The 55,934-nt window shown below is 68.6% G+C and carries 49 protein-coding genes and 1 pseudogene (1 of these 50 cut by a window edge); 24 read left to right on the top strand and 26 right to left on the bottom strand.

Annotated elements, in window-relative coordinates:
* Positions 1-39: 39 nt before the first annotated feature.
* The 6 genes from ACSFBM_RS30400 to ACSFBM_RS30375 all read left to right on the top strand — a co-directional run bounded on the left by ACSFBM_RS30400 (position 40) and on the right by ACSFBM_RS30375 (position 4,518).
* Positions 40-1,200 carry a CaiB/BaiF CoA transferase family protein gene (locus ACSFBM_RS30400; protein ID WP_435487707.1) on the top strand — a complete coding sequence of 387 codons (1,161 nt, stop codon included), beginning with the start codon at positions 40-42 and terminating at the stop codon, positions 1,198-1,200.
* Positions 1,193-2,137: a hydroxymethylglutaryl-CoA lyase gene (locus tag ACSFBM_RS30395; RefSeq protein WP_435487706.1), complete on the top strand. Its 945-nt coding sequence runs from the start codon at positions 1,193-1,195 to the stop codon at positions 2,135-2,137. The genes ACSFBM_RS30400 and ACSFBM_RS30395 overlap by 8 nt, the downstream gene beginning before the upstream one ends.
* A 94-nt stretch (positions 2,138-2,231) precedes the next feature.
* Positions 2,232-3,158 carry a Bug family tripartite tricarboxylate transporter substrate binding protein gene (locus ACSFBM_RS30390; protein ID WP_435487760.1) on the top strand — a complete coding sequence of 309 codons (927 nt, stop codon included), beginning with the start codon at positions 2,232-2,234 and terminating at the stop codon, positions 3,156-3,158.
* A gap of 105 nt (positions 3,159-3,263) precedes the next feature.
* Positions 3,264-3,734 (top strand): DUF4124 domain-containing protein, encoded by a 471-nt coding sequence (locus ACSFBM_RS30385; RefSeq protein ID WP_435487705.1) that lies wholly within the window; start codon positions 3,264-3,266, stop codon positions 3,732-3,734.
* 12 nt (positions 3,735-3,746) lie between these two features.
* Positions 3,747-4,208 (top strand): ribonuclease HI family protein, encoded by a 462-nt coding sequence (locus tag ACSFBM_RS30380; protein WP_435439289.1) that lies wholly within the window; start codon positions 3,747-3,749, stop codon positions 4,206-4,208.
* Positions 4,209-4,269: 61 nt separating this feature from the next.
* Positions 4,270-4,518 (top strand): DUF3297 family protein, encoded by a 249-nt coding sequence (locus ACSFBM_RS30375; RefSeq protein ID WP_435439288.1) that lies wholly within the window; start codon positions 4,270-4,272, stop codon positions 4,516-4,518.
* Between the two features lie 24 nt (positions 4,519-4,542).
* On the opposite strand, the gene ACSFBM_RS30370 is transcribed toward ACSFBM_RS30375, so the two are convergent.
* Positions 4,543-5,415 carry a DUF2272 domain-containing protein gene (locus ACSFBM_RS30370; RefSeq protein ID WP_435487704.1) on the bottom strand — a complete coding sequence of 291 codons (873 nt, stop codon included), beginning with the start codon at positions 5,413-5,415 and terminating at the stop codon, positions 4,543-4,545.
* Between the two features lie 285 nt (positions 5,416-5,700).
* Here ACSFBM_RS30370 and ACSFBM_RS30365 point away from each other — a divergent pair, with 285 nt between their 5' ends.
* Both ACSFBM_RS30365 and ACSFBM_RS30360 read left to right on the top strand, forming a co-directional pair.
* A complete protein-coding gene (locus tag ACSFBM_RS30365; RefSeq protein WP_435487703.1) occupies positions 5,701-5,850 on the top strand; it encodes a hypothetical protein in 150 nt (49 codons plus the stop codon).
* 189 nt (positions 5,851-6,039) lie between these two features.
* A complete protein-coding gene (locus ACSFBM_RS30360) occupies positions 6,040-7,647 on the top strand; it encodes a serine hydrolase domain-containing protein (RefSeq protein WP_435487702.1) in 1,608 nt (535 codons plus the stop codon).
* A gap of 44 nt (positions 7,648-7,691) precedes the next feature.
* Here ACSFBM_RS30360 and mug read toward each other — a convergent pair whose 3' ends face one another.
* Positions 7,692-8,300 (bottom strand): G/U mismatch-specific DNA glycosylase, encoded by a 609-nt coding sequence (gene mug / locus ACSFBM_RS30355; protein ID WP_435487701.1) that lies wholly within the window; start codon positions 8,298-8,300, stop codon positions 7,692-7,694.
* 197 nt (positions 8,301-8,497) lie between these two features.
* Here mug and ACSFBM_RS30350 point away from each other — a divergent pair, with 197 nt between their 5' ends.
* Together ACSFBM_RS30350 and ACSFBM_RS30345 are read left to right on the top strand one after the other, a co-directional pair.
* A complete protein-coding gene (locus ACSFBM_RS30350; RefSeq protein ID WP_435487700.1) occupies positions 8,498-9,544 on the top strand; it encodes a GlxA family transcriptional regulator in 1,047 nt (348 codons plus the stop codon).
* An 81-nt stretch (positions 9,545-9,625) separates the two neighbouring features.
* Positions 9,626-10,621, top strand: coding sequence for an SLAC1 anion channel family protein (locus ACSFBM_RS30345; protein WP_435487759.1), 996 nt, complete (start codon positions 9,626-9,628; stop codon positions 10,619-10,621).
* Between the two features lie 48 nt (positions 10,622-10,669).
* On the opposite strand, the gene ACSFBM_RS30340 is transcribed toward ACSFBM_RS30345, so the two are convergent.
* The 5 genes from ACSFBM_RS30340 to ACSFBM_RS30320 all read right to left on the bottom strand — a co-directional run bounded on the left by ACSFBM_RS30340 (position 10,670) and on the right by ACSFBM_RS30320 (position 18,676).
* Positions 10,670-12,988, bottom strand: coding sequence for an FdhF/YdeP family oxidoreductase (locus ACSFBM_RS30340; RefSeq protein WP_435487699.1), 2,319 nt, complete (start codon positions 12,986-12,988; stop codon positions 10,670-10,672).
* Positions 12,989-13,102: 114 nt separating this feature from the next.
* Positions 13,103-13,879: a DeoR/GlpR family DNA-binding transcription regulator gene (locus ACSFBM_RS30335; protein ID WP_435439281.1), complete on the bottom strand. Its 777-nt coding sequence runs from the start codon at positions 13,877-13,879 to the stop codon at positions 13,103-13,105.
* A 123-nt stretch (positions 13,880-14,002) separates the two neighbouring features.
* On the bottom strand, positions 14,003-16,279 hold the full coding sequence (locus tag ACSFBM_RS30330) for a phosphocholine-specific phospholipase C (RefSeq protein ID WP_435487758.1): 2,277 nt from the start codon (positions 16,277-16,279) through the stop codon (positions 14,003-14,005).
* 34 nt (positions 16,280-16,313) lie between these two features.
* Positions 16,314-16,496, bottom strand: coding sequence for a hypothetical protein (locus ACSFBM_RS30325; RefSeq protein ID WP_435487698.1), 183 nt, complete (start codon positions 16,494-16,496; stop codon positions 16,314-16,316).
* 77 nt (positions 16,497-16,573) lie between these two features.
* Entirely contained in the window at positions 16,574-18,676 is a 2,103-nt protein-coding gene (locus ACSFBM_RS30320; RefSeq protein ID WP_435487697.1) for a LamG-like jellyroll fold domain-containing protein, read from the bottom strand.
* Positions 18,677-18,979: 303 nt separating this feature from the next.
* Here ACSFBM_RS30320 and bla point away from each other — a divergent pair, with 303 nt between their 5' ends.
* Positions 18,980-19,867, top strand: a complete 888-nt coding sequence (bla, locus tag ACSFBM_RS30315; RefSeq protein WP_435487696.1) for a class A beta-lactamase — start codon at positions 18,980-18,982, stop codon at positions 19,865-19,867.
* A 253-nt stretch (positions 19,868-20,120) separates the two neighbouring features.
* Complete coding sequence (locus tag ACSFBM_RS30310) at positions 20,121-21,002, top strand: hypothetical protein (protein WP_435487695.1); 882 nt, start codon at positions 20,121-20,123, stop codon at positions 21,000-21,002.
* Positions 21,003-21,031: 29 nt separating this feature from the next.
* Here ACSFBM_RS30310 and ACSFBM_RS30305 read toward each other — a convergent pair whose 3' ends face one another.
* The 8 genes from ACSFBM_RS30305 to deoC all read right to left on the bottom strand — a co-directional run bounded on the left by ACSFBM_RS30305 (position 21,032) and on the right by deoC (position 30,818).
* Entirely contained in the window at positions 21,032-22,084 is a 1,053-nt protein-coding gene (locus tag ACSFBM_RS30305; protein WP_435487694.1) for an ABC transporter permease, read from the bottom strand.
* The gene (locus ACSFBM_RS30300) at positions 22,081-23,667 is read right to left on the bottom strand and encodes a sugar ABC transporter ATP-binding protein (RefSeq protein ID WP_435487693.1); all 1,587 of its coding nucleotides are present in this window, start codon (positions 23,665-23,667) and stop codon (positions 22,081-22,083) included. The genes ACSFBM_RS30305 and ACSFBM_RS30300 overlap by 4 nt, the downstream gene beginning before the upstream one ends.
* Positions 23,668-23,689: 22 nt before the next feature.
* A complete protein-coding gene (locus tag ACSFBM_RS30295) occupies positions 23,690-24,694 on the bottom strand; it encodes a substrate-binding domain-containing protein (protein ID WP_435487692.1) in 1,005 nt (334 codons plus the stop codon).
* Positions 24,695-24,703: 9 nt separating this feature from the next.
* Positions 24,704-25,759, bottom strand: a complete 1,056-nt coding sequence (locus tag ACSFBM_RS30290; RefSeq protein ID WP_435439274.1) for an ABC transporter permease — start codon at positions 25,757-25,759, stop codon at positions 24,704-24,706.
* Positions 25,756-26,733 (bottom strand): ribokinase, encoded by a 978-nt coding sequence (locus tag ACSFBM_RS30285; protein WP_435487691.1) that lies wholly within the window; start codon positions 26,731-26,733, stop codon positions 25,756-25,758. The genes ACSFBM_RS30290 and ACSFBM_RS30285 overlap by 4 nt, the downstream gene beginning before the upstream one ends.
* 4 nt (positions 26,734-26,737) lie before the next feature.
* Positions 26,738-27,190 (bottom strand): RbsD/FucU family protein, encoded by a 453-nt coding sequence (locus ACSFBM_RS30280; RefSeq protein WP_435439272.1) that lies wholly within the window; start codon positions 27,188-27,190, stop codon positions 26,738-26,740.
* Between the two features lie 126 nt (positions 27,191-27,316).
* Positions 27,317-29,746: an aldehyde dehydrogenase family protein gene (locus ACSFBM_RS30275; RefSeq protein ID WP_435487690.1), complete on the bottom strand. Its 2,430-nt coding sequence runs from the start codon at positions 29,744-29,746 to the stop codon at positions 27,317-27,319.
* 4 nt (positions 29,747-29,750) lie between these two features.
* The gene (gene deoC / locus ACSFBM_RS30270) at positions 29,751-30,818 is read right to left on the bottom strand and encodes a deoxyribose-phosphate aldolase (RefSeq protein WP_435487689.1); all 1,068 of its coding nucleotides are present in this window, start codon (positions 30,816-30,818) and stop codon (positions 29,751-29,753) included.
* A gap of 256 nt (positions 30,819-31,074) precedes the next feature.
* Between deoC and ACSFBM_RS30265 the strand changes: the two genes are divergently transcribed.
* Positions 31,075-31,860, top strand: coding sequence for a DeoR/GlpR family DNA-binding transcription regulator (locus tag ACSFBM_RS30265; RefSeq protein WP_435487688.1), 786 nt, complete (start codon positions 31,075-31,077; stop codon positions 31,858-31,860).
* A gap of 264 nt (positions 31,861-32,124) precedes the next feature.
* Here the strand turns inward: ACSFBM_RS30265 and ACSFBM_RS30260 are convergent, their stop codons facing one another.
* Positions 32,125-32,568 carry a VOC family protein gene (locus ACSFBM_RS30260; RefSeq protein WP_435439268.1) on the bottom strand — a complete coding sequence of 148 codons (444 nt, stop codon included), beginning with the start codon at positions 32,566-32,568 and terminating at the stop codon, positions 32,125-32,127.
* 113 nt (positions 32,569-32,681) lie between these two features.
* Here ACSFBM_RS30260 and ACSFBM_RS30255 point away from each other — a divergent pair, with 113 nt between their 5' ends.
* The 4 genes and pseudogenes from ACSFBM_RS30255 to ACSFBM_RS30240 all read left to right on the top strand — a co-directional run bounded on the left by ACSFBM_RS30255 (position 32,682) and on the right by ACSFBM_RS30240 (position 36,493).
* The gene (locus tag ACSFBM_RS30255) at positions 32,682-33,578 is read left to right on the top strand and encodes a LysR family transcriptional regulator (RefSeq protein WP_435487687.1); all 897 of its coding nucleotides are present in this window, start codon (positions 32,682-32,684) and stop codon (positions 33,576-33,578) included.
* Positions 33,579-33,687: 109 nt separating this feature from the next.
* Positions 33,688-34,485: a DUF1266 domain-containing protein gene (locus ACSFBM_RS30250; protein ID WP_435487686.1), complete on the top strand. Its 798-nt coding sequence runs from the start codon at positions 33,688-33,690 to the stop codon at positions 34,483-34,485.
* Between the two features lie 272 nt (positions 34,486-34,757).
* Positions 34,758-35,492, top strand: a pseudogene (locus ACSFBM_RS30245) (cytochrome c biogenesis CcdA family protein); the annotation flags it as partial.
* Positions 35,493-35,638: 146 nt separating this feature from the next.
* Positions 35,639-36,493: an oxidoreductase gene (locus ACSFBM_RS30240; protein ID WP_435439265.1), complete on the top strand. Its 855-nt coding sequence runs from the start codon at positions 35,639-35,641 to the stop codon at positions 36,491-36,493.
* A 72-nt stretch (positions 36,494-36,565) separates the two neighbouring features.
* Here the strand turns inward: ACSFBM_RS30240 and trhA are convergent, their stop codons facing one another.
* Both trhA and ACSFBM_RS30230 read right to left on the bottom strand, forming a co-directional pair.
* A complete protein-coding gene (trhA, locus tag ACSFBM_RS30235; RefSeq protein ID WP_435487685.1) occupies positions 36,566-37,189 on the bottom strand; it encodes a PAQR family membrane homeostasis protein TrhA in 624 nt (207 codons plus the stop codon).
* Between the two features lie 55 nt (positions 37,190-37,244).
* Entirely contained in the window at positions 37,245-38,696 is a 1,452-nt protein-coding gene (locus ACSFBM_RS30230) for a glycerophosphodiester phosphodiesterase family protein (RefSeq protein WP_435487684.1), read from the bottom strand.
* A gap of 146 nt (positions 38,697-38,842) precedes the next feature.
* Between ACSFBM_RS30230 and ACSFBM_RS30225 the strand changes: the two genes are divergently transcribed.
* Positions 38,843-39,892, top strand: a complete 1,050-nt coding sequence (locus ACSFBM_RS30225; protein ID WP_435487683.1) for a DMT family transporter — start codon at positions 38,843-38,845, stop codon at positions 39,890-39,892.
* 21 nt (positions 39,893-39,913) lie between these two features.
* Here the strand turns inward: ACSFBM_RS30225 and chrA are convergent, their stop codons facing one another.
* Complete coding sequence (gene chrA / locus ACSFBM_RS30220; protein ID WP_435487682.1) at positions 39,914-41,284, bottom strand: chromate efflux transporter; 1,371 nt, start codon at positions 41,282-41,284, stop codon at positions 39,914-39,916.
* A gap of 181 nt (positions 41,285-41,465) precedes the next feature.
* Between chrA and ACSFBM_RS30215 the strand changes: the two genes are divergently transcribed.
* Both ACSFBM_RS30215 and dctP read left to right on the top strand, forming a co-directional pair.
* Positions 41,466-41,735: a hypothetical protein gene (locus tag ACSFBM_RS30215; RefSeq protein WP_435487681.1), complete on the top strand. Its 270-nt coding sequence runs from the start codon at positions 41,466-41,468 to the stop codon at positions 41,733-41,735.
* A gap of 146 nt (positions 41,736-41,881) precedes the next feature.
* Complete coding sequence (dctP, locus tag ACSFBM_RS30210) at positions 41,882-42,874, top strand: TRAP transporter substrate-binding protein DctP (RefSeq protein ID WP_435487680.1); 993 nt, start codon at positions 41,882-41,884, stop codon at positions 42,872-42,874.
* Positions 42,875-42,897: 23 nt separating this feature from the next.
* On the opposite strand, the gene ACSFBM_RS30205 is transcribed toward dctP, so the two are convergent.
* Positions 42,898-44,331: a GTPase/DUF3482 domain-containing protein gene (locus tag ACSFBM_RS30205; protein ID WP_435487679.1), complete on the bottom strand. Its 1,434-nt coding sequence runs from the start codon at positions 44,329-44,331 to the stop codon at positions 42,898-42,900.
* Complete coding sequence (locus tag ACSFBM_RS30200; protein ID WP_435487678.1) at positions 44,328-45,746, bottom strand: DUF2868 domain-containing protein; 1,419 nt, start codon at positions 45,744-45,746, stop codon at positions 44,328-44,330. The genes ACSFBM_RS30205 and ACSFBM_RS30200 overlap by 4 nt, the downstream gene beginning before the upstream one ends.
* Positions 45,747-46,188: 442 nt before the next feature.
* Here ACSFBM_RS30200 and tssE point away from each other — a divergent pair, with 442 nt between their 5' ends.
* The gene (tssE, locus tag ACSFBM_RS30195; RefSeq protein WP_435487677.1) at positions 46,189-46,785 is read left to right on the top strand and encodes a type VI secretion system baseplate subunit TssE; all 597 of its coding nucleotides are present in this window, start codon (positions 46,189-46,191) and stop codon (positions 46,783-46,785) included.
* Between the two features lie 38 nt (positions 46,786-46,823).
* Complete coding sequence (gene tssF / locus ACSFBM_RS30190) at positions 46,824-48,704, top strand: type VI secretion system baseplate subunit TssF (protein ID WP_435487676.1); 1,881 nt, start codon at positions 46,824-46,826, stop codon at positions 48,702-48,704.
* 16 nt (positions 48,705-48,720) lie between these two features.
* Here tssF and ACSFBM_RS30185 read toward each other — a convergent pair whose 3' ends face one another.
* The gene (locus ACSFBM_RS30185; protein ID WP_435439255.1) at positions 48,721-49,302 is read right to left on the bottom strand and encodes a TetR/AcrR family transcriptional regulator; all 582 of its coding nucleotides are present in this window, start codon (positions 49,300-49,302) and stop codon (positions 48,721-48,723) included.
* Positions 49,303-49,385: 83 nt separating this feature from the next.
* On the opposite strand from ACSFBM_RS30185, the gene ACSFBM_RS30180 reads away from it, so the two are divergent.
* Positions 49,386-49,814, top strand: a complete 429-nt coding sequence (locus ACSFBM_RS30180) for a VOC family protein (RefSeq protein WP_435487675.1) — start codon at positions 49,386-49,388, stop codon at positions 49,812-49,814.
* 8 nt (positions 49,815-49,822) lie between these two features.
* Here the strand turns inward: ACSFBM_RS30180 and ACSFBM_RS30175 are convergent, their stop codons facing one another.
* On the bottom strand, positions 49,823-51,679 hold the full coding sequence (locus ACSFBM_RS30175) for an ABC transporter ATP-binding protein (RefSeq protein ID WP_435487674.1): 1,857 nt from the start codon (positions 51,677-51,679) through the stop codon (positions 49,823-49,825).
* 259 nt (positions 51,680-51,938) lie between these two features.
* Here ACSFBM_RS30175 and ACSFBM_RS30170 point away from each other — a divergent pair, with 259 nt between their 5' ends.
* Positions 51,939-52,238 (top strand): hypothetical protein, encoded by a 300-nt coding sequence (locus tag ACSFBM_RS30170; protein ID WP_435487673.1) that lies wholly within the window; start codon positions 51,939-51,941, stop codon positions 52,236-52,238.
* A gap of 136 nt (positions 52,239-52,374) precedes the next feature.
* Here ACSFBM_RS30170 and ACSFBM_RS30165 read toward each other — a convergent pair whose 3' ends face one another.
* The 3 genes in view from ACSFBM_RS30165 to ACSFBM_RS30155 are tightly spaced (at most 24 nt apart) and all read right to left on the bottom strand, a layout consistent with a single transcriptional unit that may run on beyond the window.
* Complete coding sequence (locus tag ACSFBM_RS30165; RefSeq protein ID WP_435487672.1) at positions 52,375-53,817, bottom strand: J domain-containing protein; 1,443 nt, start codon at positions 53,815-53,817, stop codon at positions 52,375-52,377.
* Between the two features lie 5 nt (positions 53,818-53,822).
* Positions 53,823-55,541, bottom strand: a complete 1,719-nt coding sequence (locus ACSFBM_RS30160) for an Hsp70 family protein (protein ID WP_435487671.1) — start codon at positions 55,539-55,541, stop codon at positions 53,823-53,825.
* A gap of 24 nt (positions 55,542-55,565) precedes the next feature.
* On the bottom strand, positions 55,566-55,934 hold the final stretch of the coding sequence (locus ACSFBM_RS30155) for a LysR family transcriptional regulator (RefSeq protein ID WP_435487670.1). 594 nt of this gene lie beyond the right edge of the window; 369 of the gene's 963 nt are visible here — the last part of the coding sequence; its start codon lies beyond the right edge, outside the window — the gene reads right to left on this strand; its stop codon occupies positions 55,566-55,568.

The raw sequence follows: 55,934 nt of genomic DNA, 5'->3' as shown, positions 1-55,934 counted from the left end.
CATCGAACAACGAGAAAGGCCCACCCCGGGGCTCGAGACATGCAAAAAATACTGGAAGGCATCCGGGTGCTGGAACTCGGGCAGGTGCTGGCCGGACCGTTCGCCGGCGCGATACTCGCGGACCTCGGGGCCGACGTCGTCAAGCTCGAGCGCACCGAGGGCGGCGACGACGCGCGCCACATGGGGCCGGCCTTTCGCCACGGCGACGCGCTCAACTTTCATGTGTTCAACCGTGGCAAGAAGTCTGTCGCCATCGACCTGAAGAGCGCCGAGGGCATGGCGGTGTTCGAGCGGCTCGCGGGCGAGTCGGACATCCTGATCCACAACCTGCGCCCAGGCGTCACGCGCTCGATGCGCATCGACGGGCCGACCCTGTGCGCACGCCATCCGCGCCTGATCTATTGCGAAATCTCCGCCTTCGGCCACACCGGGCCGCTCGCCATGCAGCCGGGCTACGAGCCTCTGATCCAGGCCTTCAGCGGCCTGTCGAGCATCAACGGCGGCCCGGACGATCCGCCCATGCGCACCGGCGCCTCGGTGTGCGACCAGGGCACGGGCATGTGGGCGGTGATCGGCGCGCTGGCGCTGCTGCAGCGCCGCCACGTCACGGGCAAGGGCGGCGTGGTCAGCGCATCGCTGCTCGAAACGGCGCTGGTCTGGACCGGCCAGAAAGCCGATGCCTATGCCAACGAAGGCCGCCTGCCGGAGCGTCACCGCTCGGGCCATCCGGGCTTCGTGCCCTACGAATCCTTCGACACCGCCGACGCGCCGCTGCTGGTCTGCTGCGGCAATGACCGGCTGTTCGCCAAGTTCGCCCACGAGCTCGGCCGCGACGACTGGACCGGCGACGAACGCTTTGCCACCAACCGGCTGCGGCTGCGCCACAAGGCCGCGCTGTTCGCACAGATCGTGCCGCTGCTGCGCGCGCAGACCCGTGCGCAGTGGACCGTGCGCTTCACCGCGGCCGGCGTGCCCTGCGCACCGGTGCACACCGTGCCCGAGGCCATCGCGCATCCGCAAGTGCAGGCGCTGGGCATGCTGCAGGCCGTGCCGGGCGAAGACTTCAGGCTGACCGCGCTGCCGTTGTCGATCGACGGCGTGCGCCCGTCGCACCGCGCGGTCGCGCCGCGGCTGGGCCAGCACAACGCGGAGTTCGGCGCACCCATTCAACAGCCAAGGCAAGGAGATGCGAATGTCTGACCTTCCACGACGCGTCCGTCTGCACGAGGAAGGCCCGCGCGAGGGTTTCCAGATGGAGGCCCGGCACATTGCCTCGGCCGACAAGGTGCGCCTGATCGAAGCGCTGGCCGGCACGGGGCTCGAAGAGGTGCAGTGCGTGTCCTTCGTCAACCCCGAACGCGTGCCCGGCATGGCCGATGCCGAGCTGGTCGCCCAGTCGATCCGCAAGCGCGAAGGCGTGCGCTACACCGGCATATGGCTCAACCTGCGCGGGATGCAGCGCGCCATGCGCACGCAGCTCGACATCGAAGGCACCATCACCACCAACGCGTCGGAGGCCTTTTCGATACGCAACAGCGGCAAGAGCCTGGCCGCGCTGCGCGACGCCCAGCGCGAAACGCTGGCCTACTGTGTCGACCACCGCATTCCGGTCACGCGCGGCATCGTCACCACGGCCTTCGGCTGCAACCTCGAAGGTGCCATTTCGCCCGCCACGGTGGTCGAGCGCGTGGCGCAGATGCTCGACGTGATGGCCGAGTTCGGGTTGCGCCTGCCCATTCTCCGGCTCGCCGACACCGTGGGCTGGGCCCAGCCCAACGCCATCGCCTCGGTGGTCGGTGCCGTGCGCGAGCGCTGGCCCGACCTGCGGCTGGGCCTGCACCTGCACGACACGCGCGGCACCGCGATGGCCAATGCGCTCATGGGCCTGCAGATGGGCATCGACACCTTCGACAGCGCCTGCGGCGGCCTGGGCGGCTGCCCGTTTGCGGGCCACACCGGCGCGGCCGGGAACATCTGTACCGAAGATCTCGCCTTCATGTGCGAGGAGATGGGCATCCAGACCGGCGTGGATCTCGACGCGCTCATCGATTGCGCACGACTGGCCGAAGAGATCGTCGGCCACCCGCTGCCGGGCAAGCTCATGCGGGCCGGCACGCTGGCCAGGTTCCGGCGCTGAGCCGGGCGAAGAAACCAGAGAAAAACATTCCACAGGAGACAACACCGTGCCGACTTTCTTCTTCCGACTGGTTGCTCCGGCGGCGCTTTGTGCGATGGCGCTGGCCGCCGCCCCCGTGCACGCCCAGGCGTATCCCGCCAAGCCCATCACCATCGTCGTGCCCTTCGGCGCGGGCAGCGGCACCGACCAGCAGGCGCGCAGCATGGCGCAGGCGCTGGGCGCCGAGTACAAGGTGCCCGTCATCGTGGACAACCGGGCAGGGGCCAGCGGCTTCATTGCCGCACAGTACGTGGCCAAGGCCGCGCCCGACGGCTACACGGTGCTCATGACCACCAACACCACGCACGCGGCCAACGAGCACCTGTTCAAGAAGCTGCCCTACGACCCGGTGAAAGACTTCACCCCGGTCACGCTGCTGTCCAAGGGCCACATGCTGCTGCTGGTGAACTCCGATTCGCCGATCAAGTCGGTGGCCGAGCTGATTGCCGCGGCGAAGAAGGCGCCCGGCAAGCTCAACTTCGGCAGCGGCAGCTCGTCGAGCCGCGTGGCCAGCGAACTGCTCAAGCAGATGGCGGGCATCGACGTGGTCAATGTGCCGTACAAAAGCAACCCGCTGGCCATCACCGATCTGCTGGGCGGGCAGGTCGACTTCATGTTCGCCGATGCACCCACCGCGCTGCCCCAGGTCAAGGGCGGCAAGCTGCGCGCGCTGGCCGTCAGCGGCACCAAGCGGCTGGAAGCGGTGCCGGCGCTGCCGACGGTGGAAGAGGCCGGCGTGAAGGGCTACGACATGTCGTACTGGACGGCGGTCTACCTGCCGCCGGGCGCGCCCGCCGCCGTCACGCAAAAGCTCAATGAAATGATGTTCAAGGTCTCCACTGCGCCCGCCGTGGTGGCCTACCAGGCGACCACCAGCGGCGAGGCCGTCACCAGCACGCCCGAAGGGCTGGCGAAGTTCCAGGCGGCCGAATCACGGAAGTGGGGGCTGGTGATTCGCGCGGCCGGCATCGAGCCCGAATGACGCTGCACCGAGTGGGGGCGTGCGTACAAGGCTCGCCGGGTGGGTGCGCTGCGGCTACAGTTGGCGCAACTCTCGTCACCCCCCACCCCCCACCCCATGCGACCGATGCGCTCCCTGGCTCTTTTCCTGTCGATCTTCGGCGCCGCGCTGGGTGCGCAGGCGGACGTGGTTCGGTGCACGGATGCCAGCGGGGCCACCTCGTACACCAACGTCGCCTGCCCGCCGGGGAGCAAGCAGGCGCGGCCCGTGCAGATACTCACGCCGCCGCCGGCCGATGAAACACGCCGCGACGCCACGCCGGCGCCGGTCGCTGCGCCGCCGCAGCAGCTGCCGCCGCCCAGCCAGGTGGCCGGCAACCCGTCCAACCCGCCTTCCGGCCCTGCCGTCATCCCGCGCTACCCCGCCGACACCCAGCCCGCGGCAGACCCGCCGCCCGTCTACATCCTGGGCCCCGACCCGTATTACGACGGCGTGCGCCCCGTCCGCCGGCCGCCGCCGCACCTGCGCGACCCCGGGCCGCCCCCCGGCAAGCGGCCCTGCCAGAATCTGGCGGGCATCCAGCGCAGCAACTGCTGAGCGGCACGCAGCATGAGCGAAACCGTGCCTGCGGGCACGCCGTGGACCGTGTACTGCGACGGCAGCGCCATGCCCAACCCGGGCCGCATGGGCGTCGGCGCCGTCATCACCGCGCCCGACGGCACGCGCCACACGCTCTCGCAAGCCACCCACACCATCGGCTGCAACAACGAGGCCGAGCTGCTGGCGCTGACCCTGGCGCTGCAAGACCTGCGTGAGCGCGGCGCGACCGCCGTGCGGGCGTACAGCGACAACAGCACGCTGGTCGAACAGCTCGTCGGGCCCCAAGCCAAACCCATCGCCCGCCTGGCCGGCCTGTTCGACGACGCGCGCGCCTTGCTGGGCGGGTTCGACGACGCGCGCGTGCACTGGATTCCGCGCCACCGCAACGCAGAGGCCGATGCGCTCGCCCGTGGCGCGCTGGGCTTCGGGCCCAAGCCGCCGCCGCGGCGCCTGAAGAAGAAGCGTCGATAGAAGGGCAGATACACAGGCCCTCGCGCGGCAGGGCGCCCGGGAGCCCCTATCATCACGCGCCATGACAGAAGCCACTTCCCGCCCACCCCTTCCCGACCACCTCTCCAGCGACCCGCGCAGCCCGCACCACCTGGCGGCCGCCTTCGAGAACGACATCGGCATTCGTTTCAACGGCAAGGAACGCCTCGACGTCGAGGAATACTGCATCAGCGAAGGCTGGGTCAAGGTGCCGGCCGGCAAGACCGTCGACCGCAAGGGCAAGCCCCTGCTGCTCAAGCTCAAGGGCACCGTGGAAGCGTTCTACAAGTAAGCCAGCAAGCCGTTTTTCAATCGATCAGCGCCACTGCAGCAACAGCGACCAAGGCTGGCGGCTCATGTGGCGATCGATGCAGCCGGCCACGCCAGGCGTCGGCGCGCATCCCTCGGGCAGGTAGCTCGGGTCCAGCACCAGGGTGCCCGGCGCAAAGTCGAGCCGGCGCCGCGTGACCGACTGCAGCACGTTGCCGCCCACCGTGTCGAAGCCCGAGGCATCGACGCTCACCACGACATCGCAATGCATCGGCAGCGCCTCGCCGCCGATGTCGCGCGTGGCCAGCACCTCGCCGATCTTGTCGAAGGTGTCCAGCCCGGCGCCCGCGCCGCGTGCCTGGCACACCAGGTCGCCCACGCGCGGCGGCGTGCGCGTGAGGTCGCACGCGCGCAGGGCAGAGCGCGTGGGCCGGCCTGCCGCCTCTTCGACGCCCGCCTGCCACGCCGCCCCGGCGTAGTCGACATGCGCCTCCGAGAAAACGAACTCTTCTTCGGCCAACCCGGCCTGGCGTGCGAGCCAGCTGATGAACGCGGCGGACCAGGGCGTGTCGATGACGGAGGCGCGGGCCAGCGCGACCTGCACGGCACGCAGCTCGGTGGACTCCAGCCCCTCGTCCGGGCCCACGCCCATGCCCTGCAGCCGCCCGGACGTCGCCTCGTTCAACGCCTGCATCAGCAGGTGCCGGTTGGCGGGGCGCAGCGCGCCGTAGCGCACCTGCGTGGGCAGCCGCGGGTCGACGGCCTGCCAGTAGCCGAGCACCCGCTGCCAGGGCGCCAGGCCCGGGACGGTGCGGCGCGTGTCCTCGGCCTCGGAGTCGCCGGCTTCGGTCATGCGGCCTTCGGCATCCATGGTCTGGGCGCCGAAGGCCTGGTGCTCCTGCACGGCGAAGGTGGCCATGGCGAGGGCGCGAGAGGGAGAGGGGAGTTGGGTGGCGGTTTCGGTGCAGGTTTGAGTCGCGGATGCGAGGCCTGAGAAGGCCAGCCCGAGGGTGCAGACCAGCAGGGGCAGAAGGCCGAGAAGGCCGCGCGACGCGCGAGGGAGCTTGTTCGAAGGCGGCATGTGGCGGGAGCATAGCTGTGCGGGGGAGCGCCAATACGCGGCGCACGCTGGCGGAATTCAGCCGACCACTGCCGCACGTGGTCGAGGCAGCCGTTGTCAAAGTGATCGAGCTCTGCCGGTGCCGTGAACCAGCACGTCCATGTGGCGTCGATCAAACAATCCAGCCATCTGCCGGTCGGGGCTGATGTCGCGTCCCGTGCTTCTGCGTCGGCGCTTTCCGGCTTTGTAAGTAATAAATCCGTATTCGAACGTCAACTGCATCAATTCTTTTGACTGCACAGTTTTCGTGTGTTGCGTCGATCAGTTGAATGAGTAACCGAAAGCGTATGTGCGCGCAATGCTTTTAATTTCGATCAGTTTCATCGCTGTGGGGAACAAGTCCGGCCAAACTTCATCAGGGCGGGCCGTCGAAGCGTTGTCAACGCGCTCCACAGGCAATCGAAGACCTCGAACAAAGGCCATATGACACACACCAAGAGATACGCGAATGCCGTGGCCTTCGCTTTGACTGTGGCACTGAGCGCATGCGGCGGTGGGGGCGGAGGAGGTGGTGGTGGTGGAGGTGCCGGAATCGGCGTCGTCCTTCCGGTCGGCGGTTCCGGCAGCACCAGCGAAGCCGCCCCGTCGTGCGACTCTCCGTCGATCACGTCGCAGCTGCCGGCCGCCAGCGCACTGATTGCGCGGGCCAAGTGTCTGGAGCTGAACACCCCCTATGTGCCGCCGCCGGGCGATGTTCTCGAGCACAACACGTCGGGTTACGCCAAGAGCATGTGTTCGGCCGTGTTCATCACCGGCATCGATCCCGCGGTCGCTGCCGAAAGCCTCGGGTACTTCGTCGGGCCCTATGCGCAGCGAAAGTTGGTGGGCACGCCGGTCGTCGACCGCAGCAAGAAGGAAGTGCGTATCTCGATTCCCAGTGGACCGACGCTGGTGGCGCGTTACTTCGGTTCCCAGGGCTGCATCACGCTGCCGGCGGGCAAGGACGATGTCTTCTTCAAGCCCGTCGAAGTCAAGAGCGCGTTGGGCGCCGCCGACACCCTGCCTTGGCCCATGGGGGACGTCTTGCCGTCCGACCCGCTGCCCGCCGAGGTCGACGTTGCCAAGGTCACGCAGGCGCTCGACGCCGCCTTTGGAAACCCGGAGGCTTACACCTCCGCGGTCGTGGTGACGCACAAGGGGCGCATCGTCGGTGAACGGTACCAAGCCGGCGTGGGGGTGACGACGCCGCTCGAATCATGGTCGATGGGCAAGAGCGTGACCGCCACGATGCTTGGCGTGCTCATGCAGCAGGGTGTCTATCAGCTCGATCAGCCTGCCCCGATTCCCGAGTGGCAGGGCGAAGGAGACGGCCGAAAGCAGATCCGCATCTCCGACATCCTGCACATGTCGAGCGGCCTGCGGATCAAGGCGCCGGACGACCCGGACTTCGACCCGAACGGAACCTACCCGGACCACATTTATTTCTACACCGGCAGGATCAACGCGTTCAACTACGCCGCGACACGGCCGCAGCAATGGCCGGCGAACACGGTCGGGCGCTACCGCAACACGGACCCGGTGCTCGCCAACTACCTGGTGCGACTTGCGGTGGAGAAGCGCGGTGAGGAATACCTTTCGTTCCCGCAGCGAAGCGTCTTCGACAAGATAGGCATTCGGTCGATGGTGATCGAGACGGATCCCTACGGCAACTTTCTGACGCAGGGCTATGACTTCATGTCCGCGCGAGATTGGTCGCGGCTGGGCAACCTGTATCTGCAGGACGGCGTGTGGAACGGCGAGCGAATCCTTCCCGAAGGATTCGTCAAATTCGTGAGTACCGTCGCTCCTGCATGGGCCGCGGACAAGCGCCCCATCTACGGTGGCTTTTTCTGGATCAATGGCACCGGCGCGCTGGCCGTGCCCACCTCCGCCTACTACATGCTGGGTGCCGCGGGTCAGTACGTGGTCGTAGTGCCATCGCATGACCTTGTCGTTGTGCGGATCGGCTACTCCAAGGGCGAGCGGTTCGCCACCTCTACGCTGAACCAGGCGTTGGGGCTGCTGACGAGTGCGGTGCCGCGCACGCATTAGCGTGTCGGTCGCATCGCCGCCTGGTCAGGCAACCACGCAGTGCTTCATGACGCTCGCGCGGTGACCACCGCGGCGTCGTGGAGCGCCCGGTAAGCCTCCACCAGGCCGTCGAGCGAGAACGCGCGATTGAGCCCGCTCGGATTCGGAAGAATCCAGGTTTCGGCGCCGGCACAGCGCGCGGCCTGGCGACCCCACGCGATGTGCTTCTGGCCCGTCATGCCTGCATAGGCCGCCTTGCCCAGGAAGGCAAGCCGACGCGGGCTGCACGCAACGATCTTCCGCTTGAAGTGCTCGGCCGCAGCGAGAAACTCATGTGCCGCTACCTCGCTCGCGCGTGCGGTGCCCCGATCGACGGCCGTCGTCAGGCCATAGCCCAGTGCCATCAACAGTGGCCCTTGCTCGGGCGTCATCAGCGTCGCGGTGAACCCGGCCAGATGCAGCACGCGCCAGAACCGATTGCCTCTGCCGTCGAAATGGCGACCGGACGCGGCCGCGCGTCGGCCCGGATTGATGCCGCAGAAGACGATCTCCAGCCCTGGCCGCAACAGCTCGGGCAGCCCCTCCGGCGCGATGCCGGGCAGTTCGGTGTCCGGCTGGTGCCGCATGAATTGTTCGGCCGCGGCGCGCTTCGGAACCGGGGGTGCTTCACTCATGCAGCCAGTCTAGGTTGGCGCCTGGAGGCGCATGCCGCCGAATGCCGCGCTTCCCGGCCAGACTGCGACGGTTTCAGGCCACGCACGGGCGCACCGCCCGCCGTGCGCTCCGAGGAAGACATGCCGTCCTAGAATGCGTCGGCTCGGTTGCAGGGAGCTTCAGGTGCGGACCCGCGCAAGAACGAAAAGCTGAAATCATGAAGCTGGTGATCGTCGTTTTCGAAGGGGTGCAGGCGCTGGACGTTGCCGGCCCCATGGATGTCTTCGCCGAGGCCAACAACTTTCTTCCCCCGCACCAGCACTACCAGATCACGCTGGTAGGCCTGCGCGCAGGCAGCGTGCGGTGCGCCAACGGCATGGCGCTCCATGTCGAGACCGACTACCTTCACTACGACGACCAGCCCGACCTGCTGCTTGTGGCTGGTGGCCCGAAGCTGTACGAGGTACAGACCTACGCGCCCAGCTTCCTGCAGTGGCTGGGCGACAAGGCCGCGGGTTCGCGGCGCTTCGGCTCCGTGTGCAACGGCGCGTTTCCGCTGGGGCATGCCGGCTTGCTGAACGGCAAGGAGGTGACTGCCCATTGGCACGACGTGGACCGCCTCGTCGCGCAGTTTCCGCGGGCCCTGGTTCGGCCCGACAAGATCTTCGTGCGAGACGGCAAGCTGTTCACCTCTGCCGGTGTCGCTGCCGGCGTCGACCTGTGCCTTGCCCTGGTCACGGAGGACTGGGGCCACGAGATGGCGCTGCGCATTGCCAAGCGGCTGATCGTGTACATCCGCCGCGACGGCGGGCAGTCGCAATACAGCCCCTACCTGGCGGTCGGCCCGAAGGAAGAGACCATCGTGGCGAAGGTATTGCGCCATGTCACGGACCATCTCAGCGAGCCGTTGTCCATCGAGCAGCTGGCCGATGCCGTGGGGGTCAGCCGGCGAACGTTCTCGCGCGTCTTCGCGAAGGACGCCCACATGACGCCCTCGGCGTTCGTGGACCAGGTGCGCGTCGAGTTCTGCCGCAAGCTGCTGGAAGAGACCGACCTGCCCTTGAAGACGGTGGCGTTTCGATGCGGCTTTCACAGCGCCAATCACATGCGGGTGATCTTCGCGAAGCGGCTCGACACCACGCCCCGGGCCTACCGGGAGCGCTTTCGGGGTGTGGAGGCCGCAGTGTCGCGCGCCCGCCGTTCTGCTGTCCTGAAAACGGACGTGAATGGCTCAAAACCGGCCGCATCCGAAGACCGCGCCTGACCCGCCGTCCCTAGACTTTCGGGGTTGCCGCAGCGAACGCGAATTCGCAGGCGGCGCGACCGCGTCAATCCAGGAGCACGTATCAACACCACGCACACGCTGAGCCCGGCGGGCCACCCGCGGCAGGCATCCATTCAGTACCTTCCCGTCAATCTGTTCGCCTCGGTCATGGGCATTTCGGGCCTGGCTTCGGCGTGGCGGCAGGCCGGCCACCAGTTCGGCACCAGTCCTCTGATCGAGGGTGCGATCGGAAGCGTTGCCGTTGCAATCTTCGTGCTGCTGTGCGTGGCCTATGCCTGCAAGGCCGTTCGCCATCCGCAGGTGGTGCGCAACGAGTTCCTGCACCCCATCGCCGGCAACTTCTTCGGCACGGTGACCATTGCCACGCTGCTGATCTCGTCGGTGGTGGCGCCGGTCAGCGCGCGCGCGTCGCAGGTGCTCTGGAGCATCGGCGCGGTGGCGACGATTGCACTCTCGTTCACCATCGTCAGCCGGCTGTTGCGCGGAAAGGTCGATGCGGGCCACGCCGTGCCGGCGTGGCTGATTCCCGGCGTGGCCACGTTGGACATCACGGTGGCCGGCAGCGCCATGCCGATGGCCTGGGCGAACGAGGTCAACCTGTTCTCGATGGCGGTGGGCACGATGGTCGCGCTGGTCTTCTTCACCATGATCGTGTCCAGGCTCATCCATCACCACGAGAAGCTGGCAACCGAGATGGTGCCGTCCCTGATGATCCTGATTGCACCGTTCGAAGTCGGCTTCCTGGCGTACACCAGCTTCTTCGAGCGGGTCGACACCTTCGCGGCCATGCTTTTCTATTTCGGGCTCTTCGTTTTCTTCTCGCTGGTCTTCAAGGTCTTCAGGCGCGGCATTCCCTTTGCAGCCGGATGGTGGGCATTGAGCTTCCCGATCGCCGCGCTCTGCAATGCGGCGCTCCGGTATGCAGAGCACGCACGGTATGCACCGGTGACGGCACTGGCGGTGGCGCTGCTGGTGTTTCTCAGCGGCCTGATTGCGGTCCTGACGGTTCGCACCGTCCAGATGATCGGCAGCGGCAAGTTGCTCGGCCCGAGATGAGGTAGCGCGTGCCATCGCCCGGCACGGTCTGGTGCTCTCGGTTGGCGCTCAGCCCCCGGCCTCGGCGCGCAGCCGCACCGGAATCGACTTCGACGCGGGCACCATGCTCTGCAGCGCATGGTGCGCCAGCGGCACCAGCGGATTGCACTCGGGGTAGTAGCCGCCCACGCAACCGGCGGGAATGTCGTAGCCGGTGACGCGAAGGCCCTGCACGGCGCGCAGGGTGCCGTCTTCCACGGCGGTGGTTGCGGTCACGCGCGCGCCTTCTTCCAGGCGCAGCCGCGCCATGTCGCCCCGGTTCATGAAGATCACCCTGCGCGAGCCGTACACGCCACGGAAGCGATCATCCAGGCTGTAGATGGTGGTGTTGAACTGGTCGTCGCTGCGCAGCGTCATCAGGCGCAGCACGTCGGGGCCGGTCTCGGGCGTGTCGGGGTCGGCCACGAGGCTGTCTAAGCGCATGAAGTTGGCCTTGCCGTTCTTCGTCTTCCACACACGCATGCGTGCGGGCACGGGCCGCTGGAAGCCGCCGGGCATGCGAAAGCGGGCGTTGAAGTCGCGGAATATGTCGGGCCACGTCGCCTCGATGGCATCGCGCACCCGTGCATAGTCGCCCACCCATGCGTCCCACGGCACCAGCGGGTTGGGCGCGAGCGTGGCCTTGGCAATGCCCGCGACGATGGCGGCCTCGGAGCGCAGCGTGTGCGCCGCCGGTTGCGCCACGCCGCGCGAGGCGTGCATGAAGCCGGTGGAGTCTTCCACCGCCACGCTCTGCTCGACGCCCGCCTGCACGTCGATCTCGATGCGGCCCAGGCAAGGCAGCACGTAAGACACCTCGCCGTGCACCAGGTGGCTGCGGTTGAGCTTGGTGGCGATCTGCACCGTGAGCCGCAGGCGCTGCCAGGCCGCTTCCACGCGCCGTGTTTCCGGCACCGCCCGCACAAAGTTGCCGCCCAGCCCGATGAAGGCACGCACCGAACCGTCGATCACCCCCTGGCAGGTCTCCACCGTGTTCAGGCCCTTCTTGCGCGGCGGCTCGAAGCCGTACAGCTGCGCCAGCTTGTCGAGCGGCACCAGCTCCGGCTTCTCGCTGATGCCCACTGTGCGCTGGCCCTGCACGTTGGAGTGCCCGCGCACCGGGCAGATGCCGCCGCCCACGCGGCCGATGTGGCCGCCGAGCAGCAGCAGGTTGCTGAGCATCTGCACGTTCTGCACGCCCTTGCGGTGCTGGGTGAGGCCCATGCCGTAGATGCCGATGACGGCCTTGGCGCCCGCGAACACGCGCGCGGCTTCTTCCAGTGCCGCGCGTTCCAGGCCCGACTCGGCCTCGATGGCTTCCCAGGGCGCCGCGCGCACCGAGTCCGCGAACGGCTCGAAGCCGTGGGCATGCTCGGCGATGAAGTCGGCCGCCACCACGCGTGCCCGGCCCGCCTGCACCGCGGCGTCGTCCATCGCCACCAGCGCCTTGCACAGGCCGGTGAGCGCGGCGATGTCCCCGCCGGTCTTCAATTGCAGGTACTGCGTGCTCATGGCGGTTTCCACCGGCGTGAGCATTTCCAGCGGCGACTGCGGGTTGGCGAAGCGCTCCAGCCCGCGCTCTTTCAACGGGTTGAAGGTGACGATGGGCACGCCGCGCTTTCGGGCGTCCTGCAGCTGGTGCAGCATGCGCGGGCTGCTCACGCCGGTGTTGTGGCCGAAGATGAAGATGGCGTCGGTGTGCTCGAAGTCGTCCAGCGTCACCGTGCCCACCGGCACGCCGATGGTCTGCGGCAGCGCCACCGAGGTGCTCTCGTGGCACATGTTGGAGCTGTCGGGCAGGTTGTTGTTGCCGTACAGGCGCGCCAGCAGCTGGTACATGTAGCTGGTTTCCAGCGATGCGCGCCCGGATGCATAGAACACGACCGACTCGGCGTTCACGGCGCGCAGCGCCCGCAGCTCGGCGCCGATGCCTTCGAAGGCCTCATCCCAGCCGACTTCTTCGTAGCGGTCGGTGTCGCGGTTCCAGCGCAGCGGCACGGTGAGCCGGCCGGCGCTTTCCAGTTCGTGGTCGCTCCACCGCAGCAGTTCGCCCACCGTGTGGCGCTCGAAGAAGGCGCCCGGCACGCGCTTGGCCGTGAGCTCCCAGGCGGTGGCCTTGGCGCCGGCCTCGCAGAATTCGGCCGTGTGCGGGTGCGCCGACTTGGCCCAGGCGCAGCTCACGCAGGCGAAGCCGTCGGTCTTGTTCTGGTGCAGCAGCGCACGCGCGCCGGCCAGGCCGGCGTGCTCGTGCAGCAGGCTGGTGGTGACGGCCTTCAAAGACCCCCAGCCCCCGGCGGCAAAGGGATAGGGCTTGATCCTGGGCTCGGTCTTGGAGGGTGGGGCGGTCATGAAGCGGCAGCGTGCGCGTGGCGAGTGGGGACGCTGCAATCTCGGCCGTGCCCCGCGCGAACGCTGTAGGACGGCCGCTGATTGCCGTGCCCGCTAGCCTTCAGCGTGAGCGCTTCAGGCCAGCACCACCCGCTCGCATGCCTTGCGCAGTGCCGCCATGCCCGGCAGGTCGCGTGCCTTGGCATCGGTGACCACCACGCCGATGTCCGCCGCGCGCGCATAGCTCACGCGGCTGGCCTGGCCGATCTTGGCGTGGTCGGCCAGCAGGATCAGTTGCTGCGCCTGCTCGGCCATGGCGCGCGCCACGGTGGCCTCGTGGTGCTCGAAGCTCATGGCGCCATGCTTGGCATGCAGGCCCACCGGCGACAGCAGCGCCACGTCTGCGCGGTAGCGGCGGATGGCCTCGACCGTGGTGTCGCCACAGGTGGCCTGCGCCTTCACGTCGATCTCTCCGCCCAGCAGGATGGTCCGGTTGCCGGTGAGCCGCCCCTCGCCCGCGCCTGCGAGCTTGAGCGCGATGTTCAGCGAGTTGGTGATGACGGTCATGCCGCTGAGCGTGGCAATTTCTTCCGCGCAGATCGACATGGTGCTGCCCGCGTCCATGAACACCGTCTGTCCAGGGCGCAGCAGCGTCACGGCGACCTTGGCGATGGCGCGCTTCTCGCGCTGCCGCGCCACCAGCCGCACCGCCAGCGGCGGCTCGGGCTCGGCGCTGGTGGCAATGGCGCCGCCGTGCACCCGACGCAGCTCGCCCAGGCCTTCGAGCTCGAGCAGGTCGCGCCGCACCGTCTCACGCGACACCGCCAGGTCTTGCACGATGCGCTCGACGCTCAGGCGCGAGAAGGTGGCCAGCAGGCTGCGGATGCGCAGGAATCGTTCGTCTTGGAGCATGAATGAATGCGGGCGGGTAAACGGAAAAAGGGGCGGCCTCAGTGCGACGGCCGCCCCGGTCTGCATGTTCAAGGCCGGAAACAGGCCATGACCAGGCGCGCAACTCGCGCCATTTTGCCGATGTCAGAGATCGGCAAGGCCCATGGCCGGATCGCTGACCGAGTGCCTGCCGGTTTCCACGCGGCCGGCAAAGCGGCGGTAGAAGGTGGGGTCGGCGTCGCAGGTGACTGCAAAGTCGTACCACTGGCCGCTGCTGTCCAGCTTCCAGAGCTGCTCGGCCTTGGCGCCGCCGTTCACGCTCGCGCCCCACGGGCCGTCGTTGCGGTAGGCCTTGGCGCGCACCGTGAAGCCGCAGGCGTTGGTGCCGCCGTTGAGCATCTCCAGGTACACGTTGCCGTTGGCAATGTCGTAGCACACGCGCACCTCGGGGTTGGGCGCGTTGCTGGCGCGCAGCGTGTCCAGGTTGCCCTTGAAGTGGCGGTGGAAGCCGTTGGGCCCGAGCACCCACAGGTCGTACGAGTTGCCGGCGGTGTCCGCCGTGCCGCTCCACACATCGTCCAGCATCTTGCCGGGCTCGACCATGTAGCGGCGCGGCAGCCTGTCGAGGTGCAGCTTGTCGTACACGTGGAACACGGCGGCGGCCTTGCCGGTGTTGGAGAAGATGAGGCGCATCGCGCCGTTGAGCGCGTCCGCGCGTGCGCTCACATGCAACTCGTAGGGCAGCGCGCGCGAGGGGCGGGTGCCGGTGGCCTGCTTGGGAAGCGTCGCGTTGGTGGGCGGCACGATCTGCGCCAGCGCCTGTTGGTCGGCGCGCAGCTTGTCGGCGTCGGCCTTGGTGCGGGTGCCGGCGAACGTGGGCAGCACTTCGGTGTTGGGCGTGGCGAAGTTGAAGGCGCTCGTCAGGTCGCCGCTTACCGCGCGGCGGAACGGCGAGATGTTCAGCTCCTTCACCCCGAAGCGCGCTTCCAGGAAGCGCAGCACCGAGGTGTGGTCGAACACCTGCGAGTTGACCCAGCCGCCGCGGCTCCAGGGTGAAATCACGTACATCGGCACGCGCGGGCCGGGGCCGTACACGCGACCGTCGGCAGGCGGCGTGGTGCTGCCGACCAGCGGATAGGTATGGCGCTCGAAGGCCACGTCGGCATCCGACAGCGTGGTCTTGCCCGCGGCGGCGCTGTTCGGGTCGGTGGGGTTGAGCAGCGACGGTGCCGACGGCGAGGGCATGTGGTCGAAGTAGCCGTCGTTCTCGTCGAAGTTGACGATGAACACCGTCTTGCTCCACACGTCTGGCGAGGCGGTGAGCGCGTTCAGCACCTCCTGGATGTACCAGCCGCCCTGCACCGGGCTCGATGGCCCGGGGTGTTCGGAGTAGGTGGCGGGCGCCACGATCCACGACACCTGGGCCAGCTTGCCGTTGAGCACGTCCTGCTTGAAGGTGCCGAGGAAGCCGCCGTCGGGCATGGTGTTGGCCACGCCCTTGTACAGCGGGTTGCCCGGGTCGTCGCTGGCGGCGTCGTAGGCCGGCACCGTCACGCCCGCGGGCGGACTGGCGTCGCCGTCGTAGCGCATGTCGTTCTTGCCCGAAAGCTTGTTGGCGACGCGGTATTGCTGGAAGCCGTGCAGCGGGTTGTCGGTGTAGTTGTCGGGCAGGTTCTGGTAGACGAGCCAGCTGACCTTGGCCTCTTGCAGGCGCTCGGGGTAGGTCTTCCAGTTGCAGCCGTACTGGGTCGAATCGACGCCGGGATTGGTCTTTGGGTCCCAGGGTTCCCGCAGGTTCTCCCAGGTGTTGTCGATGGACGAGACGCCCGCCAGGCCGCTGCTCGTCTGGCCCGAGGGGCCGTTGGTGCCGGTCCAATGGAACAGGCGGTTCGAGTTGGTGCCTGTGTGCATGCCGCAGTGGTAGCTGTCGCACACCGTGAAGGCGTTGGCCAGCGCGTATTGGAACGGGACTTCGGCTTCCTTGAAGTAGCCCATGGACGCCGTGGTCTTGAAGCGCGGCCACTGGTTCATGCGCCCGCCGTCCCAGGCGTTCTGTGCGTCGCCCCAGCTGTGCGGCGTGCCGCTCACGCGCTGTGCGTTGCCCTGGCTCTGGTCGAGGTGGTAGGGCAGCACCGGCTTGCCGTTGCCGTCGCTCTGCTGCCAGACATTCAGGCCGTTGGGCAGCGGAATGGTGAAGCGGTCGCCGAAGCCGCGAACGCCCATCATCATGCCGAAATAGTGGTCGAACGAACGGTTCTCCTGCATCAGGATCACGACGTGCTCGACGTCCATGATCGTGCCGGTCTTGTTGTTGGCGGGAATGGCGAGCGCGCGGCGAATGCTGGGCGGGAACGCGGAGATGGCGAGCGCGGCCGCGCCCGTGGTGGCGGTGCCGGTGAGGAACTTGCGGCGCGAGTTCATGGGCTTGTGGGTCTTGTCGTTCATGTCGTGGGCCTCAGGGTGCGCAGCTTTTCACGGGCGCGGTGCCGTTGTCGGGGGCGGGTGTGGTCGGTGTCGTGGGCGCGGTGGGCAGGCCACCGGTGACGCCGCCGCCGCCGCCACTGCCGCCGCAGGCGGAAAGCGCGCAGGCCACGGCCAGCGCGGCCAGCAGGCGCGCGCTCAGGAGTGCAGATTTCATGGGTCTATCCTTTGTTGTGCAGTGTTTGTGGAGCAGGGAAAGGTGAGAGGGGGACGCAGGGACAAGGCAAGCAAGGCTCAGAGACCGGGCAGCGTCGACAGCGGTTGGCCCGACTTGAAGATGCTGGTCAGTTCGTCGTTCGTAAGCGCTCGGTTCCAGATGGCGAACTCGTTGAAGTCCATCGGGCCGCGCGGCGAGCTGGCTTCGCGCTGGTAGTAGAGGCCGGTGCCGTCCTCGTTCAGGCCCAGGCCGTTGCCGAGGCCGCCGAGCTTGCCGACCAGCGCGCTGGTGATGGCCACGCCATTGGTCTGGATGCCCCTGACGGGGTCCATCACGTAGCCCTTCATCGTGAGGGCCGTCTTGTCGATCACCACCGCGACGTAGGCCCATTGGCCTGCGCTCAGGCTGTAGCCGTTGCTGTCGGCGCGCGCACTGCCCGTGCCCACGTTGAAGCGGATCTCGCAGCTGTCGAACAGGCCGATGGCCAGGCCCGCATTGAGACCGGTGGTGTAGTTCTTGTTGCCGATCACCGTGCCGCCGTTGCTCACGCCTTGCGTGCAGGTGCTGTCGGTGCGCATCCAGAAGCCGATGGTGAAGGCCGTGACAGCGGGGGCGGTGGTGACGTCGCTGTTCTGCACCAAGCGGTAGCCGGCCGTGCCGCCGGCGTTCTTCACGGTGCTGTCCACGCGCAGCGCCTTGGCCTTGTACGGGGCCTGGAAGCCGTCGTCGACCAGCGTGCCGCCATTGGCGTCCGCAGCCCACGGTGCGAGCGTGGACGCGCTCTTCGCATCGGTGCCCGGCAGTGCATCGAGCGGGTAGTAGTCGACCAGTCCGTTCGCCAGCGTGGTTGCCAGCGGCACCGGTGGCTCCGGTGGCAACGGCTTCACGTATGCGATCTGCGCGGTCAGCGCCACGCTGGCGTCACCGGCGACGACCGTGTACTGGTAGCTGTAGATGCCGTCGCTCGCGGCCGTGATGGGGTCGGTGTAGGCGGTCGACGAGGCCGGCAGCGTGGCCACCGGCTGGCCGTCGCGCAGCACCTGCACCGATGCGGTCGTGGCGCCCGCGAGCGTCCACGAGAGTTCGATGCTGCCTTTGTCCGCGCCCGTTCTGGCGGACAGGCCGCGCAGCGACGTTGCGGCTTGCAGGGCCTGGCCGTTGAAGCGATAGTCGGGCGCCGCGGGCGCGACGCCCAGGTGGCGCAGCACGGTCGGCGCGATGTCGGTCGCCGCGGCAAGCTGCAACAGCGTGTTGTCGACGGGAGCCGCCGAGCCGATGCCGGGCAGGCTCGCCAGGCTCTTGTTGCTCGCGATGAAGACGGTCTTGTTCTCTGTCGTCTGCAGCCCCGTGTTGCTGCCGAAGGCGTCCAGGCCGTGGCCCGTGGTGAGGATCACGAGCCAGTCTTCCTTCGCGTCGTTGGCGGTGCGCAGCGCGACGCGCGCCAGCAACTGGCCGACGGCCTTGGCGGTGTCGGCCACCGCACGCCGGTAGGCGTCGCTCGCAAGGCCGGAGCCTGCCGCGGCGGCCGGCGCGCCGTACTGCGCCACGACCAGGTCGTCACCCGCATCGATGCGCTGCGCCGTGTGCTCTGTCACGCAGCCATCGGAGCCCGCGCAGTCGAAGGCGGTGTCCACACTGCCGGGCTCGTTGGCCAGCAGCAGGGGATACACCGCGTTGGCAGTGATGGCGCCGGTCTTGTAGCCGGCAGCCGTTTTCTGCTTGGCCATGGCGAAGATCGACGGTGCACGCTTGGGGTCGATGCGCTGGTCGGCGGTGTCCCATCGCACGCCGTGGCGCTCGGCCCACGTGCCGGTCAGCAGCGTGGCCCATCCCGGGCCGTCGGTGAGGCGCTGCTCGGTGAGCGTGCCGTTGGCGCCACCGGTCCAGGCCGGTGCCAACTGGAACGACTGCAGCGCCGGGGCATTCTTCTGTGCGATGGCATCGCGAAGCGCCGCGTGGGTGAGACCGTCGATTTCGACCACCAGGGCCTTGGGGCCGCTCTTGCCCTGGTTGGTGCTGGCTGCCGCCTGGTTGCCCGTGCTACCGGTGCTGCCCGTCGGCAGTGCGCCGACGGGCGAGAAGCCGGCGCCGTTGCCGCCGCCCCCGCAGGCTGCGAGCAGCAGCAGGGCGCAGATGCTGGCCGCCGCCGACGCGCCGCGCGCGGTCGTTCCTCTGATCATGTGGTTCTCCCGAAGAATGTGGAATGCGCGCCCGCAGGGCCGCGCTCCCGGAATCTGTGTGGTGGTGGGTGCTTGCGGTCTTGCAACCATTTGCAAGAAAACGCACAAATACCTTGAATGCCTCAGATCTTGCTGTCCTCAAGTGACAGCGCTTTGACAGTGCGAGTGCCCTTCGCCGTTCGCGCGCGCCGTTACAGCGGATACACCCGGGACGCCGAGCACGGCCGGCTTGCTGGAACATCGCAGGCCGCGCTCCTACGATGACTGTCGTCCCATCCACTCGCCGAAAGAAAGAAGAACGACATGAATTCATCCGTACAACGCCGCACCCTGCTGCTTGCCGCTTCCGTGCTGCCGCTGGCCAGCGCATGCACTGCCTGGTCTCGCAACGGCCCGCAGTCTTCAGGCGAAGCGCAACTTGCCGAACTGGAGCGCGCCTGCGGCGGCCGCCTCGGCGTGGCCGGCCTGCACACGGGCAGCGGCGCGCGCATCCATCACCGGGCGCACGAGCGCTTTCCGCTGTGCAGCACCTTCAAGCTGATGCTCGCGGCCGCCGTGCTCGAACGCAGCGCCAAAGACGCCGGCCTGCTGTCGCGCCAGCTGACCTACGGCAAGAGCGACCTGGTCGCCTATTCACCCGTCACCGAGAAGCACGTGGGCACGGGCATGAGCGTGGCTGCCCTGTGCGCCGCCACCGTCCAGTACAGCGACAACACGGCCGCCAACGTGCTGCTGAAACTGCTCGGCGGGCCGGCCGAGGTCACGGCGTTCTCGGGCCGCATCGGCGACGCCACCTTCAGGCTCGACCGCACGGAGCCCGAGCTCAACACCGCCATCCCCGGCGACCTGCGCGACACCACCACGCCCGCGGCCATGACCGACAGCGTGCAGCGGCTGGCGCTGGGCGATGCATTGGGTGCGGCCCAGCGCGAGCAGTTGAAGACCTGGCTGCTGGGCAACACCACCAGCACCGAGCGATTCCTGGCCGGCGTTCCCGCGGGCTGGAAGGTCGGCGACAAGACGGGCTCGGGCTCGTACGGCAGCACCAACGACACCGGCGTGCTCTGGCCGCCGGCCGGTGCGCCGCTGGTGCTGTCGGTCTACCTGACGTTTCCGCAGAAAGATGCCAAGGGACGCAACGACGTCATCGCGTCGGCAACGCGCATCGCGGTGGCGGCGCTCGCGGGCTGACAAAGCACAGGGGCTGCGTTCAGGGTGTCAAGGAAACGTCATGTCCATCGCGCACGATGGTGGCATAAATGGTGATTGTGGAAATCGTTGCAATAACTACAAACGCGCCGACGCAGTGCTTTGCGAATGACGCTGAAACCCCGCGATCCGTTCCATCCCATTTTTTGCGGCCACTGCTCGGTTCACCTGCAGCCTGGCCGTGCCTTGTCATGGCGGCTCGCCGCCATGACGTTTTTCTGAAAATGGAATTGCAATGATCCGCCCCTTCAAGACCCTCAGGCCCCTGGCCTGTGCCATCGCCCTCGGCTCGCTCGTCACGGCATGCGGCACCACCGCCCCGTCGGCGACCGCCATCGACAACAGCAGCATCGGACAGCCCGAATTCCGTGCGCACAAGACGACCTACGGTGTCGTCTACAGGCTGCCGAAGGAGGTGAACGACGTGCTCGACGCGCGCGTGTACCCGGCGCTGCGGCAAGACCTGGTGCGGCTCGGCCTGCAGGCCGAGGCGCAGAACTTCAACATTCCGCACGTGACGGTGGTGCACATCCACAGCGCCGACCCGACCACGCCGCAGAAGATGCTCAAGGCACTGCCGAAGCCGCCGGCGCCCATCAAGCTCACGCTGAAGAATTTCTACACGACCGAAGCCGCGAAGGACGCGGGCCGCCCCTGGTGGCTGGACCTCGGCATCGTGAAGACCGGCCAGGGCTTCGAGGACATGATGGCCTACAACACCGTGACCACCGCGGCCATGGCGCCGCTGCGCGACGGCCCGCTGCCGCGCGTCACCGGCCCGGTCTACGCCCGGATGGGCGACGCCGGCAAGGACCTGGTGAAGACGGTGGGCGTGAGCGGCGTGAACGTGGTGAAGGACGGCAAGGAATTGCGTTCGCACAACCCGCACAACACGTTGGTCTACAGCATGGCACCGTTCACCCCCGCGCTGCAGGCGTCGATGAACCAGGTGGCCGCCAAATTCAACACGGTGCTGCCGCAGGGCATCGACACCACCTTTCGCGACGTGTCGATCGTCGAACTGGCCTTTGCGGGCAACGTGACGCGCGAGATCTACCGCATCAGCCTGGTCGACGGCACGGTGACGGACGTTGCGAGCGGCAAGATCGTCAAGTAAGCCGTTTTCGTGGATCTTCGCTGGGGCCTTCAGCCCTGCTTGCGCATCGCGAAGCAGGCCCCCGCCACCAGGATGAACGCGCCGATGATCACCTTCTGCCAGGTGCTCGGCACGCCCGCCAGAATGAGCACGTTGTTGATCAGCGTGACCAGCACCACACCCAGCAGCGTGCCGCCCACGGTGCCGCTGCCGCCGGTGATGCGCGCGCCGCCGAGGATCACGGCGGCAATCACGTCCAGTTCGTTGCCCACCAGGTCGAAGGGGTTCGCCAGCCGCGTGCTCGACACGTGCACGATGCCCGCCAGCCCCGACAGGAAACCCGCGTACGCGAACACGAAGACGTGCACCGTGCGCAGGTTGTAGCCCAGCCGCTCCGCAATGGCCAGGCTGCCGCCAATGGCGTACACCGCGCGGCCGATGAGCGTGCGGTTCAGCAGCCACCACGTCAGCACCGCGGCGCCGGCCAGCACCAGCACCGTGGCGGGCAGCACCACGTGCAGGCCCTGCGGCGTGTCGAAGCGCCACAGCGCGAGCTTGCCGAAGGCGTCCATGGGCGCGGGCACGTTCATGAAGAACACGGTGCCCACGAAGGTGAGAAGAATGCCGCGGTACAGGTACTGCGTGCCGATGGTCACGATGAGCGAGGGCGCCTTCAGCCAGTGCACCAGCAGCCCGTTGAGCACACCCAGCACCGCACCGCTGGCCGCGCCCGCCACGAGCAGCACCGCGATGTGCGTGTCCGGAAAGTAGTTCAGCACCAGCTTGGTGATGCTGTACATCGTGAGCGCCGCAATGGCCGCGAACGACACATCGATGCCGCCCGCGGCCAGCACGATCAGCACGCCCAGCGCGAACAGGCCCACCACGGTGCAGGCCCGCACGATGTCGAACAGCACCGGCAGCTGGAAGAAGCTCGGGTTGATGGCGCCCACCGCCAGGCACACCAGCACGATGAGCGCGAGCGTGAAGACGGAAGGGCGTTGCGCGAGCCAGCCACGCCAGGAGGCCGGCGGCTTGGGCGCGGCCACTGCCGATGGAGAAGGTGCCGGCGTGGAATGCGCTTGCATGGTGGAAGCCGTCATGAGAATGCAGGGGAGGGGGTGTCTGAAACCAGCGCGTGGTAGAGCTCGCTCTCTGCCAGGCCCTGCGCGTCGAAGTCGTTGGCGATGCGGCCCTTGCGCATCAGCAGGATGCGGTCGCAGTTCTGCAGCAGCTCCTGCAGGTCGTCGCTCACCAGGATCACGCCCAGGCCCTGCTCGGCCAGGCGCTGCACGATGCGGTAGATGGTGTCCTTGGAGCCCACGTCCACGCCCACGGTGGGGCCGTGCAGTATCAGCACGCGCGGGTCGATGGCCAGCCACCGGCCGATGAGCACGCGCTGCTGGTTGCCGCCCGACAGCGACTGCACCGGACGGTCCACGTCCGGCGTGGCGATTTGCAGCTCGCGCACGGTGCGCTCGGCAAGTTCCTGGCACTGCTTGCCGTCGAGCGCGCCGAAGCGTCCGCGCAGGCGGCTCAGCACCGCCGTCACGATGTTGTCGCGAATGGGCTTGTCGAGGAACAGGCCTTCGCTCAGGCGGTCCTCGGGCACGTAGCCGATGCCCTGGCGAATACCGTCGGAGGGCGTTTTCAGAACGATCTGTTGTGCGTCGAGCGCAATGCGCCCGCGGTCGGCGGCCTGCACGCCGGCCAGCGCCAGCGCCAGCTCGTTGCGGCCCGAGTCGAGCAGCCCGGTGATGCCCAGGATCTCGCCCTTGTGCAGCGTGAAGCTCACGTCGCTGAACTGCGCGCCGCGGCCCAGCGCATCGACCTCGAGCAGGGCGTCGCCGCCGTGCGTCTGGTGGCGGTAGCGCGCGCCGTCGAGCTGCTTGCCGGTCATCCAGTGCGCGAGCTCGGCCTTGGTGAAATCGCGGATCGGGCCCTGCGCCACCTTCGTGCCGTCGCGGAACACGATGGCCTGGCCGCCCATGGCGATGCACTCGTCGAGCTTGTGGCTCACGAACAGCACGGCCACGTCCTGCGCGCGCAGTGCCTCCACCACGTGCACGAGGTTGTCGACCTCTTTCTGCGTGAGCGAGGTGGTGGGCTCGTCCATGATGACCATGCGCGCGCGCGTGGCCACGGCGCGCGCAATGGCCACCAGTTGCCGCGTGGCGATGGGCAGCTCGTCGACGCGCCGCGCCAGAAAGGCCGCATCGGTCGGCAGTTTCACTGTGGCCAGCGCGCGCACCGCCGTGGCGGCCACCGCCTTGCGGTCGAAACGTCGCGCCAGCTTGCCGCCGGTGGCGACCAGTTGCTCGCTGAGCGCGACGTTCTCGGCCACGCTCATGTTCGGCAGCAAGGACAGGTCCTGGTAGACCGTCTCGATGCCGAGCGTGAGCGCCTCCAGCGGTGACAGCGATTCGTGGGGGCGCCCGTCGATCACGATGCGCCCCTGGCTCGGCGGCTGCGCGCCCGAGATGATCTTGATGAGCGTGCTCTTGCCGCAACCGTTCTCGCCGAGCAGGTGGTAGATCTCGCCGGCCTCGATGCTCAGGTCGATGCCGCGCAGCGCGTGCACGCCCGCGAAGCGCTTGTGCACGTCCTGCACTTCGAGGAAGACGCGGCGCCCGGTCGCCGGAGCCGGGGCTTGCGTGGAAGGCGCGGGGATCACGGAAGAGGTCATGCGCACGAGGCTTTCGCGAAGATCAGAAGGCGTACTTCTTGTAGTTCTGCTTGTCGACCTCGACCCAGGCCTGGCCCGTGACGATGATGCCGACGCCCGGGCCCTTCTTGACCGAGACCTTGTTGTAGCCCTGCACGCCCATGTCGGCGCCGTCCGTGATGGTCTTGCCGTCGAGCAGCATCTTGGCCGCCTTGTTCATGACGATGCCGGCGTCCTTCGGGTCCCAGAAGGCAATGCCGCCGACCGCGCCCGACTCCAGGAACTTGGCCGCTTCGCTCGGCAGGCCCGTGCCGTACACGCAGATCTTGCCCTGCAGGCCCGCTTCTTCCACGGCGCGGCCGATGCCCAGCACGTCGAGCGACGACGAGCCCTGGAAGCCCTTCAGGTCGGGGTGCTTGCGCAGCATTTCCTTGGCCTTGCCGTAGGCCTTCTCGGCGTCGTTGAGCGACTCGTTCTTGGCGTCGACCAGCGTCATCTTGGGGTACTTCTTGGCGTTGGTCGCGCCGCCGTCGGCCCACTGCACCTGCGACTGGCTGCCCAGCGATCCGACCAGCGAGGTCCACTTGCCCTGCTGGCCCATGCAGGCGGCCAGGCGCTCGTTGATGCGCGCGCCGTAGGCCGTGTTGTCGAAGGCCTCGATGTCGACCATGGTGTTCTTCTGGTTGTCGGCCTCGTGCGTCACCACCTTGATGCCGCGCTCCATGGCGCGCTTGAGCACGGGCTCCAGCGTGGGCGGGTCCATCGAGACCACGGCGATGGCGTCGACCTTCTTGGCCACCAGGTCTTCGACCAGGCGCTGCTGCTGCGCGGCGTCCGACTGGGCCGGGCCGATCTGGCGCGTGGCCACGCCGGGGGTGCTGGCGCCGAACTCCTTCACGCCCACTTCCATGCGGTTGAACCAGCTGATGCCGGTGATCTTCACCACGGTGACGATGTCCTGCGGCTTGCCTTGCGCGTGCAGCGCCGAGGCGAAGGCCACGGTGCCCAGGGCCAGTACGGTGCAGGCGATCTTTGTTTTCTTCAGCATTGTTGTCTCCTAGCCCTCGGTGGTTCTGTGTTGCGTCGCGCCAGGAGGGGGCTGATGCGGCGGTGCGCTGGTGCGCGAAACGGAAATGAAGCTGCGCAGGTCGCCCAGGCTGAACCGCGCCGATGCCAGGAAGAACAGCAGCAGCAGGCCCCAGGCGCAGTCGCGGAAGAAGTTGGAAATGCCCAGCAGGTTGAAGGTGCTCGACAGCAGCTGCAGCGCCACGGCCGAGAAGAAGAGACACACCATGCGCCCGTAGCCGCCCTGCGGCCGCACGCCGGCCATTACGGTGATGAGAATGGCAATCAGCAGGTAGGAGTTGCCGTAGTCCGACTTCACGCTGGCCGTGCGGCTCGCGATGATCACGCCCGCCACCGCCGCCAGCACGCCGCACAGCGCGTAGGTGGCAATGAGCATGCGGCTTTGCGAAATGCCCGCGTAGCGCGCCGCCTTGGCGTTGGTGCCCAGCAGGAACAGGCGGATGCCGAACGGGCTCTGCTTGAGCAGCCAGCCCACGCCGAGCAGCATGACCAGGAAGATCACGAACGGAATGGGCACGCCCAGCACCATCTCGTTGCCGATGGCCGACAGCGGCTCGGCACTGCCCACGCGCAGGCTGGAGCCGCCGGTGAGAACGACCGCGAGGCCCGTGTAGAGCAGCTGCGTGCCCAGCGTGCAGAGAATGGGCGTGAGGCCGGCGCGCGCAATGAGCAATCCGTTGAGCAGCCCGCCTGCGAGCCCCACCGCCAGCGCGATGACCGCGAACCAGCCCGTGTAGAGCCAGGGCGACACATCGGACGCCACGAGCATCGGCGCCACGGTGGCCGCCACCACGCCGGCCAGGTTGGCCAGGGCCACGCCCGACAGGTCGATGCCGCCGTTGCCCGAGATCATCGACAGCGCCACGCCCATGGCCAGCAGGCCGAGTTCGGGCAGCTGGCCGCCCATGGACTGGAAGTTGTAGACGTCGAGAAAGTCGCCCCTGGAGAGCACGGTTGCAACCACGAGGATCACGACGTTGATGGCGACCAGGAAGTTGAGTTCGCGGTCTGAGAACCGGGAGGTCATGCAAGGGCCCTTCCGACGGCGCGGTTCATCAGCGCATCGACTTCGGCGCGCATGGGCATCGAGGGCGCAGTGCCTGCGCGCGTGACCGAGATGGCGGCCACTGCGGAGCCGAAGCGCGCGGCTTCCAGCGGCGAGGCGCCTTCGGCGAGCGCCGCCGCAAAGCCGCCGTTGAAGGCGTCGCCCGCGCCGGCTGTTTCCTTCACGGCACCGGCGTGGAACACGGGCAGGTGCACCGAGCCGCTGGCGCTGTGCAGCAGCGCGCCCTTGTCGCCGAGGGTGATGAGGGCGCAGCCCACGCCCTTGGCGAGGAAGAAGTCGCCCGCGCGGCGTGCGTCGTCGATGGTTTCCACGGCAATGCCGCTGAGCGCCGCGGCCTCGTGCTCGTTGGGCGTGATGTAGTCGCACAGCGGGTACAGCGCGTCGTCGAAGGGCAGGGCGGGCGCGGGGTTGAACACCGTGACCGTGCCGGCGGCGCGCGCCAGCTCGAGCCCGCGCCGCGCGGCGCCCGCGGGTTGCTCCAGCTGCGTGACGAACACGCGCGCGCCGCGGATGGCATCGGCAGCGGCGTCCACGTCGTCCGCGTCGATGAGGGCCGCGGCGCCGGGCACCACGATGATCGCGTTGGCGCCGGTGACGTCGTGCACGTAGATGAAGGCTGCGCCGGTCGGCTGCGTGCTCACCTGGGGCGCGCGCGGCGTGATGCCTTCCTGCGCCCACAGCGCGAGTGCGTTGGCGCCGAAGGCGTCCTGCCCGAGCTTGGAGATGAACGTCACCTCCGCGCCCGCCCGTGCCGCCGCGACGGCCTGGTTCGACCCCTTGCCGCCGGGCCCCATGGCAAAGCCGGAACCCGCGATGGTCTGGCCCACGCCGGGGAGGTTGGCCGCTCGGAACGCGAGGTCGGCCACGAAGATGCCGAGCACGGCCACGCCGCGTTGGTGCGGCGCCTGTGCGGCGTGAGAAGGTGCGACAGCCATGGCGTCAGGCCTCGGGGGCGAGCACGCCCTTCTTGAACACGAAGCAGCCGTAGAAGCGGCGCTCGCCGGTAGCGATCACGCAGTACGCACGGCGCGCGGCTTCATAGAACGCAAAGCGCTCGATGGAGCCCAGCGGCCGCGAGCGGCCTTCGGCTGCATCGATCTCGCGTTGCATCTCTTGCTGCACCGGCGGGATCTCGTGGGGCTGGCCCATGATTTCCATGCGCCGCGCCGGATCGTCCACCGCCTCGTCGAGCGGCAGCACCGACAGGATGGCGCGCGCGGCTTCGGTCGTGCCCACGCCGTCGATGCGCAGCAGCCGGCCCAGCGTGGTCTGGCGTGCCACGGAATCGGCCGGAAAGTTGGCGTCGCACAGCACCAGTTCGTCGCCATGGCCCATGGCGCGCAGGGCGTACAGCACGTCTGCGTTGAGCAGCGGATGGATGGACTTCAGCATGTTGTCTCCAGCAAATGGACCTGTTCTTGTGGCGGTAATTCTTAAGGAAGGAAAACGTTTGCGCAAACGTTTGCTATTCGGGGATTTCCCTTGGTTTCGGCGTGCGCGCCACGTTCATTCGCACGTTCATTCACCAAAGGGAATCCAGATGTTCTTGACCTGCGTGGCATGCCGCAGCAACAGCGGGCCTTCGGCCGACGTCGCGTCGTGCCAGTCGGTGGCCAGGCCGTGGTCGACCAGCGTGCGCTTGAGGTTGCCCACCGACAGGCGCTCGGCGTTGCGCGACAGCTCCCTTGCGCCGAAGACCCACAGCGCATCGACGTCGTCGTGCTCGGCCAGCGTCTGGGCCAGGCTCGCGGCGGGGCCGGTCACGAGGTTGATCACGCCGGCCGGCAGGTCGGAGGTTTCGAACACCTGGTAGAAGTCGGTGGCGATCAGCGGATGCTTCTCGCTCGGCACGACCACCGTGCGGTTGCCCATGGCCATGAGCGGCGCGAACAGGCTCACGAAGGACAGCAGCGGCGACTCGTCCGGGCACACCACGCCGACCACGCCCATGGGCTCGACGGTGGCCAGCGCCACGCCGCGCAACGGCGGCACGTGCACCGTGCCTTCGTACTTGTCGGCCCATGCACCGTAGGCGAAGAGGCGGCTCACCGATGCATCGACTTCGGCCTGCGCGGCGCGCGAGGCCACGCCGGTGAGGCTGGCGATGCGCGCGGCGAATTCGTCGGCGCGGGCAGAGAGGTTTTCCGCAAGGTAGTACAGCGCCTGTGCGCGGCGGTGCGGCGTGGCGCTCGACCAGCCGGCCGCCGAGCGCGCGGCGGCGACTGCGTTGCGAATGTCCTTGCGGTTGCCCGTGCCGACTTCACCCGCGCGTTGGCCGCTGGCCGCCAGCACCGGGTGCGACAGTTCGCCGTCCGGGCGCACCTGCTTGCCGCCGATGAACAGCTTGGCCGTGCGGTCGATGGCCGGGAGCGTGGACGAAGGCTTGGCCTGCGCCTTGTTCGTTTCGTTCGCGGCTTGTGCGTTCACTGGCGCGGCGCGCGGCTTGCGCTCGGCCCATGCGCGCGGCTTCAGGTATTCGTAGCAGCCCTCGCGCCCGCCTTCGCGGCCGTAGCCCGATTCGCGGTAGCCGCCGAAACCCACGCCCGCATCGAACAGGTTGGTCGCGTTGACCCACACCACGCCGGCCTGCAGCTGCGGCGCAATGCCCAGTGCCAGGCCGATGGTCTCGCTCCACACGCTGGCCGCCAGGCCGTAGCGCGTGTTGTTGGCCAGCGCCACGGCTTCGTCGGGCGTGCGGAAGGTCATCGTCACCAGCACGGGGCCGAAGATTTCTTCGGTGGCCACGGTCGATGCGGGGTGCACGCCGGTCAGCAGCGTGGGCGGGAAGAAGCTGCCGCCCGGCGGCAGCGCGCCCGGCGCCTGGTAGCAGCTCGCGCCTTCGCGCACGCCGGTGGCGACCAGCGTTCGCACGCGCTCAAGCTGCGTGGGGTCGATCAGGCTGCCCATGTCGATGGCCTTGTCCATCGGCGAGCCCACGCGCAGGCTGCGCATGCGGCGCTTCAGGCGCTCGATGAAGTCGTCGGCAATGCCTTCCTGCAGCAGCAGCCGCGAGCCGGCGCAGCACACCTGGCCCTGGTTGAACCAGATGGCGTCGACCACGCCTTCGACGGCGGCGTCGATGTCCGCGTCGTCGAACACGATGAAGGGCGACTTGCCGCCCAGCTCCAGCGTGAGCGACTTGCCCGAGCCGGCGGTGGCCTCGCGGATGAGGCGGCCCACGTCGGTCGAGCCGGTGAAGGCGATCTTGTCGACGCCTTCGTGCGCGACCAGTGCCGCGCCGGTGGCGCCGTCGCCGGTCACCACGTTCAGCACGCCCGGCGGCAGGCCGGCCTGCGCGGCGAGTTCGGCGAAGAGCAGGGCGCTCAGCGGCGTGAGCTCGGCGGGCTTGAGCACCACCGTATTGCCCAGCGCGAGCGCGGGCGCGATCTTCCACGCGAGCATCAGCAGCGGGAAGTTCCACGGAATGATCTGGCCGACCACGCCCAGCGGCACCTGGTCCGCGAACTCGCGTTCCTGCAGCTGCGCCCAGCCGGCATGGTGATAGAAGTGGCGCGCCACCAGCGGCACGTCGAGGTCGCGGGTCTCGCGAATGGGCTTGCCGTTGTCCAGCGCCTCGACCACGGCGAGCAGGCGCGCATGGCGCTGCACCATGCGCGCCAGTGCGTACAGGTGCCGAGCACGGCCATGTCCGCCGAGTGCGAGCCAGCCGGGCTGCGCGGCGCGCGCGGCGGCCACGGCGGCGTCCACGTCCTGCGCCGAGCCTTGGGCGATGCGGGCCAGGCGCTGGCCGGTGGCGGGCTCGGCCGTCTCGAAATGCGCGCCGGTGCCTGCCGCAGTGAAGCGCCCGTCGATGAAGTGGCCGAAGCCCTCGGCATGGCGTGTGAGCCATTGGCGCGCGTCGGTGTCGCTCTCTGGCGCGGGGCCGTAGTCCATGGTGTCGAAATAGCGTGCGACGTTGCTGTTGCTGTTGTTCTGGCTGCTGCTCATCGGGTCATCCGATCGGGTGGCGGTTGAAGGCCGAGTAGCGGCCGGTGACGTGGTGCTCCAGCTGGCGCTCGATGTCGGCCAGCAGCGTGGAGGCGCCGATGCGGAACAGCTCGGGCTCGAGCCAGGGGCGGCCCAGCTCTTCCTTCATGAGCACCTGGTAGTCGAGCGCCGTCTTGGCGGTGGACACACCGCCGGCCGGCTTGTAGCCCACGCGAAAGCCGGTGCGGGCCTCGTACTGGCGGATCATGCGCAGCATCACCAGCGTGACCAGCGGCGTGGCGTTCACGCCTTCCTTGCCGGTGGAGGTCTTGATGAAGTCGGCGCCGGCCATCATGCAGACCATCGAGGCCTTGGCGACGTTGCGCAGCGTCTTCAGCTCGCCCGTGGCCAGGATGGCTTTCACGTGCGCATCGCCCGCTGCCAGGCGAAAGTCGCGCATCTCGTCGTAGAGCTTTCGCCACTGCCCGGTGAGCACGTGCTCGCGGGTGATGACGATGTCGATCTCAGCCGCGCCGTCGCGCACCGAGGCTTCGATCTCCTTGAGCTTGAGCTCGTGCGGAATCAGCCCCGCCGGAAAGCCCGTGGACACCGCCGCCACCGGAATGCCCGTGCCCGCGAGCGCCTCGACCGCGGTCGACACGAAGCGGTGGTACACGCACACCGCCCCCGTGTGCAGCGTGCGGTCTGCGAAGCCCAGCGCGGCCAGCAGGTCGGGGCGCACCGGCGTCACCGCCTTGGCGCAGAGCCGGCGCACGCGCTCGGCCGTGTCGTCGCCGTTGAGCGTGGTCAGGTCGATGCAGGTGATGGCCTTCAGCAGCCAGCCGGCCTGCGCGTCTTTCTTGACCGAACGGCGCCCGGGCAAGGTGGCCACGCGGCGCTCGGCGGCCGAGAGGTTGATGCGGATGCTGTCGAACCAGCCGCTGTCGAAAGGCTGTGCGGTGTTGCGCGCGGCCGCGTGGGGCTGTGCAGCGGGTGCGGGTGCCGGGTTTGCGGCTGCGGCGACGGCGGTGGCGGGCGGTGCCGGACGCGAGCGCACAGCGCCGCTGGCGCGAACGAGTGAAGTGGAAGTCATGGAGTGGAAGGCGCCGTGGCGCGCAGGGGCCGCTGGTGCGGCAGGCAGGCAAAGGGCATGTCTGTTGTCTCCGTGGCTTGGCATCGCAGTGCGATGCAGCGGGGGTCCGTGTCGTGCGTGCTGCCGTGCAGGGCCGGCGGCGTGTTGCACCGAATGTTATTGCAACAACATTTATTTAGGCAAGATGTTTTTGAAATAACATTTTGAGACCGGGCAATGCCCGATACTCCAAAACTTGGATCCAAGGAACCCGAACATGCGAAAAACCGCCGGAGCCGAAGCGCGGGCCGTGCGCCTGACAAAGATGCAGGAGCTCGTCGAGGCCGGCGGGCCGTTGCCGATCAAGCAGGCCGCGCAGCGGCTGGACGTGACCGAGATGACCATCCGGCGCGACCTGTCGTCGGTCGATTCACCGCTCTCCGCCCTCGGCGGCTATGTGCTGGCGACCACGCTGCCGGGCGCCGATCGCTACTCGCTCGACGAGGCCAGCGACCAGCACGCGGCCAACAAGCGCCTGGCCTGCGAGCGTGCGGCCAGGTGGGTGCAGCCGCACGACAGCCTGTTCATCGATTGCGGCACGACCATGGTCCATTTCGCCGAAGCGCTGCCGCCGGACATGCCGCTGAGCGTGGTGTGTTACTCCACGAACATCGCGGCGGTGCTCAGCCGCCGCCCCCACACCCAGCTGATGCTGATGGGCGGCCTGTACCACCCTTCATCGGCCACCTTCTTCTCCGACGAAGGCCTGCAGTACCTGAACAAGCTGGGGGTGAACAAGGCCTTCATCTCGGCCGGCGGGCTGGACCAGGAGCGCGGCGCGAGCTGCTCCAACTTTCATGAAGTGCCGGTGAAGCAGGCGGCGATACGCAGCGCGTCGGAGAGCTTTCTCATCGTCGACGAAAGCAAGCTCGGCAAGTTGCGGCCGGCTTTTTTCAGCCCGCTGGATGCGTTCGCGCGCATCGTGGTGGGCGGCGCGCCCGTGGCGGCGGTGAAGAAGCAGTTCAGGGAACTGCCGGTGGAGTTTGCAAGGGCGCAGACCTGAGACCTGCGAAAGTGCCAGCTCCCTGCCGGCATGCGGCAGCCCTGATCGCTCAGCGCGGGTCATCGAATTCCTGCGGGCGCATTTGACGCAGCGATGCCCGCACCGGTCGGTACGCCCGCGCACATACAAATTTTCAGTGCCGACTCATAGTGCGCATGACGGTCATCCGGCGCTGGTAGGGGTCGCTCCGGCGCCCGCCCACGAGGGCGGTTCCCCGATGCTGGCGGGCTGTCACCGAATCGTCCGGCGCGGCACCGCCGCGTGCTACTTCGCGAAGAGCATCGAAATGTCGGCGAAGGCCTTCAGCTCCAGCGCGTTGCCCGACGGGTCCAGGAAGAACATGGTCGCCTGTTCGCCGGGCTCTCCCTTGAACCGGATGTACGGCGCAATGACGAACTCGGTGCCCGCGGCGCGCAGTCGGGCCGCGGCGGCTTCCCAGTCCGCCATCGGCAGCACGATGCCGAAGTGGCGCACCGGCACGCCGTGCCCGTCCACCGCATTGAGCTGGGCCGCGCCTGTCGCTTCGGGCGCCAGGTGCGCAACGATCTGGTGGCCGTAGAAATTGAAGTCGATCCACTCGGGCGAACTGCGGCCTTCGGGGCAACCGAGCACTTCGCCGTAGAAGCTGCGCGCCAGTGCGAGGTCATGCACCGGAAATGCGAGATGGAACGGCGACATCAAGCCGGGGTTGGTCGTGGGGGCGTTCATGCGCGTGGCTTTCAAAGAAGGAATGAAGGGCAGGGAAAAGCCGCGATCGTAGGTTCCACGAATCAAAAATCAAATCAATATATATTGGGTCTGAGCATCAAAAGGATTGATGAATGATTCGCGAACTGAAGACCCTGATCGCCGTGGCGAACGAAGGCACCTTCTCGGGGGCGGGCGAGAAGATCGGGCTGACGCAGGCGGCCGTCAGCGCGCAGATGCAGCGGCTGGAGGCTGAGTTGGGCGTCGCGCTGTTCGACCGCACGGGGCGCTCCGCGCTGCTGAACGCGGCGGGCCGCCAGACGCTCGCGCAGGCGCAGGAACTGCTCCGGCTCTACGGCAATCTCGGTGCCGACCCGGTCGGGCAGGCGTCGACGGCGCTTGTCAGCATCGGTGCCATTGCATCGGCACAGCGCTCGGTGCTGCCCGACGTGCTGGCCCGGTTTCACAGGCAGCGCGAAGGCGGCCGCACGCGGGTGATCCCGGGCGTGTCGATGTCGCTCGCCGACCAGGTCGACGCGGGAGAGCTCGACATGGCGGTCATCATCCGCCCGCCGTTCTCGATGCATGGCGACCTGCGCTGGACCACGCTGGCGAGCGAGCCTTTCCGGCTGCTGGTGCCACGGCAGCTCGCGGGCGACGACTGGGCCGCAATCCTGTCGAGCCAGCCCTTCGTGCGCTACGACCGCGCGTCGTTCGGCGGCCGGCAGGTCGAACGCTTCCTGCGCGCCTCGCACCTGGAGGTGCGAGACGTGTGCGAAGTCGACGAGCTGGAGGCCATCGTCGCGCTCGTGGCCAAGGGCGTGGGCGTGGCACTGGTGCCCGAAACAGTCACGCACCGCCGCTGGCCGGCCGCGGTGCGCGCAATCGATCTGGGGCATCACACCTTCCACCGCGAGATCGGGCTGGTGCACCGCAGCCGGCGCGATCTTGGCGACGCGGCCCGCGAGCTGGCACAGGGGGTGTGTGCTGCCTACCAGGTCCTGGACGCGGACCGGGCGCGCATGCACTGACGGCTGCAGCGCGGTCGACACGGACCGCTGCATAGAATGCCTGCGCCTTTCGGTTCGCTCGTTTCGCGCCGTCACTGCCGGCGCCTTTCAAAACTCAGGAGGTCAAGGTATGGGGATCAGGGACATCATCGGCCACGCGCTGCTGGACAACGACAAGCTTCACTTCGACCCGGCGCCGGACGCCACCGCCGAGGAAGCGTGGCTGGTCACATTGAGTGCACCGCTCAGCGCCTTCAACGGCGACTACGTCAATTCGGTGCCCACGGGCAAGGACGACGACGAATTGCGCGAGGGCATCGCGCAGGTATGGGGCGTGCACGACCGCGCCAGCTTCGAGGAGAAGGCCCGCTGGCTCGTGCAGGAGGGGCAACGCACGGTCTACGCCTCGGTGTGGCAGGCCATCGCGGCGGTCGACGACGCCGTGCAGACGACCCACCCGCTGTTGCGCGCGCTGGTGGACACGTCCTTCCCCGCCTTCTTCCAGATCAAGGCGCGCAAGAGCCTCGACTACAAGGCGCTGGCGGCGCAAAGCGGCCATTCGTTCTCCGAGGTTTCGCAACTGGTGACGAACAGCCGGTCATGGGTGGACGAACTGAGGAAGCACTTCAAGGTTCAACCCGCGCAGATCGCCAGCCTGGTGGCATGGGACGCCGTGCGCCTCGCGAGCCTGTCGCGCTGGGCGGTCCAGTTGGGTTTCATCGATCGCGCGGAGTTCGCGGGGTTTGCAGGCGGCCTCAAGCCCCAGGTGCAGCAGGCGTATGCCGACTGGGCGCAGGTGAGCGCCGCCTACATTGCGGGCGGCCTGGTCTGGCGGTATTCGGATGAGCGCGAGGAGAACCTGCTGCGCACGAACCGCCTCTTGCTGAGCGACGCACGCAGCCCGTATCGCAGCACGGCGCTTCGCTGACTTTGGAGCGGCGGGCACAGGGCGTAACCTTCATCGCCCGGCGCCCGAACTAAGCCGCAGGGGACGCGGATTCGAAAGCTGTTGGATGGCACGCCCTGCGCTATGCGCACCCATGCACATCGAAGCCGCGTATGCACCCCTTCACCTCCAAGGATGCATTCGCCATGAACCACCACCAAGGGCGCCGCTTCGTTCCTAGAGCCGGCACGCCGGCCGTCCGGCTGGCCATGAAGTTCACCTTGGGCGCAGCCTGATTTCCACGGACGGTGCCCATGCTGCTCTTCGTCGTCGCCTACCTGGGCGGGGTGCTGACCATCCTCAGTCCCTGCATTCTTCCGGTCCTTCCTTTCGTGTTCGCGCGCGGCGACCAGCCGTTCCTGAAAAGCGGCCTGCCGCTGCTGCTCGGCATGGCGTTGACCTTCGCCGGCGTGGCCTCGCTCGCCGCAGTCGGCGGCGGTTGGGCAGTGCAGGCCAACCAGTACGGGCGCCTGGTGGCGATCGTGCTGATGGCACTGTTCGGCATCACGCTGCTGCTTCCCCGGCTGGCGGCGCACCTCGCGCGGCCGCTCGTGAGCTGGGGGGAGCGGCTGTCGGCCTCGGCCGATGGCGACGCTGCGCTCGGGCGGCGTTCGTCCTTCGTCACCTCGGTGCTGCTGGGTGTGGCCACGGGCCTGCTGTGGGCGCCTTGCGCTGGCCCGATCCTCGGCCTGGTGCTGACCGGCGCGGCGCTGGGCGGCGCGAGCGCGCAGACCTCGCTGCTGCTGCTGGCCTATGCGGCGGGTGCCGCGACCTCGCTGGCGGGCGCGCTGCTGATCGGCGGGCGCCTGTTCAAGGCCATGAAGAAGTCGCTGGGCGCCGGTGAATGGATTCGCCGCGGCATCGGCGTGGCGTTGCTGTGCGGCGTGGCCGCCATCGCGTTGGGGCTGGACACCGGCGTGCTGGCGCAGTTGTCGGTTGCGAGCACCGCCTCGGTGGAGCAGGCACTGGTCGACAAGGTGCGGTCGAACAAGCCGGTTGAAAAGAAGTCCCCGTGGCAGTGACGGCCGGCACCGATCTCGTTCTCGCACACCGGACAGGGTCATCGATCCGGCGTAGCCTGTGCGGCCGCGACGCCTTTCCCAATCCACACCCGTTGTTTCATGGAGTTTCAAAGATGATGAATCGAACCGACCCCGTCTGGCTGATCACGGGATGCTCCACCGGCTTCGGCCGCGAACTTGCCAAGCTCGTGCTGGCGCGCGGATGGCGCGCCGTGGTCACCGCGCGCAACCCCGCGCAGGTGGCCGACATTGCCGAGGGCCATGGCGACCGCGCACTGGTGCTGCCGCTGGACGTGACGCAACGCGGGCAGATCGAGCAGGTGGTGGCGCAGGCGCGGCAGCATTTCGGGCGCATCGATGTGCTCGTCAACAACGCGGGCTACGGCTACCTGGCCGCTATCGAGGAGGGCGACGACAAGGAAGTGCGCGACATGTTCGAGACCAACGTCTTCGGCCTGATCGACATGACCAAGGCCGTGCTGCCGGTGATGCGCGCGCAGGGCAACGGCCTGGTGGTGAACGTGTCGTCCATCGGCGGGCTCGCGAGCTTTGCGGCCACGGGCTATTACCACGGCACCAAGTACGCGGTGGAAGGCATCTCGGAATCGCTGGCGGTGGAACTCAAGCCGCTGGGCATCGGCGTGCTGATCGTCGAGCCGGGTCCGTTCCGCACGAACTGGGCGGGGCCTTCCATCCAGCAGTCGGCCACGCGCATCGAGGCCTACGACGCCACCGCCGGCGAGCGCCGCAGGCAGACGGCCGCGCGCAGCGGCAACCAGGCCGGCGACCCGGTGCGCGCCGCGCAGGCCATCATCGACGCCGCGCTGTCCGACAAGCCGCCGCTGCGCCTGGTGCTGGGCAAGGCGGCGCTCGACCTGGCGCGCAAGAAGCTCGAGTTCATGCGTGGCGACTTCGATGCGTGGGAGGCCACGACACTGGGCGCCGATTTTCCGCCGGGCGAGGGCTGAGCCGCTCGGGTCTGCATGTCATTGGCAGGTGCAGCGCATGCCAGGCACGGCTGACGCGGAAGGCCTGCTGCCCTAAAGCACGAACCAGCCCACCGCCACGTAGTGGCTCGCCGTGCCCGCCAGCACGAACAGGTGCCAGGCGCCGTGCGCATGGCGAAAGCCTTGCCGGTTGCGATAGAACACCGTGCCCGCCGTGTACAGCACGCCGCCGACCAGCAGCCACACCAGCCCGGCGGTGTCGAGCCGCGCGGCCAGCGGCACGGCGGCCAGCACGCCGAGCCAGCCCATGCCGATGTAGAGCCACAGCGGAGGCTTCTGCGGCGCGTCGCCCCTGGCCGGCCTCAGCTCGCGCCAGATGCCGAACAGCGCCGCCCCCCAGATGATCGCCAGCAGCAAGCCACCCCACGCACCCTGCAGCGTGACCAGCGCAAAAGGCGTGTAGGTGCCCGCGATCAGCAGGTAGATGGCGCAGTGGTCCGCCCGCTCCCACATGCGCTTCAGGCGCCCGCGCGTGCTGTGGAACAGGGTGGAGGCCGCGTACAGCGCCACGGCGGAGAGCGAGAACACCAGCGCCCCCGCGATGCGCGCGGGGTCGCCGGTGGGCACGGTCTTCAGCAGCAGCGCCGCCGCCGCGGGCAGCGCGAGCAGCAGGCCGAGCAGGTGGCTGTAGCCGTTGAGTCGTTCGCCGGGGTACATGTCGTGGGCTGCCTGCTGCGTGTGTGTGCGTGTGCGTGCGGGGAGGGGCGGGGCCTCAGCGGCCTGTTTCCTTCAGGTAGGTCTTGCGCGCGGCGAAGGCCGTGTTCGCGAAGTCCGAGAACACGCCGTCGATGCCGGCGCGGAAGTACGCGAGGTACTCGGCCGCCGGGTCGCCCTTGTACACGCCGGCCAGGTACTTGGCTTCGTTGCGGAAGGTGTAGCTGTGCACGAACAGGCCGGCCTTGTGCGCGTCGGCGATCAGCGCGGTGGGCTTCACGGTGTTCACGTCCGCCAGGCCCTTGCCCGCGACGAACGGCACGACGGTGTGGGCCATGACCTGCGGCTTCCACGGGCCGATGCCGTCGGCATAGGTCTTCACCTCGGCCAGGCCGGCGGGCGTGAGCATCTCGCCGAACCACTTCGGGTTGCCGGCCAGCGTCCAGCTGTAGGGGCGGCCGTCGACGAAGGTGTAGACGTCGTTGGTCACGTAGATCATTTCGCCGGTCTGGTAGTTGACGTCGTTGCCGTCCACCAGCTGCACCGCGCGCGCCTTCATGCCGGCCGAGCGCAGGTACTTCAGGCTCTCGGGCTCGAAGCTCTGCACGAAGATCGGCGCGTCCTTGCGGTTGAGGTCGTTGAAGTTCATGACCTTGAGCAGCGCGTCTTCCAGCGGATGGCTGCCCGCCGGGCCGCAGCCGTTGGCAATGGCTTGCGCGTTGTTCCAGATCGGGTTCTTGGTTTCCGGGTACACGCTGAGCGTGCGGCCGGTGGCGGCGCTCTTGGCCCGGGCGATGTCGATGACCTCCTGGAAGCTCAGGATCGGCAGCTTGCCGTTCAGCTCGGTCGGGCGCTGGTCCCTGGCGTCGTAGGTGGTGCCGCGAATCCACTGGCGCAGCTCGTCCATGGTGAAGTCGGTGATCGACCAGTCGTTGGTGTGGTCCTCGCCGTCGACGATGAGCGACTTGAGCACCGACTTCGGATCGCTCGGGTCGGTCAGGTCGCTCTTGTACTGGGCCGGGCCGTTCTCGGCGATGGCCGGGTACTTCACATTGACCAGCACGCCCGGCACGGTGCGCTTGCGGGCCGCGACGGCGGCGTTGGTCGCGGCCACGTCGGCCACGTTGGTGTTGTCGCTGAGCCAGGGGTTGTGGCGCGCCACCAGCACGCAGTCCTTCGTGAGGTGCAGGTCGGTTTCGAGCGAATCGGCACCGGCGTCGGCTGCGGCTTCGTAGGCGGTCTTCGTTTCCTCGGGGTACAGGCCCGGCAGGCCGCGGTGGCCGATGACGAGGGGCACCGAGCCGTCGAGCGTGCCCAGCGGCGCGGGCGCGGGCGCTGGGGGTGCCGGTGCAGGCGCAGGCGCGGGGGCCGGCGGAAGCACCGGAAACACGGCGCCGTTGTCGCTGCCGCCGCCGCAGGCGGCGATCACGAGGCAGCCGCCGATCGAGGCCATGGCCGCAAGGACGGCGCGAACCGGGCGGGGCGCGGGAGCAGGAACGATCTGTGTCATGGGCGGTCTTCGCGTGTGTATTGGAAGGAGAACGAAAGCCGCCGGATGCTAGGTTTGGCCCGTGACGCGACGGTGACCGGCTCGTTCGCATGCGCGGGCGCCGTGCAGAATCGCGGCGCGCACCCGCGCTCTGTGAGAACGACGCCATGCACCTTCCTCATCTGCCTGCCCTGCGCGGCGGCCTGCTGGCCCTGCTTGCGGCGGCGCTCTTCGGCATCAGCACGCCGCTGGTGCAGCGCGCGGGCGAGGGGCTGGGCGCGTTCACCACGGCGGCGCTGCTCTATGCCGGCGCCGCCTGCATGGGCGCCTGGCTGCGCCGGCCCGTGGCGCTTGAAGCGGCGCTGCGCCGCGCCGACCTGATACGGCTCTCGTGGATGGCGCTGTTCGGCGCGGTCATCGGGCCGGTCGCACTCGTGTGGGGCCTGCAGCAAACCAGCGGCACCAGCGCTTCGCTGATGCTTGCGCTCGAGGCACTGTTCACGGCGGTGCTGGCGCGCGCGCTGTACCGCGAGGTGATGGACCGCCGCGTCTGGAGCGCGATGCTGTTGCTGCTCGCAGGCGGCCTCGTGCTCGTGGTCGATCGGGGGCTGAGCGGCGGCGTGCAACTGCTGGGGCTGCTCGCGGTGCTGGCTGCCACGGCGGCCTGGGGCATCGACAACACGTTGTCGCGTGCGCTGGCCGAGCGCGATCCGGGGCAGGTGGTGCTCGGCAAGTCGGCACTCGGTGCGGGCGCGACGCTCGTGCTGGCGCTTGTGGCCGGGGAACCGCTGCCGCATGGGCCGGCCGCGCTGGCATTGCCGGCCATTGGCGCCACCGGCTACGGTCTGAGCCTGCGGCTGTACCTGCTGGCACAGCGGGCCTTCGGCGCGGCGCGCACGGGCTCGGTGTTCGCGTTCGCGCCCTTCATCGGCGCGCTGGTCGCGATCGGGCTGGGCGACCGGGCCTTGAGCTGGGGCATGGCGACCGGCGGCGTGCTGATGCTGGCCGGCGTGGTGCTGCACCTGGCCGAATCGCACGGCCACGCGCACGACCACGACCTGCTCGACCATGAGCACGCGCACCGGCACGACGACGGGCACCACGATCACGTGCATGACGCGATGCCCGCCGGCGAGCACAGCCACCCGCACCGGCACCTGCCGCAGCGCCATGCGCATCCGCATGTGCCGGACGCGCACCACGCGCACCCGCATTGAACTGCGCGCCGAACCCAGCGCTCAGCGCAAGCCGGGCACCAGCGTCACCAGCAGGCCGACGGCCGCGCAGCCACCGAGCAGCGGCAACACGCCGACCTTGAACCTGAAGAGCGCCACGGTCGCCGCCACGGCGATGACGGCCGAGATGGCGTCGAAGTGCCCGCCGAAGCCCTGCGGCCACAGCACGTGGTAGGCGAAGAACAGCGCAAGGTTCAGGATCACGCCGACCACGGCCGCGGTGATGGCCGAGAGCGGCGCGGTGAACCCGAGCTTGCCGTGCGTGGCCTCGATGAGCGGCCCGCCCGCGAGGATGAAGACGAAGGAGGGCAGGAAGGTGAAGAAGGTCACCACCGTGGCCGCAAGCGCACCGCCCATGAAAGGTGCGCCCGCCCCGGCCACCTGCTGCAGCCAGCCGCCGACGAAGCCGACGAAGGCCACCACCATGATCAGCGGGCCCGGCGTGGTTTCCCCGAGGGCGAGGCCGTCGATCATCTGCCTGCCGTCGAGCCAGTGGTGCTGCTCCACCGCGCCCTGGTACACGTAGGGCAGCACGGCATAGGCGCCGCCGAAGGTCAGCAGCGCCGCCTTGGTGAAGAACGCGCCCATCTGCGCCAGCGTGCCGTGCCAGCCCTGCGTGGCGACGAGGCCGCCCATGGCCAGCGCCCACAGCACCAGGCCCACGGCAAGCACCTTGGCCAGCCGGCCGCGGGTGAAGCGCGCATGCGGCGGCGTGGGCGTGTCGTCGTCGATCAGGGCCGGCCCGTAGCCCGCCTTGGCGCTGCCGTGGCCGCCGCCCAGCGCGAACACGCCCGGCGCCCAGCGCGCGCCGAAGTGGCCGATCAGCCCGGCCCCGATCACGATGGCGGGAAACGGCGTGTCGAAGGCGAAGATCGCCAGGAAGGCCGCGCCCGCGATGCCCCACATCCACGGGTTCTTCAGCGCCCGCGTGCCGATGCGGTGCGCCGCGTGCAGCACCAGCGCGGTCACCGCCGGCTTGATGCCGTAGAAGATGCCCGCCACCACGGGCACGTTGCCGTAGGCCATGTAGACCCAGGACAGCGCGATCAGGATGAACAGCGACGGCAGCACGAACAGCGCGCCGGCCACCACACCGCCCCAGGTGCGGTGCATGAGCCAGCCGATGTAGGTGGCCAGCTGCTGCGCCTCGGGGCCGGGCAGCAGCATGCAGTAGTTGAGCGCATGCAGGAAGCGCTTCTCCGAAATCCAGCGCCGGCGTTCCACCAGCTCGGTGTGCATGATGGCGATCTGCCCCGCCGGGCCGCCGAAGCTGATGAAGCCGAGCTTGAGCCAGAAGCGGAAGGCTTCGCCGAAAGAAACGGGTTGAAGAGGGGCAGAAGGGTCAGGGGGTGCGTCGGTGCGTGCGGTGTCCACGGAAGGCTCCGGTCGGGTTGCCAGCACTTGGACGGGACACCGTCTGACTTTGCAGACCGGGAGGCTGAGGCCCCGGGGAGGCGGATCGTAGCAGGGCCCGGCTGTTTCTCGCTGTGCCGCACGCATGCGCGGCAGTTGCAGCAGCACCGGCACGCGCGCCGACAATGCAGAGCGCAAACCCATGCCCAAACACCTCGCCACCATCGCCGCCCTGACCCTGTCGCTCGCCGCATCGGCCTTCTTCTTCTGGGCCTGGTACGACCGTTACCTGCGTTGGGACTTCAACGACCTGGGCCGGCACTACGACGCCGACACGCAGACCGTCTACACCACCAGCGGTTTCGTCTGGGCGTTGCCGGCCTTCGGCTGCCTGTTGCTGGCTGCGTGGGTTCTGGCCCGCGCGCTGAAGCGGGCACGCGCGCGACGGGCGGCCGCCTCGCGCGGCGGCTGACCGCTTCAATCTCGCGCGGGCAAACCCGCTTCCGGGTTCCGGTGCGCATCCGTAGGCTTGCCCCGCCGGGCGCGACCCGGTGTCTGCCCGCGGCCATGGCGTCGATCTTGCATGCGGCGGACTGTTCTCAACCCGAGGGAGAGTCGATGAAAAGCTTCTTGCCGTGGCACCGCGCCGGCCTGTTCCTGTTGGCGCTGGCAAGCGCCGTCGCCGCGCAGGCCCAGGTGCTGCAGCTCAAGTGGGCGCATGTCTACGAGCCCACGAGCATCTTCCACCAGCAGGCCGAAATGGCGGCGCGCAAGATCGCCGAACAGTCCGAAGGCAAGATCAAGGTCGAGGTGGTGCCTTCCTCGAAGCTGGGGCAGGAGTCCGACTTTCCGCTGATGCTGGCCAACGACTCGGTGCAGATCGCCTACGTCGGGCAGGCCACGCTGGCCGAGGGCTATGCGCCGCTGAACCTGGCGAGCTACCCCTTTGCGTTCAAGGACCTCGACCATGTGCGCAAGTACCTGGCCAGCCCGCTGCTGGCGGAGCTGATGAAGGGCTACAACGAGAAGAGCGGCAACCGCATGGTGGCCGCCGTGTACTACGGCGCGCGCCAGGTCACGTCCGCCAGGCCGCTGGCCAGGCCCGAAGACTTCCGCGACCTGAAGCTGTACGTGCCCGACGCCGCGGCCTACCAGCTGTTCGCCACCGCGCTCGACGCCAAGCCGGTGACGCTGCCCTTCATGAGCCTGTACGGCGCGCTGAAGAAGAACGAGGTCGAGGCGCAGGACAGCCCGCTGGGCATCGTCAGGTCGAAGAAGCTCTACGAGGTGCAGAAGTACGTGATGCTGACGGCGCACGTCTACGACACGCTGGGCATCGTGATCGGCAAGGCCGCCTGGGCCCGGCTGGCGCCGCCGCAGCAGGTAATGCTCGAGAAGGTGCTCGCCGACACCGCCCGATGGACCAACGTCGGCGTGATTGCCGGCGAGCTGGAAGACGAGCAGTTCCTGCGCGGCAAGGGCATGACGGTGTCGACGGTCAACCGGCAGCTGTTCCAGGAGCGCATCGTCAAGCGCTCCACGCCCGAGCAGCTGGGCGCGCGGCCGGGCGACTACGCCCGGCTGCAGGCGCTGGCCTCCGGCGCCCACTGACGCGGCGCGGGTCTGGCCGCTGGTCAGGCGGGCCCGAAAGCGCTTCGCAGCCCGTGCGACAGGTCGGCAACGAGCGCCTCGCGCTGCGGTGACGGCCGCCAGAAGATGCGGCCAGCGACCGAGCCTGCGCCCGTGCTTGTTTCCCAGTCGGGATGGTTGCGCGCCGGCTGCGCGGCCCGCACGGCGGCGGCCGCGGCCTGGGTCTGCGCGTCGCCACCGGCGGGCGCGTTCGCGCCGATGCGCTGCGTGGCCGCATGGCCGCGCTGCTCCAGCGCCTGCGCAAGCTGAAGCTGCCACGCGATCAGCGCGAACAGCACACTGTCTTCCACCGTGAGCTCGTGCATGTCGCGCAGCTTGTTGGCGATCTTGCGCCCGAGCGGGCCCCAGCCCTGCGACACCGCGCCGCCGATGGCGCCGCCCAGCGCCGCGCCGGCGCCCAGCGAGATGCCTGCCACGGCCAGGTCGGCCACCACTCCCACCGCCGCGCCGATGGCCGCGCCCTTGCCCAGGCGCAGGCCCGCGTCCTTCATGGCTTCGGGGCTGAAGAAGTCGAGCGTCCATCGGCCTTCGACCAGGGGCAGCGGCGCCTCGTCGGCGTCGCCCTGGCGGAAGCCGTAGAGCGCGAGCAGGTCGTCGGTGCAACGCTGGGCCTTGTCGAACACCGCTTTTTGCAGGGCGGCCACGAGGGTCTGCCGGCGTCCCGTGTCGGCGAATTCGGTGGCCGACACCGTGCGGCGCACCGCCGCGGCATCGACCAGCAGCTCGGCGATGCGCGTGCAGGCCGACTGCCGGCGCCGGGCCGCCTCGGCGTTCAGCGCATCGACCACGCCGCGCAGCACCTCGCGGCGCTCGCGCAGCAGCGTGGCCAGGTCGTTGTACAGGTCCTGCTCGGCGCCGACGAAGGGCGCGGCCGCGTCGAAGCGCACCTGCACGTGCAGGCCGTAGGCCGACAGCAGCGCCTTCCACGCCGGCTCGCGGCTGGCGGCGTCGCGCACGAAGTTCAGCACCGGCAGCACGGGGCGTGCGCAGGAATTGAGCAACTCGATCTCGTCGCGGAACTTGGGCAGCACCGGCTCGCGCACATCGATGACGAGAAAGGCAGCGTCGATGTCGAGCATGGTGCGCAGCACCTTGGCCTCCTGCTCGAACACGCCGTGGGCCTCGGGGCCTTGCAGGAACTGGCGGATGCGCTCGGGCGGCGTGGCCTGCGTGCCTTGCATGTGGAAACCGGCGAGGTGCTCGCGCAGTGCGACGGCGTCTTCGAGGCCGGGCGTGTCGAAGAAGCGCACGGCGGCCGCGCCGTCCACCTCGAGGTCGACCGATTCGACATGGCGCGTGGTGCCGGGGCGGTCCGACACTTCGCCGAAGTTCACGCGCCGGGTGAGCGTGCGCAGCAGCGAGGTCTTGCCCGCGTTGGTGTGGCCGACGACGGCGATGCGGATGGGCGGCTGTGTCATGGCGCGGTGGCGATCGCGGCGGCGGTCGGGCGCAGGGCGGTGGCCAGGCTGTCGCCGGCCGCGATGCGTTGCAGGCCGGTGCCTTGCAGCCAATCGAGCCAGCGCTGCGTGGCGTCGGCGTTGGGTGCATCGGCCAGCCAGAGGCGGCATTCGCCGCAATGCGCCAGCACTTCGCGCAGGAAGCGCTCGGTGCCGCGGTCGGGGCTCGACGCGGCGTGGCACACCAGCAGCACGGTGCGTGGACGCACGCGGGCCAACTGGTCGAGCAGCGCGCGGCGCGACGTCGCGCTGCCGTCGATGCGTTGCACCTGCGCGGCCTCGGTGGCGGGCAAGGCCGGCGGCGGCCAGGGCGTATCGGGTGGCAGCTCGAAGCCGACCACGAACAGCAGGTCGTGCAGTTGCGAATCGGACAGGCCCGCGGGCGTGGCACCCTGCGTACGGCCGGGGTCGGCGTCGACGATGGCCGCCGGTGCCATCGCGGCGAAGCGGGCGAGCAGTTGGCGGTAGTAGGGCTCGCGCCAGTCGGGCTGCAGCGCCTTGCGGCGGCTGCGCCACATGGCGGCGCTCCACAGCACGAGGGCCACGCGCGGCAGCAGGCCGTAGACCACGATGCACCCCGTGAGCCACAGCGCCCAGGTGCGCTGGCCTCCCGCGTGGGTTGCGCCGGGCGCGGCGGCCAGGATGGTGGCGGCGTCGGGCACCGGGAAGCCGAGCTTCGAGGGCGCCCAGCCCAGCACCTGCACGGCCTGCACGAAGAATGCCGGATCGAGGATCGTCGTCTCCCAGCTCAGCGTGTAGCTGCGAAAGGCGAGCGCGAACAGCATCGCGGCCAGCACCACCGCGAACGACAGCGACCAGATGCCGTGGCTCACCAGGCCGAAAGCCCATGGAAGCAGCCTGGCGCGGGACAGCAGCCCGGTGGCGGCGCGCACCAGCAGCGGCGCCTGTCCGCGTTTGCCGCCCGCCACCCGCGCGGTGAGCGACAGCCAGATCCACCCGAGCGACGCGCTGCCCAATATGCCCGCCGGCAGCCACAGGCCGGCCAGCCAGGCCAGCAGCGTGAGGGCATGCAGGCCCAGCAGGCTGACCAGCGCGACGATCACGTTGATATGGCGCTCGCCGCCGCCCACCACGTTGCCCGCAAGGCCGAGGCCTGCAAGCACGATGAGCGCGACCATGCCCAGCAGCACCCACGGTGCCCAGACGCGGGCGCGGGTCAGTTCGGTTTGGAGGCCGAGGCGTTCGCCGAGGCGAAGCGCACGCTCGGTGATTTGCGCGTGGCTGCCGGCAGTGTGCGAGGCCGCAGCGCGCATGGCTTGCGCGTCGTCCAGCGGGCCGTTCTGCTCGGCCCATCGAATAGCCTCGGTGATCACCGCATCGGAAAAAGCAGATTCGCGCAACGCGGTGTCGGTCAACAGGGGCCCTTCGCTGAGGAGGCCCCGCGCAGGGTCAGGGCGCGCAAATTATGCCCGCCGCGCCGCAGGCGCCCCCATGAGAAACGGGGCCGCAAGCGGCCCCGTTTCCCAGGGTGCAAAGAGTCGGTGGCGCGTGCCAGGTCTCAGCGAAGGCCGAAGAACGAAAGCACGGCAACCACGACCACGACCAGACCGACGATATAGATGATGGAATTCACGCGAGGGCTCCTGTGTGTTGAATATGCGTACAGCTTCGTTCCGCAGGGGCTTCCTGACTGTCGGCAAGGGGCGGCGTGTGGTGTAGGACTCGCGAAGCGCATTGCCATGACATTTCCCCGGTTTGTCCGTTTTTCTCGGAGGGCGTGCACCAGATGTGACCATTGTTTGCAATAGGCCGCGTGCATCCACGCAAGACTCTGGCCCTTCCAGCAAAGGCACGGCCATGCGACCCACCGAGCACCCCCCTTTTTCCGGCCCACGCCCAGGCCATCCCGCCCACCCCGGCGCGCGCTCGCCACGCGCAGCCGATGCCACCCCGACGCGCGTCAATGCGCACCTGCTTCCCACGCTTTTCGACCGCCTGCGCGACGAGGCGCCCAGCCGCACCTCGGAGCTGCCCTCGGACTACACCGTCACGCCCGCGCAGATGCGCGACATCGTGCAGCGCGACCTGGCCTTCCTGCTCAACACCACCAATGCCGAGGACCTGATCGACCGCGAGCGCCATGCCGAAGCGGCCGCGTCGACCCTCAACTTCGGCGTGCCGCCGCTGGCGGGCAGCTACCTGTCGCAGCGCAAGTGGGCGGACATCGAACGCATCATCCGCCGCGCCGTGCAGGACTACGAGCCGCGCCTGATTCCCGAGACGGTGTCGGTGGTGCCGCTCATGAAGGAAGACGGCGCGGCCGAGGAATACAACGTGTTGCTGTTCGAGATCCGCGCGCAGATCCATCTGCGGCCCTACCCGCTGGAGTTCATGGTGCAGAGCGCGGTCGATCTCGAAACCAACCGTATGAGCGTGCTGCGCGTCGCGCGCTGACGCGTTTCCTTTATCTTCACTTCAGGGACCCGGATTCCATGGACCCCCAACTCCTCGACTACTACAACAAAGAACTGGTCTACATGCGCGAGGCGGCCGGCGAGTTCGCCCAGTCGCACCCCAAGATCGCCCGTCGCCTGGGCATGCACGGCATCGAGGTGGCCGACCCCTACGTGGAGCGGCTGATCGAGTCTTTCAGTTTCCTTTCGGCGCGCATGCAGATCAAGCTGGACGCGGAGTTCCCGCGCTTCACGCAGCGCCTGCTCGAGGTGCTGTACCCCAACTACCTGAGCCCCACGCCGTCGATGGCCGTGGCGCAACTGCATCCCAGCGTGAAGGAGGGCGATTTCACGCGCGGCTTCGTGGTGCCGCGCGGCACGGCCTTCCATGCGCGCGTGCCAACCGGCGAGGAAACGCCCTGCGAGTTCCGCTCCAGCCAGGACGTGACGCTGTGGCCCTTCGAGATCGTCGACGCCAGGCTGACGGGCGCGCCGCCCGACATTCCCGCGCTGGAGCGCTACCTGCCGCCGAACGTGCAGGTGACGGGCGCGCTGCGCCTTCGGTTGCGCATCGTGGGCGAAATGAACTTCAGCGCGCTGGTGGGGCTCGACCGGCTGCCCATCTACCTGCGCGGCAACGAGCAGGTGGCCTCGCACCTGTTCGAGCTGCTGCACACCTCGGCCGTGGCCACCTTCGTCGGGGAGCCCGGCAAGCTGGCCGACCGGCCGCACGTGGTGACCGAAGGCGCGCTGGTGCACGAAGGCCTGGCGCCCGGCGAGGGCTTGCTGCCGCTGGAGTGGAACACCTTTCACGGCCACAACCTGCTGCACGAATATTTCTCGTGCCCCGAGCGCTTCTACTTCTTCACGCTGACGCAGCTGGCACCCGGCCTGGCGCGCACACACGGCAAGGAGGTCGAGATCGTGGTGCTGCTGAGCAAGCCGCCGGGTGCGTTGGGCGCACTGGTCGACGCGGGCCAGTTCGCGCTGTTCAGCACGCCGGTGGTCAACCTGTTCGAGCGGCGCACCGACCGCATCGAACTCGACGAGGCGCAACCCGAGTTCCACCTGGTGCCCGACCGTTCTCGCCCGCTCGACTTCGAGGTCTATTCGGTGCAGCGCATTGCGGGGCAGCAGGCGCAGACCACGGCCGAGCTGGAGTTTCGTCCGCTCTACCAGACGCTCAACGAAGACGAGGGCAACTACGGGCGCTACTTCTCGGTGCGCCGCGAGCAGAGGCTCGCGTCCGACACCGCACGCAAGTACGGCACGCGCACGCCGTACATCGGCACCGAGGTGTTCCTTTCGTTGGTCGACCAGCACGAGGCGCCGTACCCCGGCAGCCTGCGCTACCTGTCGGTGAAGGCGATGCTCACGAACCGCGACCTGCCGTGCCTGGTGCCGCGCAACGGTCATTCAGACCTGGCGGTGGCCGACTCCGTGCCGGTCTCGGCCGTGGGCCTCATTCGCCCGCCGAGCACGCCCAAGTCGCCGTTTGCACAGCGCGAAATCGCCTGGCGCCTGATTCGCCAGCTGGGCTTCAACCACCTGCCGCTGGCCGACATGCCGCACCGCGAGGGCGCCCAGGCGCTGCGCGGCATGCTGCGGCTGTTCGTCACCGCCGACAACGACGTGCTGGGCCGCCAGATCGACAGCCTCGTCGGCTCGCGCATCGAACCGGTGACGCGGCGCCTGCCCGGCGCGGGGCCGCTGATCTACGGGCGCGGCGTGCAATGCACGCTGAGCGTCGACGAAGAAGGCTTTTCGGGCACCAGCCCCTACCTGCTGGGCCTGGTGCTGGAGCACTACCTCGCGCGGCACGTGAGCATCAACGTGTTCACGCAGACGGTGCTCGAGTCGATGCAGCGCGGCACGGTGGCGAAGTGGCCGGTGCGCATGGGCGGGCGAGGCATCGTCTGACGACGGGCTGTGCGCTTCAGCGTTTCTTGACGGGCCCCAGTGCCTGCTCGATCAGCCAGCGCATGGCCGCACGAATCTCCTTCGCGTCGCCGCCCGCATCGATCTCCAGCGCGGCCCGGTCGAACGCCGCCGACAGCAACTGCGACAGCGCATCGACGCAGACTTCGCCGCGCCCCATGCCGGCGCGTTTCAGGCCTTCGCGCAGCGAGTGCGCCGCGTTGGCGTCGTCCATGGCCATCACTTCCGCCATGCCCAAGACGGCGGGGCCGTCGACCAGCAGCAGCCGTGTGCGGCCCGGCACTGTCATGGCAGTCAGGTAGGCCTCGCTGCCTTCCAGCAAGGCCTTGCGCGGCTCCAACTGCGCGGGTGCCGCAGCCTCGATGTCGGCCGCGACCGCCATGGCTTCGCGCACCAGCACCTGCCGGAACAGGTCGCGCTTGTCCGCGAAGTGGTGGTACAGCGCCCCTCGGGTGATGCCCGCGGCCACGGCAATTTCGGGGGTGGACGTGTCGCCGTAGCCCTTGCTGACGAACAGGACGCGGGCGGCCTCGAGCAAGGCCAGCTGGGTGGTTTCGGTGCGTTCGCGGTTGGTGGCCATGCGCGGTAATTTACATGCAGGCTGTCTGTAGGTTAGTATTTAACATGCATGCAGTCTGTATGTTTTATGGAAAGGTCCGACCCATGAAAGTCACGAGCTATTACCCCGTCGTCATGACCGAAGACGTGGCGGGCACCGCCGGCTTCTACCGTTCGCATCTCGGATTCACGCCGCTGTTCACGAGCGACTGGTATGTGCATCTGCAGCTGGCGGACGATCCGTCGGTCAACCTCGCCGTGCTCGACGGTCGCCACGAGACCATTCCTGCCGTCGCGCGCGGCCAGGTGGCGGGCGGGCTGCTGTTGAACTTCGAGGTGGACGACCCCGACGCGGTGCACGAGCGCTTCAAGGCGGCCGGCTTGCCGATCCTGCTGCCCCTGCGCGACGAGGCCTTCGGCCAGCGGCACTTCATCACGCGCGACCCGAACGGCGTGCTGATCGACATCATCAAGCCGATCCCGCCGAGCGGGGAGTTCGCCCGGCAGTACGAGCCCGGCGCGCTGCCGACCTGACGCAAGGCTCAGGCCCGCAGCGCCTCTCCCTCGCCCAGGTCTTCGCCCAGGAACCCGCCGCTCTGGTGCGCCCACAGCCGCGCGTACAGCCCGCCCTGCGCCATCAGCGTGCGGTGGTCGCCTTCTTCCACCACGCGGCCTTCGTCGAGCACGATGAGCCGGTCCATCGCCGCGATGGTCGACAGCCGGTGCGCAATGGCGATCACGGTCTTGCCTTCCATCAGCGTGTACAGGCTCTGTTGAATGGCCGCCTCGACCTCGGAGTCGAGCGCGCTGGTGGCTTCGTCGAGCAGCAGGATCGGCGCGTCTTTCAGCATCACGCGCGCGATGGCCACGCGCTGGCGCTGGCCGCCCGACAGCTTCACGCCGCGTTCGCCCACATGCGCCTCGTAGCCGCGCCGTCCGCTCGCGTCGCCCAGCGTCTGGATGAAGTCGTGCGCCTCGGCGCGCCGGGCCGCCGCCTCGATCTGCGCCTGCGTGGCGTCGGGCCGGCCGTAGGCCACGTTGTCGGACACCGAGCGGTGCATCAGCGAGGTGTCCTGCGTGACCATGCCGATGTGGCTGCGCAGCGAGTCCTGCGTGACATGCGCGATGTCCTGCCCGTCGATCAGGATGCGGCCGCTCTCCAGGTCATGAAAGCGCAGCAGCAGGTTCACCAGCGTCGACTTGCCCGCGCCCGAGCGGCCGACCAGGCCGATCTTCTCGCCGGGCTTCACCGTGAGGTTCAGGTCCTCGATGACGCGGCGACCCGCGTCCCCGTAGCGGAAGCTCGCGTGATCGAAACGCACCTCGCCGCGCGGCACCTCGAGCACCTTGGCGTTGGCCGCATCGAGCACGGTGCGCGGGCGCGACAGCGTCTTCATGCCGTCCTGCACCGTGCCGATGTTCTCGAACAGGCTGGTCATTTCCCACATGATCCAGTGCGACATGCCCTGCAGCCGCAGCGCCATCGCGGTGGCCGCGGCCACCGCGCCCACGCCGACCGCGCCCTGCGACCACAGCCACAGCGCCATGCCCGCCATGCCGGCCGTGAGGCCCATGCTCAGCGTGTGGTTGACGATTTCGAACGCGCTCACCAGGCGCATCTGGCCGTAGCCTGTGTGCATGAATTCGCGCATGGCGTCGCGTGCGAAGCCGGCCTCGCGCTGCGTGTGCGAGAACAGCTTGACGGTGGCGATGTTGGTGTAGGCGTCGGTCACGCGCCCGGTCATCAGCGAGCGCGCATCGGCCTGCGCCTTGCCGACCTTGCCCAGGCGCGGCACGAAGTACACCAGCGCGCCGATGTACAGCACCAGCCAGATCACGAAGGGCCACACCAGCTGCGCGTCGAGCACGCCCACCAGGATGATCATGGTGGCCACGTACACGCCCATGGCCACCAGCACGTCGGCCAGCACGAACACCGTGTCGCGCACTGCGAGTGCCGTCTGCATCACCTTGGCCGTGATGCGGCCGGCGAACTCGTCCTGGTAGAAGGACATGCTCTGGCCGAGCATCAGCCGGTGGAAGTTCCAGCGCAGGCGCATCGGCAGGTTCACCGCGAGCGTCTGGTGCTTCACGATGGTCTGCAGCGCCACCACGCCGATGCTGATCACCAGGAACCCGGCCAGCCACAGCAGGGTGTCGCCGCGCTCGGCCCACAGGCGCGACGGCACCTGGCCGCCGAGCCAGTCGACGACGTGCCCGAGGATGGCGAACAGCGCCGCCTCGAAGATCGACATGACGGCGGTGAGCGCCGCCATTGCCGCGATCTTGCCGCGCACGCCGTGCGTGCAGGCCCACAGGAAGGCCAGGAAGCCCTGCGGCGGGAGGGTGGGTTCGGCGGCGGGGTAGGGGTGAAGTAGTTTTTCGAAGAAGCGGAACAAGTAGACGGTCTCCCAGAGAGTCAGGACTTTAGCCGCGGCGGCATGACCTTGCCCCGAAAAGGTGCGTTCCGTGGCGCTTCGGGCCGCGTCTAGTCCCGGGGCCTGCGCTTGAGCATCGGCGCACAGTCTGCGGAACTGCTGCAGATGCAACCTGAAGGCACCCTGCATGCGGCGCCGTCACCTCCACACAGAGTCAGGTCGCGGTCATGCGCCAGGCGCTCAAAATCGGGCAGACCCACGGAAAAAACAGGAGCCTTCCTTGAAGAGTGTGAATGCCGCGCCAACCCCGACTTCGGACATCCCCGCCCAATGGCCGCAAGAAGCTCGCCTTCCGCGCAAACCCGTTCCGCGCCGGCAGCAGGTGTCTGCCTACCGTTTCTTCATGCTGTTCGTTTTCGCGTGCATCGTCCTCGCCGATGTCTGGGCGGATCTGAAAATGCCTGCGGCTGTCGTCCACGTGGTCGGCCTGCTTTCGGTGCTCGTCTGGACTCTGACGCTGCTCGGCGGGTTGGAGCTCGGGCCCCTGGCCGTCGTCAGGAAGGCGCTGCGCAGTCGTTGATGCCCCACTGAGCTGAGTGCGGGCTGGCTGGCACTCCCGGATTGCGCCGCATCGATTTCCTCGGCATCGGCAAGGGGGCGACGCCCCTGAAATTACAGACCCATCGCGTTTTCACCGAGCCTTGGCCGGCCGTTGCCTATCGACTTCCGCCTTCGGGCCGAAGGCAGCGTTGTGCCTCCTCGGGTCTGCCGGCGCCCAGCGCCGCAGCGCGCTCGGCACGCAGGCAGGCCATCAGCGTGTCGTCCTTGCGCGACCACAGGCCCTTGTCCTGGCAGCGCATGGCGCGGGTGGCCAGCAAGGCGACCGCATCGCTGTCGCCGACCTGCAGCCAGTTGGACTCGTGCACGAACTCCTCGGCGCTCTCGCAGCTGTCGAGCGTCACGGCGCCGGTGAACTCGTACGCCAGCACCGGTTCGGGTGTGGCGGGAGGCGCGCCCACGCCGACCTTGCCGTTGCTGTTGCTGTTGCTGTTGCCTGCGGCCACGGCTGTCGGTGCATGGTTGGCCAGCAGGCGGTTCATCACGCCGGACAGCACGGCGGTTGCCAGCAGCAGCACGAAGAAGCCGCCCAACAGCGTGCGCAGGGTCTTGCCGCGCGTGCCGAAATAGCGTTGCTTTCGCTCGATCTGGCGCGCCCACCGGGGCGCGAGCTTGTCGTGCAACGCCAGCCACGCCGGCAGATGGGCGTGACCCTGCGTGCCGAGGTGCAGCGCGAACCAGTCCGGAAAGTCGCGCGCCATGTCGGCGAGGGCCTGCGCAAAGCGGCGCGCCTGCTCGGTTCCGGGCGCGGCCACGCGCGTGGCCGCATCGAGCGCCTGCTGCTGCAGGGCGACGGCTGCCGGCGCCTGTGCGTGCCACTGCAGGCCCTGGTTGACCACGCGCGAAATCCAGTGCGCGGCCGCAGGGCTGGCGATCGGTCGGGCGTTGCGGTCGGTCCAATGAAAGCGCCGGGCCGCAGCGTCGAACAGCACGGCCCGGCCGGCCGGGCTGGCATGCAGCAGATCGGCGATGCGGGCTTCGAGCTGTGCGTGGCTGTCGAGGTGAAGCAGCCGCGGGTCGGCCAGCGCCGCTTCGAACACAGCCGAGACGGCGCCGGGTGGCGCGGTGCGCAACTGCTCCGTCCAGTCGCGCAGGGCCTGGTGTGCTTCGTTCAGGCTTGGCGCGACGGTCGCGGGTGCTGCCGGTGCCGGTGCCGCTGGCGCTGCGGGGGGCCAGACGGGCGGTGACGTGAGCGGCGAGGGACCGTCCATGCGATGCGGGTCGACCAGCGGCGCATCGGGGAGGCCGTGCTCGGGGGTGTCGGACCCGTGAGGATCGCGCTGGCCGCCTTCCTGCTCTTCTTCCTCTTCTTCTTCCTCCTCGTCCTCCTCGTCCTCCTCGTCCTCCTCGTCCTCCGGTTCCTCCGGTTCCTCCTCCCGCGCGGCCCAGGCCAGCGCCTGCTCATAGGCCTGGCGCAGACGCTCGAAGGCCTCGCGCTCGCCGGCCTGGTCGATGGCCTTCAGCGCCACGGCATAGGCGCGCTTGATGGCCTTGACGTCGCGGGTCGGCGCGATCCCGAGGCGCTCGAAAGCGGCGGTCACGGCGCTCAAAACACGAAGTCCGGATCGAAGTGGCTGTCGCGCTCGAAGAAGCCCACGGCCTTGCGCAGCCGCTCGCGCGCCGGACGGATCTGCCGCTCGTCCTGCGATTCGAGCGTGAGTTCGAAGCGGGATATTTCGTCGCCCAGCCGTTCGCGGGCATCGCTGCGCAACTGCTGGAACACGCGCTCGGCCTGCGCCACCAGCGCGCGGTTCTCGGCCTTGTCGCGCGGGTGGATCTTGAGCTCGGCCAGTTGCCCGAGGCGCGCGGCGATCTCCAGTTCGCTCAGCACGCCGCTGTTGCCCTGGATCACCAGCCGGTGCACTTCGTGCGTGGCCACGACGGTCGCCTCGACCTCCAGCAGGCCGTTCACGTCGTAGGTGAAGCGCACCTCGACGCTGGCTTCGGCGCGCGGGCCGGGGGGCAGCGGCACTTCGAGCACGCCGAGCTTGATGTTGTCGCGCACCAGCCGCGCCTCGCCCTGGAAGATCTCGAGGGCGAGAACGCGCTGGCCTTCGCGCACCGGGACGTAGCTCTTGACGCGGCTGGCCGGCACCACGGTATTGCGCTCGATGATGGGCGAGAAATAGCCGTCGACCTCGCCGCCGCCGGGCATGCGGTGCACGGTCTCGACGCCCAGCGTGTAGGGGCAGACGTCGGTCATCACCACTTCCTTGAGCGCTTCGTCGCGCGCCTTCAAACCGGCCATCACCGCGGCGCCCAGCGCCACCACCTCGTCGGGGTTGATGTCCATCGCGGGAAAGCGCCCGAACATGCGCGTGACCATCTGCCGCACCACAGGCGAGCGGGTCGCGCCGCCGGCCAGCACCACGTTGTCGATGTCGCCCGCGCGAATGCTGGCGTCGCGCAGCGCGCGCTCGACCGGCCCGCGCAGCCGGGCCAGCAGCGGCTCGCTGATGGCGCGAAAGCGCTCCTGCGTCAGCGCCAGCGTGTGCTCGCGGTCCTGCCAGTGGAGCATGAGGGTGGCGCTGTCGCTGTCCGACAGGGCCCGCTTGGCCTGCTCGGCGCGTGCCACCAGTTGCTGCATGAAGCCGCCGTCGGCGCGCGCGGCCTCGGGCAGGCCGGTCTCGGCAAAGAACAGCTGGACGATTTCGTTGACGAAGTCTTCGCCGCCCAGAAAGTTGTCGCCCGCCGTGGCGCGCACCTCCATCACGCCCTCGAACATCTCGAGGATCGACACGTCGAAGGTGCCGCCGCCCAGGTCGAACACCAGGAACTGGGTTGCGTCCTCGTCCTGGTGCAGGCCGTAGGCCAGTGCGGCGGCCGTGGGTTCGTTGACCAGCCGCTCCACCTGCAGTCCGGCGAGCTGGCCCGCGATGCGCGTGGCCTTGCGCTGGCCGTCGGAGAAGTAGGCGGGCACGGTGATCACCGCTTCGCTCACGGGCTCGCCCAGCATGGCCTCGGCGTCGGCCTTCAGCGAGCGCAGCACCAGCGACGACAGTTCCTCGGCGCGGAAGCTGCGCGCGCCGAGCTGAAAGCTCTTGTCGCTGCCCATGTAGCGCTTGAACAGCGATGCCGTCACCGCGGGATGCGTCTGCAGCCGGTCGCGCGCGGCCTGCCCGACCAGCACGCTGCCATCTTCGTCGATGCTCACGCACGACGGCGTGAGGTAGGCGCCCAGCGCGTTCACCACCAGGTGGGGGCGGCCGTCCTTCCAGACGGCGGCCAGGCTGTGGGTGGTGCCCAGGTCGATACCGATGATCATCAGGCAGGTCCTCGCGTGTGTGCTTCAGGGTGGCGGCAGGTCGCCATGATGCCGCACCCGCGTGGCGCCCCGGGGCGGCGCGCTCGGGCTTCGTTCATGGGGCACCTTCAGCCGCTCGCTCAGAAAGTCGATGAACGTGCGCAGCTTGGGCGACATGTACTGCCGGCTCGTGTACACCGCGAACAAGGTGACCGGCGTCGACTCGAACTCCGGCAGCAGCCGCAGCAGCCGGCCCCGCGCGATGTCCTCGTCGATCAGCCACAGCGGCATGAAGGCGATGCCCATGTCCGCGTGCACCGCATGCAGCGTGAGCGTCGTGTCGTCGGAGCGCATGGCCGGCGCCAGCCGCAGCGGAAACATGCGCCCGCCCGGGCCCTTCAGCGCAAGGTTTTC

Origin of the sequence: Variovorax pasteuri (assembly GCF_051216435.1) — a bacterium.
GTDB lineage: Bacteria > Pseudomonadota > Gammaproteobacteria > Burkholderiales > Burkholderiaceae_C > Variovorax.
This window is presented reverse-complemented; position numbering and strand designations above follow the sequence as displayed.

Excerpts from the sequence above, each read along its gene's own strand:
- ACSFBM_RS30400 (WP_435487707.1), top strand. The coding sequence starts at position 40 with ATGCAAAAAATACTGGAAGGCATCCGGGTGCTGGAACTCGGGCAGGTG.
- ACSFBM_RS30395 (WP_435487706.1), top strand. The coding sequence starts at position 1,193 with ATGTCTGACCTTCCACGACGCGTCCGTCTGCACGAGGAAGGCCCGCGC.
- ACSFBM_RS30390 (WP_435487760.1), top strand. The coding sequence starts at position 2,232 with ATGGCGCTGGCCGCCGCCCCCGTGCACGCCCAGGCGTATCCCGCCAAG.
- ACSFBM_RS30385 (WP_435487705.1), top strand. The coding sequence starts at position 3,264 with ATGCGCTCCCTGGCTCTTTTCCTGTCGATCTTCGGCGCCGCGCTGGGT.
- ACSFBM_RS30380 (WP_435439289.1), top strand. The coding sequence starts at position 3,747 with ATGAGCGAAACCGTGCCTGCGGGCACGCCGTGGACCGTGTACTGCGAC.
- ACSFBM_RS30375 (WP_435439288.1), top strand. The coding sequence starts at position 4,270 with ATGACAGAAGCCACTTCCCGCCCACCCCTTCCCGACCACCTCTCCAGC.
- ACSFBM_RS30370 (WP_435487704.1), bottom strand. The coding sequence starts at position 5,415 with ATGGCCACCTTCGCCGTGCAGGAGCACCAGGCCTTCGGCGCCCAGACC.
- ACSFBM_RS30360 (WP_435487702.1), top strand. The coding sequence starts at position 6,040 with ATGACACACACCAAGAGATACGCGAATGCCGTGGCCTTCGCTTTGACT.
- mug (WP_435487701.1), bottom strand. The coding sequence starts at position 8,300 with ATGAGTGAAGCACCCCCGGTTCCGAAGCGCGCCGCGGCCGAACAATTC.
- ACSFBM_RS30350 (WP_435487700.1), top strand. The coding sequence starts at position 8,498 with ATGAAGCTGGTGATCGTCGTTTTCGAAGGGGTGCAGGCGCTGGACGTT.
- ACSFBM_RS30340 (WP_435487699.1), bottom strand. The coding sequence starts at position 12,988 with ATGACCGCCCCACCCTCCAAGACCGAGCCCAGGATCAAGCCCTATCCC.
- ACSFBM_RS30335 (WP_435439281.1), bottom strand. The coding sequence starts at position 13,879 with ATGCTCCAAGACGAACGATTCCTGCGCATCCGCAGCCTGCTGGCCACC.
- ACSFBM_RS30330 (WP_435487758.1), bottom strand. The coding sequence starts at position 16,279 with ATGAACTCGCGCCGCAAGTTCCTCACCGGCACCGCCACCACGGGCGCG.
- ACSFBM_RS30325 (WP_435487698.1), bottom strand. The coding sequence starts at position 16,496 with ATGAAATCTGCACTCCTGAGCGCGCGCCTGCTGGCCGCGCTGGCCGTG.
- ACSFBM_RS30320 (WP_435487697.1), bottom strand. The coding sequence starts at position 18,676 with ATGATCAGAGGAACGACCGCGCGCGGCGCGTCGGCGGCGGCCAGCATC.
- bla (WP_435487696.1), top strand. The coding sequence starts at position 18,980 with ATGAATTCATCCGTACAACGCCGCACCCTGCTGCTTGCCGCTTCCGTG.
- ACSFBM_RS30310 (WP_435487695.1), top strand. The coding sequence starts at position 20,121 with ATGATCCGCCCCTTCAAGACCCTCAGGCCCCTGGCCTGTGCCATCGCC.
- ACSFBM_RS30305 (WP_435487694.1), bottom strand. The coding sequence starts at position 22,084 with ATGACGGCTTCCACCATGCAAGCGCATTCCACGCCGGCACCTTCTCCA.
- ACSFBM_RS30300 (WP_435487693.1), bottom strand. The coding sequence starts at position 23,667 with ATGACCTCTTCCGTGATCCCCGCGCCTTCCACGCAAGCCCCGGCTCCG.
- ACSFBM_RS30295 (WP_435487692.1), bottom strand. The coding sequence starts at position 24,694 with ATGCTGAAGAAAACAAAGATCGCCTGCACCGTACTGGCCCTGGGCACC.
- ACSFBM_RS30290 (WP_435439274.1), bottom strand. The coding sequence starts at position 25,759 with ATGACCTCCCGGTTCTCAGACCGCGAACTCAACTTCCTGGTCGCCATC.
- ACSFBM_RS30285 (WP_435487691.1), bottom strand. The coding sequence starts at position 26,733 with ATGGCTGTCGCACCTTCTCACGCCGCACAGGCGCCGCACCAACGCGGC.
- ACSFBM_RS30280 (WP_435439272.1), bottom strand. The coding sequence starts at position 27,190 with ATGCTGAAGTCCATCCATCCGCTGCTCAACGCAGACGTGCTGTACGCC.
- ACSFBM_RS30275 (WP_435487690.1), bottom strand. The coding sequence starts at position 29,746 with ATGAGCAGCAGCCAGAACAACAGCAACAGCAACGTCGCACGCTATTTC.
- deoC (WP_435487689.1), bottom strand. The coding sequence starts at position 30,818 with ATGACTTCCACTTCACTCGTTCGCGCCAGCGGCGCTGTGCGCTCGCGT.
- ACSFBM_RS30265 (WP_435487688.1), top strand. The coding sequence starts at position 31,075 with ATGCGAAAAACCGCCGGAGCCGAAGCGCGGGCCGTGCGCCTGACAAAG.
- ACSFBM_RS30260 (WP_435439268.1), bottom strand. The coding sequence starts at position 32,568 with ATGAACGCCCCCACGACCAACCCCGGCTTGATGTCGCCGTTCCATCTC.
- ACSFBM_RS30255 (WP_435487687.1), top strand. The coding sequence starts at position 32,682 with ATGATTCGCGAACTGAAGACCCTGATCGCCGTGGCGAACGAAGGCACC.
- ACSFBM_RS30250 (WP_435487686.1), top strand. The coding sequence starts at position 33,688 with ATGGGGATCAGGGACATCATCGGCCACGCGCTGCTGGACAACGACAAG.
- ACSFBM_RS30240 (WP_435439265.1), top strand. The coding sequence starts at position 35,639 with ATGATGAATCGAACCGACCCCGTCTGGCTGATCACGGGATGCTCCACC.
- trhA (WP_435487685.1), bottom strand. The coding sequence starts at position 37,189 with ATGTACCCCGGCGAACGACTCAACGGCTACAGCCACCTGCTCGGCCTG.
- ACSFBM_RS30230 (WP_435487684.1), bottom strand. The coding sequence starts at position 38,696 with ATGACACAGATCGTTCCTGCTCCCGCGCCCCGCCCGGTTCGCGCCGTC.
- ACSFBM_RS30225 (WP_435487683.1), top strand. The coding sequence starts at position 38,843 with ATGCACCTTCCTCATCTGCCTGCCCTGCGCGGCGGCCTGCTGGCCCTG.
- ACSFBM_RS30215 (WP_435487681.1), top strand. The coding sequence starts at position 41,466 with ATGCCCAAACACCTCGCCACCATCGCCGCCCTGACCCTGTCGCTCGCC.
- dctP (WP_435487680.1), top strand. The coding sequence starts at position 41,882 with ATGAAAAGCTTCTTGCCGTGGCACCGCGCCGGCCTGTTCCTGTTGGCG.
- ACSFBM_RS30205 (WP_435487679.1), bottom strand. The coding sequence starts at position 44,331 with ATGACACAGCCGCCCATCCGCATCGCCGTCGTCGGCCACACCAACGCG.
- tssE (WP_435487677.1), top strand. The coding sequence starts at position 46,189 with ATGCGACCCACCGAGCACCCCCCTTTTTCCGGCCCACGCCCAGGCCAT.
- tssF (WP_435487676.1), top strand. The coding sequence starts at position 46,824 with ATGGACCCCCAACTCCTCGACTACTACAACAAAGAACTGGTCTACATG.
- ACSFBM_RS30185 (WP_435439255.1), bottom strand. The coding sequence starts at position 49,302 with ATGGCCACCAACCGCGAACGCACCGAAACCACCCAGCTGGCCTTGCTC.
- ACSFBM_RS30180 (WP_435487675.1), top strand. The coding sequence starts at position 49,386 with ATGAAAGTCACGAGCTATTACCCCGTCGTCATGACCGAAGACGTGGCG.
- ACSFBM_RS30160 (WP_435487671.1), bottom strand. The coding sequence starts at position 55,541 with ATGATCATCGGTATCGACCTGGGCACCACCCACAGCCTGGCCGCCGTC.